General features: G+C 57.9%; 75 protein-coding genes and 1 tRNA gene (1 of these 76 running past the window's edge). 49 read left to right on the top strand and 27 right to left on the bottom strand.

Features of this window, described 5'->3' with window-relative positions:
* From thrS to ACP7E3_RS29465, 9 genes are all read left to right on the top strand, one after another.
* On the top strand, positions 1-1,545 hold the 3' portion of the coding sequence (gene thrS, locus ACP7E3_RS29505; protein WP_017847667.1) for a threonine--tRNA ligase. Its footprint begins 378 nt before the window's first position; the window shows 1,545 of its 1,923 coding nt (coding positions 379-1,923); its start codon lies off the left edge, out of view; its stop codon occupies positions 1,543-1,545.
* Positions 1,545-2,096, top strand: a complete 552-nt coding sequence (gene infC / locus ACP7E3_RS29500) for a translation initiation factor IF-3 (protein ID WP_169850653.1) — start codon at positions 1,545-1,547, stop codon at positions 2,094-2,096. Before thrS ends, infC begins: the two co-directional genes overlap by 1 nt.
* Positions 2,097-2,156: 60 nt before the next feature.
* Complete coding sequence (gene rpmI / locus ACP7E3_RS29495; protein WP_002553160.1) at positions 2,157-2,351, top strand: 50S ribosomal protein L35; 195 nt, start codon at positions 2,157-2,159, stop codon at positions 2,349-2,351.
* 30 nt (positions 2,352-2,381) lie between these two features.
* On the top strand, positions 2,382-2,738 hold the full coding sequence (rplT, locus tag ACP7E3_RS29490) for a 50S ribosomal protein L20 (protein WP_002553161.1): 357 nt from the start codon (positions 2,382-2,384) through the stop codon (positions 2,736-2,738).
* A gap of 109 nt (positions 2,739-2,847) precedes the next feature.
* A complete protein-coding gene (gene pheS / locus ACP7E3_RS29485) occupies positions 2,848-3,864 on the top strand; it encodes a phenylalanine--tRNA ligase subunit alpha (RefSeq protein WP_017847666.1) in 1,017 nt (338 codons plus the stop codon).
* Positions 3,865-3,890: 26 nt separating this feature from the next.
* The gene (gene pheT, locus ACP7E3_RS29480) at positions 3,891-6,269 is read left to right on the top strand and encodes a phenylalanine--tRNA ligase subunit beta (RefSeq protein ID WP_426125260.1); all 2,379 of its coding nucleotides are present in this window, start codon (positions 3,891-3,893) and stop codon (positions 6,267-6,269) included.
* Between the two features lie 3 nt (positions 6,270-6,272).
* On the top strand, positions 6,273-6,575 hold the full coding sequence (ihfA, locus tag ACP7E3_RS29475; protein WP_002553164.1) for an integration host factor subunit alpha: 303 nt from the start codon (positions 6,273-6,275) through the stop codon (positions 6,573-6,575).
* Positions 6,556-6,912: a MerR family transcriptional regulator gene (locus tag ACP7E3_RS29470; protein WP_003174972.1), complete on the top strand. Its 357-nt coding sequence runs from the start codon at positions 6,556-6,558 to the stop codon at positions 6,910-6,912. Before ihfA ends, ACP7E3_RS29470 begins: the two co-directional genes overlap by 20 nt.
* Before the next feature lie 90 nt (positions 6,913-7,002).
* Positions 7,003-7,079, top strand: a tRNA-Pro gene (locus tag ACP7E3_RS29465).
* An 82-nt stretch (positions 7,080-7,161) separates the two neighbouring features.
* Here the strand turns inward: ACP7E3_RS29465 and ACP7E3_RS29460 are convergent.
* The 4 genes from ACP7E3_RS29460 to ACP7E3_RS29445 are packed head-to-tail and all read right to left on the bottom strand — an operon-like array spanning position 7,162 to position 9,299.
* Positions 7,162-8,313, bottom strand: a complete 1,152-nt coding sequence (locus ACP7E3_RS29460; RefSeq protein ID WP_231590024.1) for a tyrosine-type recombinase/integrase — start codon at positions 8,311-8,313, stop codon at positions 7,162-7,164.
* Positions 8,214-8,630 carry a hypothetical protein gene (locus ACP7E3_RS29455; protein WP_426125258.1) on the bottom strand — a complete coding sequence of 139 codons (417 nt, stop codon included), beginning with the start codon at positions 8,628-8,630 and terminating at the stop codon, positions 8,214-8,216. Before ACP7E3_RS29455 ends, ACP7E3_RS29460 begins: the two co-directional genes overlap by 100 nt.
* A gap of 2 nt (positions 8,631-8,632) precedes the next feature.
* Entirely contained in the window at positions 8,633-8,851 is a 219-nt protein-coding gene (locus tag ACP7E3_RS29450) for a hypothetical protein (RefSeq protein ID WP_426125256.1), read from the bottom strand.
* Between the two features lie 46 nt (positions 8,852-8,897).
* Positions 8,898-9,299: a hypothetical protein gene (locus ACP7E3_RS29445; protein ID WP_426125254.1), complete on the bottom strand. Its 402-nt coding sequence runs from the start codon at positions 9,297-9,299 to the stop codon at positions 8,898-8,900.
* A gap of 132 nt (positions 9,300-9,431) precedes the next feature.
* On the opposite strand from ACP7E3_RS29445, the gene ACP7E3_RS29440 reads away from it, so the two are divergent.
* Positions 9,432-9,674: a hypothetical protein gene (locus ACP7E3_RS29440; RefSeq protein ID WP_426125252.1), complete on the top strand. Its 243-nt coding sequence runs from the start codon at positions 9,432-9,434 to the stop codon at positions 9,672-9,674.
* A gap of 35 nt (positions 9,675-9,709) precedes the next feature.
* Here ACP7E3_RS29440 and ACP7E3_RS29435 read toward each other — a convergent pair whose 3' ends face one another.
* From ACP7E3_RS29435 to ACP7E3_RS29335, 21 genes are all read right to left on the bottom strand, one after another.
* Entirely contained in the window at positions 9,710-10,501 is a 792-nt protein-coding gene (locus tag ACP7E3_RS29435; protein WP_426125250.1) for a DNA-methyltransferase, read from the bottom strand.
* Positions 10,502-10,550: 49 nt separating this feature from the next.
* Positions 10,551-10,973, bottom strand: coding sequence for a hypothetical protein (locus tag ACP7E3_RS29430; RefSeq protein WP_426125249.1), 423 nt, complete (start codon positions 10,971-10,973; stop codon positions 10,551-10,553).
* Between the two features lie 46 nt (positions 10,974-11,019).
* Positions 11,020-11,463 (bottom strand): hypothetical protein, encoded by a 444-nt coding sequence (locus tag ACP7E3_RS29425; protein WP_426125247.1) that lies wholly within the window; start codon positions 11,461-11,463, stop codon positions 11,020-11,022.
* Complete coding sequence (locus ACP7E3_RS29420; RefSeq protein ID WP_426125290.1) at positions 11,460-12,173, bottom strand: HNH endonuclease; 714 nt, start codon at positions 12,171-12,173, stop codon at positions 11,460-11,462. Before ACP7E3_RS29420 ends, ACP7E3_RS29425 begins: the two co-directional genes overlap by 4 nt.
* Positions 12,163-12,870, bottom strand: a complete 708-nt coding sequence (locus tag ACP7E3_RS29415; protein WP_426125245.1) for a 3'-5' exonuclease — start codon at positions 12,868-12,870, stop codon at positions 12,163-12,165. Before ACP7E3_RS29415 ends, ACP7E3_RS29420 begins: the two co-directional genes overlap by 11 nt.
* A complete protein-coding gene (locus ACP7E3_RS29410) occupies positions 12,867-13,733 on the bottom strand; it encodes an ATP-binding protein (RefSeq protein WP_426125243.1) in 867 nt (288 codons plus the stop codon). Before ACP7E3_RS29410 ends, ACP7E3_RS29415 begins: the two co-directional genes overlap by 4 nt.
* Positions 13,734-13,743: 10 nt before the next feature.
* Positions 13,744-13,884, bottom strand: a complete 141-nt coding sequence (locus ACP7E3_RS29405) for a hypothetical protein (RefSeq protein WP_426125241.1) — start codon at positions 13,882-13,884, stop codon at positions 13,744-13,746.
* A complete protein-coding gene (locus ACP7E3_RS29400) occupies positions 13,881-14,375 on the bottom strand; it encodes a hypothetical protein (RefSeq protein ID WP_426125239.1) in 495 nt (164 codons plus the stop codon). Before ACP7E3_RS29400 ends, ACP7E3_RS29405 begins: the two co-directional genes overlap by 4 nt.
* A gap of 51 nt (positions 14,376-14,426) precedes the next feature.
* Positions 14,427-14,654: a hypothetical protein gene (locus ACP7E3_RS29395; RefSeq protein ID WP_426125237.1), complete on the bottom strand. Its 228-nt coding sequence runs from the start codon at positions 14,652-14,654 to the stop codon at positions 14,427-14,429.
* Positions 14,651-14,905 carry a hypothetical protein gene (locus ACP7E3_RS29390; protein ID WP_426125235.1) on the bottom strand — a complete coding sequence of 85 codons (255 nt, stop codon included), beginning with the start codon at positions 14,903-14,905 and terminating at the stop codon, positions 14,651-14,653. The genes ACP7E3_RS29395 and ACP7E3_RS29390 overlap by 4 nt, the downstream gene beginning before the upstream one ends.
* Positions 14,906-14,923: 18 nt before the next feature.
* Entirely contained in the window at positions 14,924-15,109 is a 186-nt protein-coding gene (locus ACP7E3_RS29385) for a hypothetical protein (RefSeq protein WP_426125233.1), read from the bottom strand.
* 21 nt (positions 15,110-15,130) lie between these two features.
* Positions 15,131-15,436, bottom strand: coding sequence for a hypothetical protein (locus ACP7E3_RS29380; RefSeq protein WP_426125232.1), 306 nt, complete (start codon positions 15,434-15,436; stop codon positions 15,131-15,133).
* Positions 15,437-15,476: 40 nt separating this feature from the next.
* The gene (locus ACP7E3_RS29375) at positions 15,477-16,010 is read right to left on the bottom strand and encodes an HNH endonuclease (RefSeq protein ID WP_426125230.1); all 534 of its coding nucleotides are present in this window, start codon (positions 16,008-16,010) and stop codon (positions 15,477-15,479) included.
* A gap of 453 nt (positions 16,011-16,463) precedes the next feature.
* Complete coding sequence (locus tag ACP7E3_RS29370; RefSeq protein ID WP_426125228.1) at positions 16,464-16,688, bottom strand: hypothetical protein; 225 nt, start codon at positions 16,686-16,688, stop codon at positions 16,464-16,466.
* Positions 16,689-17,042: 354 nt separating this feature from the next.
* The gene (locus ACP7E3_RS29365) at positions 17,043-17,570 is read right to left on the bottom strand and encodes an HNH endonuclease signature motif containing protein (RefSeq protein ID WP_426125226.1); all 528 of its coding nucleotides are present in this window, start codon (positions 17,568-17,570) and stop codon (positions 17,043-17,045) included.
* Positions 17,571-17,640: 70 nt separating this feature from the next.
* Complete coding sequence (locus ACP7E3_RS29360) at positions 17,641-17,988, bottom strand: hypothetical protein (RefSeq protein ID WP_426125224.1); 348 nt, start codon at positions 17,986-17,988, stop codon at positions 17,641-17,643.
* Positions 17,989-18,410: 422 nt separating this feature from the next.
* The gene (locus ACP7E3_RS29355) at positions 18,411-18,641 is read right to left on the bottom strand and encodes a hypothetical protein (RefSeq protein WP_426125222.1); all 231 of its coding nucleotides are present in this window, start codon (positions 18,639-18,641) and stop codon (positions 18,411-18,413) included.
* Positions 18,642-19,135: 494 nt separating this feature from the next.
* Positions 19,136-19,384, bottom strand: coding sequence for a DUF1654 domain-containing protein (locus ACP7E3_RS29350; protein ID WP_060765683.1), 249 nt, complete (start codon positions 19,382-19,384; stop codon positions 19,136-19,138).
* 385 nt (positions 19,385-19,769) lie between these two features.
* Entirely contained in the window at positions 19,770-20,522 is a 753-nt protein-coding gene (locus tag ACP7E3_RS29345) for a DUF1828 domain-containing protein (protein ID WP_426125220.1), read from the bottom strand.
* Positions 20,523-21,055: 533 nt separating this feature from the next.
* Positions 21,056-21,304, bottom strand: coding sequence for a hypothetical protein (locus ACP7E3_RS29340; RefSeq protein WP_426125218.1), 249 nt, complete (start codon positions 21,302-21,304; stop codon positions 21,056-21,058).
* Positions 21,305-21,307: 3 nt separating this feature from the next.
* Positions 21,308-22,060: a LexA family transcriptional regulator gene (locus ACP7E3_RS29335; protein WP_060765667.1), complete on the bottom strand. Its 753-nt coding sequence runs from the start codon at positions 22,058-22,060 to the stop codon at positions 21,308-21,310.
* Between the two features lie 109 nt (positions 22,061-22,169).
* Here ACP7E3_RS29335 and ACP7E3_RS29330 point away from each other — a divergent pair, with 109 nt between their 5' ends.
* The 31 genes from ACP7E3_RS29330 to ACP7E3_RS29180 all read left to right on the top strand — a co-directional run bounded on the left by ACP7E3_RS29330 (position 22,170) and on the right by ACP7E3_RS29180 (position 40,364).
* The gene (locus tag ACP7E3_RS29330) at positions 22,170-22,364 is read left to right on the top strand and encodes a Cro/CI family transcriptional regulator (RefSeq protein ID WP_060765666.1); all 195 of its coding nucleotides are present in this window, start codon (positions 22,170-22,172) and stop codon (positions 22,362-22,364) included.
* 29 nt (positions 22,365-22,393) lie between these two features.
* The gene (locus ACP7E3_RS29325) at positions 22,394-22,588 is read left to right on the top strand and encodes a hypothetical protein (RefSeq protein WP_053254928.1); all 195 of its coding nucleotides are present in this window, start codon (positions 22,394-22,396) and stop codon (positions 22,586-22,588) included.
* Between the two features lie 19 nt (positions 22,589-22,607).
* Positions 22,608-22,853 carry a hypothetical protein gene (locus ACP7E3_RS29320; RefSeq protein ID WP_060765665.1) on the top strand — a complete coding sequence of 82 codons (246 nt, stop codon included), beginning with the start codon at positions 22,608-22,610 and terminating at the stop codon, positions 22,851-22,853.
* Positions 22,854-22,939: 86 nt separating this feature from the next.
* On the top strand, positions 22,940-23,806 hold the full coding sequence (locus ACP7E3_RS29315; protein WP_426125215.1) for a BRO-N domain-containing protein: 867 nt from the start codon (positions 22,940-22,942) through the stop codon (positions 23,804-23,806).
* Positions 23,806-24,726 carry a hypothetical protein gene (locus ACP7E3_RS29310; RefSeq protein WP_426125213.1) on the top strand — a complete coding sequence of 307 codons (921 nt, stop codon included), beginning with the start codon at positions 23,806-23,808 and terminating at the stop codon, positions 24,724-24,726. Before ACP7E3_RS29315 ends, ACP7E3_RS29310 begins: the two co-directional genes overlap by 1 nt.
* Positions 24,701-25,486, top strand: a complete 786-nt coding sequence (locus tag ACP7E3_RS29305) for a hypothetical protein (RefSeq protein WP_426125211.1) — start codon at positions 24,701-24,703, stop codon at positions 25,484-25,486. Before ACP7E3_RS29310 ends, ACP7E3_RS29305 begins: the two co-directional genes overlap by 26 nt.
* Entirely contained in the window at positions 25,483-25,953 is a 471-nt protein-coding gene (locus tag ACP7E3_RS29300; RefSeq protein WP_426125209.1) for a hypothetical protein, read from the top strand. The genes ACP7E3_RS29305 and ACP7E3_RS29300 overlap by 4 nt, the downstream gene beginning before the upstream one ends.
* On the top strand, positions 25,950-26,228 hold the full coding sequence (locus tag ACP7E3_RS29295; protein WP_426125208.1) for a hypothetical protein: 279 nt from the start codon (positions 25,950-25,952) through the stop codon (positions 26,226-26,228). Before ACP7E3_RS29300 ends, ACP7E3_RS29295 begins: the two co-directional genes overlap by 4 nt.
* Complete coding sequence (locus ACP7E3_RS29290; protein ID WP_426125206.1) at positions 26,219-26,815, top strand: recombination protein NinG; 597 nt, start codon at positions 26,219-26,221, stop codon at positions 26,813-26,815. Before ACP7E3_RS29295 ends, ACP7E3_RS29290 begins: the two co-directional genes overlap by 10 nt.
* On the top strand, positions 26,812-27,492 hold the full coding sequence (locus ACP7E3_RS29285) for a hypothetical protein (protein WP_426125204.1): 681 nt from the start codon (positions 26,812-26,814) through the stop codon (positions 27,490-27,492). The genes ACP7E3_RS29290 and ACP7E3_RS29285 overlap by 4 nt, the downstream gene beginning before the upstream one ends.
* A 152-nt stretch (positions 27,493-27,644) precedes the next feature.
* On the top strand, positions 27,645-27,809 hold the full coding sequence (locus ACP7E3_RS29280) for a hypothetical protein (RefSeq protein ID WP_154220638.1): 165 nt from the start codon (positions 27,645-27,647) through the stop codon (positions 27,807-27,809).
* A 255-nt stretch (positions 27,810-28,064) separates the two neighbouring features.
* Complete coding sequence (locus ACP7E3_RS29275) at positions 28,065-28,823, top strand: hypothetical protein (RefSeq protein ID WP_426125202.1); 759 nt, start codon at positions 28,065-28,067, stop codon at positions 28,821-28,823.
* A 35-nt stretch (positions 28,824-28,858) separates the two neighbouring features.
* Entirely contained in the window at positions 28,859-29,185 is a 327-nt protein-coding gene (locus ACP7E3_RS29270) for a phage holin, lambda family (RefSeq protein WP_010564181.1), read from the top strand.
* A 49-nt stretch (positions 29,186-29,234) separates the two neighbouring features.
* Entirely contained in the window at positions 29,235-29,444 is a 210-nt protein-coding gene (locus ACP7E3_RS29265) for a hypothetical protein (protein ID WP_426125200.1), read from the top strand.
* Positions 29,441-29,707: a hypothetical protein gene (locus ACP7E3_RS29260; RefSeq protein ID WP_426125198.1), complete on the top strand. Its 267-nt coding sequence runs from the start codon at positions 29,441-29,443 to the stop codon at positions 29,705-29,707. Before ACP7E3_RS29265 ends, ACP7E3_RS29260 begins: the two co-directional genes overlap by 4 nt.
* Entirely contained in the window at positions 29,704-30,138 is a 435-nt protein-coding gene (locus tag ACP7E3_RS29255; RefSeq protein ID WP_426125196.1) for a proteasome subunit beta, read from the top strand. Before ACP7E3_RS29260 ends, ACP7E3_RS29255 begins: the two co-directional genes overlap by 4 nt.
* Before the next feature lie 60 nt (positions 30,139-30,198).
* On the top strand, positions 30,199-30,756 hold the full coding sequence (locus ACP7E3_RS29250; RefSeq protein WP_426125194.1) for an HGGxSTG domain-containing protein: 558 nt from the start codon (positions 30,199-30,201) through the stop codon (positions 30,754-30,756).
* On the top strand, positions 30,743-32,041 hold the full coding sequence (locus ACP7E3_RS29245) for a terminase large subunit domain-containing protein (RefSeq protein WP_426125192.1): 1,299 nt from the start codon (positions 30,743-30,745) through the stop codon (positions 32,039-32,041). Before ACP7E3_RS29250 ends, ACP7E3_RS29245 begins: the two co-directional genes overlap by 14 nt.
* Before the next feature lie 2 nt (positions 32,042-32,043).
* Positions 32,044-33,423, top strand: coding sequence for a DUF4055 domain-containing protein (locus ACP7E3_RS29240; RefSeq protein ID WP_426125190.1), 1,380 nt, complete (start codon positions 32,044-32,046; stop codon positions 33,421-33,423).
* Entirely contained in the window at positions 33,423-34,496 is a 1,074-nt protein-coding gene (locus ACP7E3_RS29235) for a hypothetical protein (RefSeq protein ID WP_426125188.1), read from the top strand. Before ACP7E3_RS29240 ends, ACP7E3_RS29235 begins: the two co-directional genes overlap by 1 nt.
* 150 nt (positions 34,497-34,646) lie before the next feature.
* Positions 34,647-35,393, top strand: a complete 747-nt coding sequence (locus tag ACP7E3_RS29230; protein ID WP_177032926.1) for a DUF6651 domain-containing protein — start codon at positions 34,647-34,649, stop codon at positions 35,391-35,393.
* Between the two features lie 9 nt (positions 35,394-35,402).
* Complete coding sequence (locus ACP7E3_RS29225; RefSeq protein ID WP_426125186.1) at positions 35,403-36,371, top strand: major capsid protein; 969 nt, start codon at positions 35,403-35,405, stop codon at positions 36,369-36,371.
* A gap of 49 nt (positions 36,372-36,420) precedes the next feature.
* Positions 36,421-36,696 carry a hypothetical protein gene (locus ACP7E3_RS29220; RefSeq protein WP_426125184.1) on the top strand — a complete coding sequence of 92 codons (276 nt, stop codon included), beginning with the start codon at positions 36,421-36,423 and terminating at the stop codon, positions 36,694-36,696.
* Positions 36,697-36,702: 6 nt separating this feature from the next.
* Positions 36,703-37,071 carry a hypothetical protein gene (locus ACP7E3_RS29215; protein ID WP_426125182.1) on the top strand — a complete coding sequence of 123 codons (369 nt, stop codon included), beginning with the start codon at positions 36,703-36,705 and terminating at the stop codon, positions 37,069-37,071.
* 1 nt (position 37,072) lies between these two features.
* Positions 37,073-37,456, top strand: coding sequence for a hypothetical protein (locus ACP7E3_RS29210; RefSeq protein WP_426125181.1), 384 nt, complete (start codon positions 37,073-37,075; stop codon positions 37,454-37,456).
* A 2-nt stretch (positions 37,457-37,458) separates the two neighbouring features.
* Complete coding sequence (locus ACP7E3_RS29205; protein WP_426125179.1) at positions 37,459-37,902, top strand: HK97 gp10 family phage protein; 444 nt, start codon at positions 37,459-37,461, stop codon at positions 37,900-37,902.
* On the top strand, positions 37,899-38,315 hold the full coding sequence (locus ACP7E3_RS29200) for a phage tail terminator-like protein (RefSeq protein WP_426125177.1): 417 nt from the start codon (positions 37,899-37,901) through the stop codon (positions 38,313-38,315). The genes ACP7E3_RS29205 and ACP7E3_RS29200 overlap by 4 nt, the downstream gene beginning before the upstream one ends.
* 101 nt (positions 38,316-38,416) lie before the next feature.
* On the top strand, positions 38,417-38,929 hold the full coding sequence (locus tag ACP7E3_RS29195; RefSeq protein ID WP_426125175.1) for an HNH endonuclease: 513 nt from the start codon (positions 38,417-38,419) through the stop codon (positions 38,927-38,929).
* 80 nt (positions 38,930-39,009) lie between these two features.
* A complete protein-coding gene (locus ACP7E3_RS29190; protein ID WP_426125173.1) occupies positions 39,010-39,666 on the top strand; it encodes a phage tail protein in 657 nt (218 codons plus the stop codon).
* A gap of 3 nt (positions 39,667-39,669) precedes the next feature.
* Entirely contained in the window at positions 39,670-40,053 is a 384-nt protein-coding gene (locus ACP7E3_RS29185; protein WP_426125171.1) for a phage tail assembly chaperone, read from the top strand.
* 62 nt (positions 40,054-40,115) lie between these two features.
* The gene (locus ACP7E3_RS29180) at positions 40,116-40,364 is read left to right on the top strand and encodes a DUF1799 domain-containing protein (RefSeq protein WP_426125169.1); all 249 of its coding nucleotides are present in this window, start codon (positions 40,116-40,118) and stop codon (positions 40,362-40,364) included.
* A gap of 41 nt (positions 40,365-40,405) precedes the next feature.
* Here the strand turns inward: ACP7E3_RS29180 and ACP7E3_RS29175 are convergent, their stop codons facing one another.
* Positions 40,406-40,837: a helix-turn-helix transcriptional regulator gene (locus ACP7E3_RS29175; protein ID WP_426125167.1), complete on the bottom strand. Its 432-nt coding sequence runs from the start codon at positions 40,835-40,837 to the stop codon at positions 40,406-40,408.
* 129 nt (positions 40,838-40,966) lie between these two features.
* On the opposite strand from ACP7E3_RS29175, the gene ACP7E3_RS29170 reads away from it, so the two are divergent.
* The 3 genes from ACP7E3_RS29170 (at position 40,967) to ACP7E3_RS29160 (ending at position 45,639) form a co-directional block, all read left to right on the top strand.
* Positions 40,967-41,134 (top strand): Arc family DNA-binding protein, encoded by a 168-nt coding sequence (locus ACP7E3_RS29170; protein ID WP_367601116.1) that lies wholly within the window; start codon positions 40,967-40,969, stop codon positions 41,132-41,134.
* Complete coding sequence (locus ACP7E3_RS29165) at positions 41,112-42,146, top strand: BRO-N domain-containing protein (RefSeq protein WP_426125165.1); 1,035 nt, start codon at positions 41,112-41,114, stop codon at positions 42,144-42,146. The genes ACP7E3_RS29170 and ACP7E3_RS29165 overlap by 23 nt, the downstream gene beginning before the upstream one ends.
* 541 nt (positions 42,147-42,687) lie before the next feature.
* Positions 42,688-45,639, top strand: a complete 2,952-nt coding sequence (locus ACP7E3_RS29160) for a phage tail tape measure protein (RefSeq protein WP_426125164.1) — start codon at positions 42,688-42,690, stop codon at positions 45,637-45,639.
* Positions 45,640-45,659: 20 nt separating this feature from the next.
* On the opposite strand, the gene ACP7E3_RS29155 is transcribed toward ACP7E3_RS29160, so the two are convergent.
* On the bottom strand, positions 45,660-45,881 hold the full coding sequence (locus tag ACP7E3_RS29155; protein WP_426125162.1) for a hypothetical protein: 222 nt from the start codon (positions 45,879-45,881) through the stop codon (positions 45,660-45,662).
* Between the two features lie 49 nt (positions 45,882-45,930).
* Here ACP7E3_RS29155 and ACP7E3_RS29150 point away from each other — a divergent pair, with 49 nt between their 5' ends.
* The 5 genes from ACP7E3_RS29150 to ACP7E3_RS29130 form a co-directional block, all read left to right on the top strand.
* A complete protein-coding gene (locus ACP7E3_RS29150) occupies positions 45,931-46,269 on the top strand; it encodes a phage tail protein (RefSeq protein WP_426125160.1) in 339 nt (112 codons plus the stop codon).
* 10 nt (positions 46,270-46,279) lie between these two features.
* Entirely contained in the window at positions 46,280-47,029 is a 750-nt protein-coding gene (locus ACP7E3_RS29145; RefSeq protein WP_426125158.1) for a phage minor tail protein L, read from the top strand.
* Between the two features lie 3 nt (positions 47,030-47,032).
* Positions 47,033-47,788 (top strand): C40 family peptidase, encoded by a 756-nt coding sequence (locus tag ACP7E3_RS29140; protein WP_426125156.1) that lies wholly within the window; start codon positions 47,033-47,035, stop codon positions 47,786-47,788.
* Positions 47,785-48,366 carry a tail assembly protein gene (locus tag ACP7E3_RS29135; RefSeq protein WP_426125154.1) on the top strand — a complete coding sequence of 194 codons (582 nt, stop codon included), beginning with the start codon at positions 47,785-47,787 and terminating at the stop codon, positions 48,364-48,366. The genes ACP7E3_RS29140 and ACP7E3_RS29135 overlap by 4 nt, the downstream gene beginning before the upstream one ends.
* 57 nt (positions 48,367-48,423) lie before the next feature.
* A partial coding sequence (locus ACP7E3_RS29130) for a host specificity protein J (protein WP_426125152.1) occupies positions 48,424-51,002 on the top strand: 2,579 nt, incomplete at its 3' end.

The following is a 51,002-nucleotide window of genomic DNA, read 5'->3' as shown; positions in this document are numbered from 1 at the left end:
CTGATCGAAAAAGATTACGACGTGATCAAGAAAGTCACGCCGCGCGCCGAAGTGATCGACGTGTTCACTGCCCGTGGCGAAGACTACAAGCTGCGCCTGGTGGAAGACATGCCGGACGAACAGGCCATGGGCCTGTACTACCACGAAGAATACGTCGACATGTGCCGTGGCCCGCACGTGCCGAACACGCGTTTCCTCAAATCGTTCAAGTTGACCAAGCTGTCCGGCGCCTACTGGCGCGGCGACGCGAAGAACGAGCAACTGCAGCGGATCTACGGCACGGCCTGGGCTGACAAGAAGCAGCTGGCCGCCTACGTCCAGCGCATCGAAGAAGCCGAGAAACGCGACCACCGCAAGATCGGCAAGCGCCTGAACCTGTTCCACCTCCAGGAAGAAGCGCCGGGCATGGTGTTCTGGCACCCGAACGGCTGGACCCTGTATCAGGTGCTCGAGCAGTACATGCGCAAGGTTCAGCGCGAAAACGGCTACCTGGAGATCAAGACTCCTCAGGTTGTTGACCGCAGCCTGTGGGAGAAATCCGGGCACTGGGCCAACTACGCCGACAACATGTTCACTACCCAGTCGGAAAACCGCGACTACGCCATCAAGCCGATGAACTGCCCTTGCCACGTGCAGGTGTTCAACCAAGGCCTGAAGAGCTACCGCGAGTTGCCGATGCGCCTGGCCGAGTTCGGTGCCTGCCACCGTAACGAGCCGTCGGGTGCGCTGCACGGCATCATGCGCGTGCGCGGCTTCACTCAGGACGACGCCCACATCTTCTGCACCGAAGAGCAGATGCAGGCCGAATCCGCTGCGTTCATCAAGCTGACCATGGACGTTTATCGCGATTTCGGCTTTACCGAAGTCGAAATGAAGCTGTCCACTCGTCCGGAAAAACGCGTCGGTTCCGATGAATTGTGGGATCGCGCCGAAGCCGCACTGGCCGCTGCGCTAGACAGCGCGGGCCTTGCGTATGATCTGCAGCCGGGTGAGGGCGCCTTCTACGGTCCGAAAATCGAGTTTTCGCTGAAAGATTGTCTTGGTCGTGTCTGGCAATGTGGTACTTTGCAGCTCGATTTTAACCTGCCGATCCGTCTGGGAGCCGAATACGTCTCCGAAGACAACAGCCGTAAACACCCGGTTATGCTGCACCGGGCGATCCTCGGCTCGTTCGAACGGTTCGTCGGTATCCTGATCGAGCACTACGAGGGCGCATTCCCCGCGTGGTTGGCTCCGACCCAGGCAGTGATCATGAATATCACTGATAAACAGGCCGATTTTGCTGCTGAAGTTGAAAAAACTCTCAACGAAAGCGGATTTCGTGCCAAGTCCGACTTGAGAAATGAAAAGATCGGCTTTAAAATCCGCGAGCATACTTTGCTCAAGGTTCCCTATCTTTTGGTTATCGGAGATCGGGAAGTCGAGATGCAGACTGTCGCTGTGCGTACTCGTGAAGGTGCTGACCTGGGCTCGATGCCCGTCGCCCAGTTCGCTGAGTTCCTCGCGCAAGCGGTTTCCCGGCGTGGTCGCCCAGATTCGGAGTAATTATTATTAAGCGTGAAATGAGACAAGATAAACGAGCTGCACCGAAAGCCCCGATCAACGAGAATATCTCGGCACGCGAGGTTCGGTTAATTGGCGCTGACGGCGAGCAGATTGGCATCGTCTCGATTGATGAAGCGCTTCGTATCGCTGAAGAGTCCAAACTGGACCTGGTGGAAATTTCCGCCGACGCAGTCCCACCTGTTTGCCGGGTGATGGACTACGGCAAGTCGATCTTCGAAAAGAAGAAGCAGATTGCTGCGGCGAAGAAGAACCAGAAGCAGATTCAAGTAAAAGAAATCAAGTTTCGTCCAGGGACGGAGGAAGGGGATTACCAGGTAAAACTGCGCAACCTGGTACGTTTCCTGAGTGATGGGGACAGGGCCAAGGTATCCTTGCGATTCCGCGGCCGTGAGATGGCCCACCAGGAGCTGGGGATGGAACTCCTCAAGCGGGTTGAAGCTGACCTGCTCGAGTACGGTTCGGTCGAACAGCATCCTAAGATGGAAGGACGCCAACTGATCATGGTCATCGCCCCGAAAAAGAAGAAGTAATCAATAGGGCACGGCAGGCCTTCTGATTATGTTTATCAACTGAATGCGGAGTATCCGAACATGCCAAAGATGAAGACTAAAAGTGGTGCTGCTAAGCGGTTTCTGAAAACTGCTAACGGTATCAAGCACAAGCACGCTTTCAAGAGCCACATCCTGACCAAAATGTCGACCAAGCGTAAGCGTCAACTGCGCGGTAGCAGCTTGCTGCATCCGTCTGACGTGGCAAAAGTCGAGCGCATGCTGCGCCTTCGTTAATTTTTGGATCAAGAATAGAGGAAGTAACTCATGGCTCGTGTAAAGCGTGGCGTCATTGCCCGTAAACGTCACAAAAAAATTCTGAAACTTGCTAAAGGCTACTACGGCGCGCGTTCACGCGTATTCCGTGTCGCCAAGCAAGCGGTAATCAAGGCAGGCCAATACGCCTACCGTGACCGTCGTCAGAAAAAACGTCAGTTCCGCGCTCTGTGGATCGCTCGTATCAACGCTGGTGCTCGTGTTAACGGTCTGTCCTACAGCCGTTTCATCGCTGGCCTGAAAAAAGCGTCCATCGAGATCGACCGTAAGGTTCTGGCTGATCTGGCAGTGAACGAAAAAGCGGCGTTTGCTGCGATTGTCGAGAAAGCTAAAGCCACCTTGGCTTAAGTACCCCCGACAGTCACCCTGGGCTACTCCTGTGGCCCAAGGTGTTAAACGTCATAAATAGGGGAAGAGCCTTCAAGCTCTTCCCCTATTTTGTATCTGGAGTCTGTACATGGAAAACCTGGACGCGCTCGTCGCTCAAGCTCTTGAGGCTGTGCAAAGCGCTGAAGATATCAATGCCCTGGAGCAAATCCGGGTTCACTACCTTGGCAAAAAGGGTGAATTGACTCAGGTGATGAAGACCCTGGGGAATTTGCCGGCTGAAGAGCGTCCGCAAGTCGGTGCGCTGATCAACGTCGCCAAGGAGCGTGTCACAGAGGTTCTCAATGCGCGCAAGGCGTCGCTCGAGGAGGCCGAACTTTCGGCCAAGCTCGCCGCCGAGTCCATTGACGTAACCTTGCCTGGCCGTGGCCAGGCCTCGGGCGGTCTGCATCCGATCACCCGGACTCTGGAACGTATCGAGCAGTTCTTCACCCATATCGGCTACGGCATCGCCGAAGGCCCTGAGGTCGAAGACGACTATCACAACTTCGAGGCGCTCAACATCCCAGGCCATCACCCGGCCCGGTCGATGCACGACACCTTCTATTTCAACGCGAACATGTTGTTGCGCACCCATACCTCGCCGGTACAGGTCCGCACCATGGAAGCGAACAAGCCGCCGATCCGCATCGTCTGCCCAGGCCGTGTGTACCGCAGCGACTCCGATATTACCCACTCGCCGATGTTCCACCAGGTCGAAGGCCTGCTGGTCGATCGCGATATCAATTTCGCCGACCTCAAAGGCACCATCGAAGAGTTCCTGCGGGTGTTCTTCGAGAAAGAGCTGGCGGTGCGTTTCCGTCCATCGTTCTTCCCGTTCACCGAGCCTTCCGCTGAAGTCGACATGGAATGCGTGATGTGCAGCGGTAAAGGCTGCCGCGTCTGCAAGCAGACCGGCTGGCTGGAAGTGATGGGCTGCGGCATGGTTCACCCCAACGTGCTGCGCATGTCCGGGATCGACCCGGAAGAGTTCTCGGGCTTTGCCTTCGGCATGGGCGTTGAGCGTCTGGCCATGCTGCGTTACGGCGTGAACGACTTGCGTCTGTTCTTCGACAACGACTTGCGGTTCCTCGCGCAATTTCGCTAGTCGTAACGAATCTTTAGGAGAGCAGGATGAAATTCAGTGAACAATGGCTGCGTGGCTGGGTAAGCCCGCAGGTAAGCCGCGACGAGCTGGTTGCTCGTCTGTCGATGGCCGGTCTTGAGGTCGATAGCGTTACTCCGGCCGCCGGCGTATTCAGCGGTGTGGTCGTGGGTGAGGTGCTGAGCACCGAGCAGCACCCCGATGCCGACAAATTGCGTGTGTGTCAGGTCAGCAATGGCGCGCAGACGTTCCAGGTCGTGTGCGGAGCGCCTAATGTGCGCCCGGGCCTGAAGATCCCGTTCGCCATGATCGGCGCCGAACTGCCGGGCGACTTCAAGATCAAGAAAGCCAAGCTGCGTGGCGTTGAGTCCAACGGCATGCTGTGCTCCCAGGCGGAACTGCAGGTGGGCGAGGGCAATGATGGCCTGATGGAGCTGCCGGCCGACGCGCCCGTAGGCCAGGACATTCGTGTCTACCTGGAACTGGAAGACGCCAGCATCGAGGTCGACCTGACCCCGAACCGCGGCGACTGCCTGTCCCTGGCGGGTCTGGCACGTGAAGTAGGCGCGCTGTACGACGCGCCCGTCACCCGGCCGGTGGTTGCCGCAGTTGCTGCGGTGCATGATGAAGTGCGCTCGATCGAAGTACTGGCACCCAACGCGTGCCCGCGTTACCTGGGGCGTGTGATCCGCAACGTCGACCTGTCCAAACCAACGCCGCTGTGGATGGTTGAGCGCCTGCGTCGCGCTGACGTGCGCAGCATCGACGCCGCCGTCGATATCACCAACTATGTGATGATTGAACTCGGCCAGCCGTTGCACGCGTTCGATCTCGCCGAAATCAATGGCGGCATCCGTGTGCGGATGGCGGAAGAAGGCGAGAAGCTGGTTCTGCTCGACGGCCAGGAAGTCAGCCTGCGTGCCGACACCCTGGTGATCGCCGACCATTCCCGCGCCCTGGCGATTGCCGGTGTGATGGGTGGCGAACACAGCGGTGTGTCCGCAACCACGCGTGACATCTTTCTTGAGAGCGCATTCTTCGACCAGATCGCCATCGCCGGCAAGGCCCGTTCCTACGGCCTGCACACCGATGCGTCGCACCGCTACGAGCGTGGCGTGGACTGGAAACTGGCGCGTGAAGCCATGGAGCGCGCCACTGGCCTGCTGCTGGAAATCACCGGTGGCGAAGCGGGCCCGATCACTGAAACCGTCAGCGAACAATACCTGCCGTCGATTGCACCGATCACCCTGCGCGCCAAAAGCGTTGAGCAAATGCTCGGCCTGGTGATCGAGCCAGCGGAAATCGAGCGTCTGCTTTCGGCCCTCGACCTGGGCATTGCCGCCGGTGAAGCCGGACAGTGGCGCGTTGAGGTGCCAAGCCATCGCTTCGATATCAACCTCGAAGTCGACCTGATCGAAGAACTGGCCCGTCTCTACGGCTACAACCGTCTGCCGGTTCGCTACCCGCAAGCGCGCCTAGCGCCGCAACCCAAGGCCGAAGCGCGCGCGCACCTGCCTGAGCTGCGCCGTCTGCTGGTTGCCCGTGGCTATCAGGAAGCGGTGACCTACAGCTTCATCGATCCTAAGCAGTTCGAACTGTTCAACCCAGGCGTCGAGCCGCTGCTGTTGGCCAACCCGATCTCCAACGACATGGCCGCCATGCGTTCGTCGTTGTGGCCCGGCCTGGTGAAAGCACTTTCCCACAACCTGAACCGCCAGCAAGACCGCGTGCGTATGTTCGAAAGCGGCCTGCGTTTCGTCGGCCAGCTGGATGGCTTGAAGCAAGAGCCGATGCTTGCCGGTGTTGTTTGCGGTAGCCGCTTGCCGGAAGGCTGGGCCCAAGGCCGTGATGCAGTGGACTTCTTCGACGTTAAAGCGGACGTGGAAGCCGTATTGGGGTTTGCCGGAGCACTGAACGACTTCTCGTTCGTGCCAGGCAGCCACCCAGCGTTGCACCCGGGCCAGACGGCGCGCATCGAGCGCGAAGGTCGACTGGTGGGCTTCGTCGGTGCCCTTCACCCGGAACTGTCGAAAACCCTCGGTCTCGACCGTCCGGTCTTCGTTTTCGAACTGGTCCTGGCCGAAGTCGCTTTGGGCAAGATGCCGAAATTCAGCGAGCTGTCGCGCTTCCCGGAAGTGCGTCGCGACCTGGCGCTGATCGCCGATCGTGAAGTGTCCGCCACGGCCGTTCTGGATGTCATCCGTGAAAATGCAGGCGAATGGCTGACGGACCTCAGGCTATTTGACGTCTATCAGGGTAAAGGCATTGATCCGCATAGAAAAAGCCTTGCAGTTGGCTTGACCTGGCAGCATCCATCGCGCACTCTTAATGACGATGAGGTGAATACCACGACACAAAATATCCTCACCTCGCTCGAACAAAGGTTGAACGCCACGTTAAGGAAGTGACGTATGGGGGCTTTGACGAAAGCTGAGATGGCGGAACGTCTGTACGAAGAGTTGGGTCTGAACAAACGCGAGGCCAAGGAATTGGTCGAGTTGTTCTTTGAAGAAATCAGACACGCTCTGGAAGACAACGAACAGGTCAAATTGTCCGGTTTCGGCAATTTTGACCTGCGAGACAAACGCCAGCGGCCTGGCCGCAATCCAAAAACGGGAGAAGAAATCCCGATCACGGCTCGCCGTGTGGTCACCTTTCGTCCAGGGCAGAAGTTGAAGGCCCGAGTTGAGGCTTATGCTGGAACCAAGTCATAACGACGAGCTACCCGTCATCCCAGGCAAACGCTACTTCACCATCGGTGAAGTCAGCGAGCTCTGTGCGGTAAAACCGCATGTGCTGCGCTATTGGGAGCAGGAGTTTCCTCAACTCAACCCCGTCAAACGCACCGGGAACCGTCGGTATTATCAGCGCCAGGATGTGCTGATGATCCGACAGATCCGTGCATTGCTGTACGACCAGGGGTTCACCATCAGCGGCGCGCGCCAGCGCATGTCCGGTGATGAAGCCAAAGACGACACCACCCAATACAAGCAACTGATCCGCCAAATGATCTCCGAACTCGAAGATGTGCTGGTGGTTCTGAAAAAATGATTCAGGCTTTTAAAATACTTCCACATTTCAAAAGCTTGCGGTATATTCCTGATCGCTTCATTGCGAAGCGAACCCAGTAACACGCCTAGTCGGGGCGTAGCGCAGTCCGGTAGCGCACTAGCATGGGGTGCTAGGGGTCGAGTGTTCGAATCACTCCGTCCCGACCATATTTTTCAATGACTTAGCCGCTTTTTAGCGGCTTTGTTGTTTCTGCCATAGTGACTTTCCGAGTGACCCTGGCCTTTTTCTTCACGCTTCCCTCCTTTTCAGAATCGTCAGCGCTGGTGCGCGCGAGTCGGTTGCTGATACCTTGTTTGCCGCCGCAATAAGCTGATCCAGTTCCGCCGCTGAGTAGTGGCTGGTAATGCTTCCGTTCTTGTGGCCGAGCAGCGCTTTCCGATCCTCCTCCGTCACGCCAGCAGCACGCAGCCTTCTCCCAAAGGTGTGCTTCAAGTCGTGAATGCGGATTCTGGCAAAGCCGTCATGTGCCGGCCGCAAGAACTTCTCCTGCCACTTCTTCGCCGCCCGAATCCTCGCCTTCTTCCAGGCTGAGTCGTTCATGCGGTGAACCGTCGTTTCATTCCCCTCACCATCTGGCTTGCCAAACGGGAACACGTAGAGCGGATGCTTGCCGCGCTGCTTCTCGATCACTGACTTGGCAACGTCATTCATCACGACCAGGCGCTCGTCCCGGTTCTTCACGCCAGCCCTTGCGCTCCTTCCTCCAAATCCAGCCGGTATCAGGAACACACTCGTTCCCAGCTCAGGTACGGCAATCTCCCAATTCCACTGAAGTTTGCAAACCTCCTGCTCCCGGCAGCCCGTGTTGACCTTGAACATTGCCATGGTCTGAAGGTGCGCCGGAAGCTCGGCGAACAGGATCGACTGCTCTTCCCACGAAAGCGGGTAGGGCTTCCGGCTGTTCGTCTTCTCATCCAGCAGAGAAATCATCGGAACCACGTCGAGCAATGGCCGGCGCTCTTCATCTCGCCACTTTCGTGCGCAGAGGTTCAAAACCCGGATAACCCGCTGTAGCGCGATGTTCACAGTCCTGTTCGTGACCGGCTTGCCCGTCGCCGGGTTCAGCTTCGATCGCACGTATGGGGCAAGCGCGTCGTCATCAATGTGAGTCAGCGGCATGTCGCCAATGAACGGGTCGAGCTGCTCCATATAGGTCGCCGAAATATGGATGGATGCCTGATCCTTTACTTCCAGCAGGAAGCGAGTCGCCGCCTCCCGCCACGTCCTAACCCGCCGAATGCCGTACACCTTCTGCTGGCGCAACTTCTCCAGCTTGTGGATCAGGTACTGCTCTGCTTCGGTGCGGTCACAAGTGCCAGTACTCTCTTGAATTCGCTCTCCTCTGTATTTTTTGTCGATCTTCCAGATGCCGTTCGGCATTTGCTGGAGGCCGGTGATTGCTTTTTGGGCCATGGCGTTGCTCCTGTGGCCCGCGCCTGGCGCTCGCTGCGGGGCTGATTGTTGTCCTGATTGGCCGCCTTTTCAATCGACTTGCTCTCGACGTAGGCGTCCGCCCATGCGTCAAGCTCCAGCCGATCAAACCCGACCCCCTGTTTTCCTATGGGGAATTCGCGGACGTAAGGGCGCACCGTCTTGTTGAATACATCCCGGCACATGCCGAGGTACCCGTAAGCCTCGCCCGCGCGAATGAAGCGCGGGAGTATGGGCGCAGCCTGGGCCGCGCTTCTATTTGCCATACTTACCTCCCGCCCACTGTGGGGCGCGCTGTCTTGATGATGTGGATGACCAGGCCGAAGGTGATCAGCATCCAGGCGCAGGTGCCGGCGAATGCGTACAGGAGGTCAGATATCTCTCCGTCCATGACCAGTCCGGGGCCGATCCAGAAGATCCAGCAACTGGTGCCGGCCAGGTACAGCAAAGCGCCCAGCAGGATCAGGGTGAGTTTCATAGCGAACATGTGGTGTCCTTGCCGCGCTGGGCGGCAGAAGGTTGGTGAGGTGGGGTTACGCTGACCGGAGCCCGTTCTCTTTCTGGCGCTCTACGTCGATCTGCTCGTAGAGGGCATCGACTCTTTTGCTTTTCCTGTCGATGGCCTGTGAGCGTTTGATGTGGTCTGACATGGCCTTGTCGTAAGGCTCGATTTGCTTGAGAAGCCGAAATTTTTCTTCTGGGTCTTTCGAATCATTGAATCGGACCGCAAGCCGATCGCGCGCCTTGAAATCCACACCATCCAGCGCCCGGTTTTCCTTTTGCATCTCGTCGAGAACTTCGGCGGATTGCCGTTCCCAGCGCAGATATAGAACGTCGCTTCGCTTGGGGCGGAAGAAGTGCTGGTTCCTGATCCAGGCAACCAGTTCATCCTTTGTCATTTCATCGAGAACATCTTTAGTGGCCGAGCTTTTCATGCGTGCATGCCTCGCCCGCCGCTCACCGGCAGGCACATAGGGAAGTGGAGTAGTGGCCTTTTGCCTAGATGTCTGATTCGTTTAGATAGGTGTACAACAGGTATTCAATCCAATAAGTCGCCAGGAGGGCATGTGTCACATCAACTAGATATTCCGATTACTTACGCGTATCGGGGTCACACGATGTTTCTCAAGTTCGTCTGGCGGCGCCCTAACGACAAAGCACCGGTCGCTGCCAAGATCATCGAGCCGGCGCCCATTCATGGCCTGGGCGAAGTCGCTGCCGAACTGATGGGGCCTTGGCCCGACTACCCAGCCGCCATTGATGAGGCGATGGCCGCTGCTGAGCGCTGGATCGACAGCCAGCTACCCTGAGTCGGCTCACCGGCAGGCATGTAGGGGGATTGGGGTTAGGCTGTTGCGAACAGATTGATTTGCGGTACCGGTACGTCGCGCTCGGTAATTGCGTCGATGATTCGTTGATGGGCGATATCGAAGTAGCCGAGGCGGTTGCCGTCCTCGTCGAGGTCACGCTCGATGCCGATGAACTGCCTACCCAGCTTCATGCAGGCCACACCTGTGGTACCGCTGCCCATGGTGTTATCCAGCACCACCTGGCCGCGCTGCGTGTAGGTGCTGACTAGGAACGACATCCACGGCACTGGTTTCTGCGTCGGGTGAAAGCTGCCGGTCTGCTTGTCGCTGGAAAAGAACTGCACCGACCGCGGGTACCGCTCCGTCGAGTCGTATTCGGTGAGTGCTAATGCCTTGCCGTAGCACTCAGAGTTCACCGTCTTTCGCTTCGCGGTCTTGCGCTCATGCCCGGCTGACATCTGCGGGTTGTACACCGGCTGTTTGCGATAGAAGACCTGGGCGCTTTCATGTGCCCGCAGCGGCTGCTTCTTGGCGTTTAGGAAGCCGGTTGCGTTGCCTTTCTCCCAGATCCATTCGTACCTGTAGTGCTTCGGGTTGCTCGCCACCAGCATCGAGGCGAACGGCTGGGCCGCGCACAGCACGATGGCGGCCTCGGGCTTGGCAATGCGCAAGTACTCACGCCAGAGCGGCTCGAGCGGGATAATGGTGTCCCAGGCGCACTGGGTGGTGCCGTATGGCAGGTCGGCCAGCACCATGTCGACGCTGGCGTCTGGCAACTGCTTCATGACCTCCAGGCAGTCGCCGAGATAGAGCTGGTACTCGCTCATGGCCTCGGCCCCTTGTAGATGAAGACGTAGGCGAACCAGAGGGTGGCGATCATGGTGTCACCCGGTGCGCCCATTGGACGTAGGGGCCATCATCCGTGTCGAAAATCCCCATCAGGAACCACTCAGGCCCTGGCGATTCGGGATTCCAGGCGGTACAGGCGGCATCTTCATCTGGAAGGTCGTAGGTTTCGTCGCCAGAGTGCCAGCCTTTCAGCTCCAGCCCCTGTTCCTTAACCCAGGCAATGTAGGGCGTCGGGTCTTCGCCTTCGCCAAAGCTCGGGATGTTTGGGTGATACCACCAGCCATCCTTATCGCGCTGAACCTCCACGGGGCCGAAGCGATTGGGGCGGTGTATCGTGCAGGGCGTCACGTAGAGCACGTCTGAGTACTCGCCACCGCCGGAGCTGAAATCCATTTTGCAGCCGCACTTCGCAGGCGCACTGTTGATGAACGCAATCTTTTCTTCAGGCATGACTTCGTCCTTGCCGCTATAGCGGCTGACTTTGAAGGGGGAGGGGTTACAGCTGTTTTGTGTTCTGGGCGTGCGAACGTGCGGCAATCATTTCCCTTTCAGTTGCCTTGCGGCCTGACACCCACTGGCCATCGGGGTGCTTCTTGAAGGTCCAGCCGTAGTGGCTGTTCGCCCGGTCGATTATGACGGCGTACTCACCGCCAACCGTCTCGATCATGCCGTTGATGCGATCCGGCTCACCTGGCGCTGGATTGAGTGCGGCGTCGATGTGCTTCTTGAACTGGCTCCCTCCGGGTGCGTCGTTGATATCCCTCAACAACCCCTCCAGCACATCCGCCCGCTCATCCGCTGCGGTCAGGCGCTGTTGCAGGGCGTCACGCTCGGCGGTTACCCGGTCGTGATCGGCGCCGAGCACAACGTTGATTCTGCCAAGGGCCTGGCCCTCAACGAGCCCGGCATCGGTTACGTGATAGCGCTTTACGTCGCTCATACAGCCTCCCTCGTTACCAGATCATGGGCATTCACAACCGTCATGCCGGAGAACTGGGCGGCAGTCGGGAAGTCTTCAAGTTGTTCGTAAATCGGCATGCCAAGCTCGCGGGCGCGCCGGATCTCTCCAAGCGTTCCCTGGCTGCATCCCCAGCCATTGACCAGCACGACGGCGTCACATCGCTCCATCAGCGCCAGAGTGCCGTCCAGAAAGAATTGGTCCTGGTCTGGCAGGTCATCGTCGAAGTGCGCTGTATTGGTGTGCGGGCAGATTGGAAACCATCCCAGGCGGGCAGCGGCAACGGCGACTGCCCGTGCAGCGATGATGTTGTCGGCGATCTTTTCTCGACTGGCGGCCCGGTATGGACCAGCCACATACACGACGGGGATTTTGCTGCGCATGGTCACCGGGTTGCGGCCGTGGTTTCCGTGGTACTTGTGCTGCAACTCGAACGATCTACGCGCTGCTGCGGCCTCAAACAGCGAATCGAATCTTCCGAGGAAAATCTGCCTGTTGTTTTGATAGGCGTATGCCTTCCAGCTTGAACGCTCATCCCAGGAAACGCCGCGAACACCGGTCAGGTTCCCGCTATTGAGTTTTTGATTCCTGGCGTTTTCCAAGTAAGTGGCGGGCCTGAGGTTGCTCCACCGGTTGTCCGCACGATCGCCGTTTATGTGATCAACCAGGTCAGGAGGAAACTCACCGACCATAAACAGGAACGCGAGTCGATGTAGGTAGTAGGGCTTTTTGTCGATGACCACCTTCAAATAACCCTTCCGATCTTTGGTGTTCGCCGCAGTACCGGCGGCAGTCCGGCTGCGGCCAATAACCCAGGTGAACACGCCGGTGACCGGGTTGTAATGCAGCAGCTCTTTCAGCTTTTCCTGAGATATGGACATTACGAGTTCCTGCCGGGCCACGCTCGGCAGCGAGTTGATCGAGGATCTTTACCAGCAGCAGCCTGCAATTCTTCACGTCATCCAGAGCTGCGTGGGCGTTGCGGAGCAGGCCTGTCGCTTCGGCACGGTAGTGCAGGTAGATCATTGCGGACTGGGTGTGGCTGTCGGCGTCCGGCCAGAGTTTGGAACTCAGCGCCCGCGTGCAGATGCGCTTTACATCCGGCTCGCCAATGACGCGCCAGTCGTAATCCACGTTGTGACCGATCAAATACTCAACATCGATCGGCAGGTTGAAGTCGGTGTGCGGGTGAAAGCCAGCAAGCTCTTCGTCGAGGATGTGACTGGTTGCCAGAGCACTCAACTCGATTGGCTTGCCAGGCTTGTAGCGCTGGAGGAAGTCAGCTGTAACCGCGAGGCTGCTGATGCTTTCCAATTGGAGCCATGCTGCCTCGATTAGGTGTGGATCGTTGAGGCCAGTTGTTTCGCTGTCGAAGATGTATGCGGTCATGCCGATTGCCTTTGTGAGGAGAGTTCGTTTTTGCGTTTGTCTTTGGCTGACACGACCTGTTGAACCAGGTCGTCAAATCCGACGGCAATCGCCTTGGCCGCATTGAACGCGGATTGGAGGGAGGCCATGTCCTTAGCTGAAGCAATATCAGCCAAAGCATCCACCAGAAGCTCCTTGGCCCTTTCTTCTGGGTTCAGACCAGAGTTCAGCCAGGTCAGCAGGCGCACACCGGTATCTGCGCTGATCAGCTCAGGTTGGTCGAACAGCTTCGTTCGGTCCTTGCTGGCGGTGGCCGTGTGACCGTCGTGGGTTAGGTCCAGCACCACGGTGAATTCGTAGTCGGTGCCGTCGCGCTGCTCGGACTTCATGCCCAGCTTGAGGATTTTCTTACCCTCGCCCTGAACCGTCTCCGTCTTGCTGCGCATGGTGCAGATGATGTGCATTGAGCTGGTGAGGATCTTGTCCGTCAGCTTCCGGTGGCGCGGCGTGGTCTCGTTCCAGGCTGCCCAGGTGTTGCCACGGAATTTCTGGTGAGCAACGGCTTCGTTGATCTCAAGGCATCCACCGGAACCAGTCCACTCATGCGAGTAGCTGTCGATGACAAGGGTTTCGTACCCTGCCTGCTCGGCGGCGGCGATGACTTCGATATAGCGCTCTGGCGAGTACGGCGCGTGCAACTCCATCGCGTCGAAGTCGACCAGGTCAGCGTAAAGTGACGCGCTGCCGTGTTCGGTGTCTAGCACCGCGATACGCCCGCCAAGCCCCTGCGCTAGGAGAAGAGCGGAGTAGGTTTTGCCTGATCCAGACGGCCCAGCAAGTGCCAGCCGTAGCTTGGCCTGCTTGCGTTCGGCTTTCTTGAACATTTGAGTATCCTCAGCTTGGTTGGTTGTCCCACTGCCGCTGGATGCGGCGGGCGGCTTCTTCGTATTGTTTGCGCTCGTCACCGGTGAATCGCTCGGGCGAGAACGCGCCCTGAGTCATCCAGTCGAACTGGGCGGCCATTGCGGGGCTCATACAGCCCTCCGGTGACTCAATCCCATCAACTGGGCTGCCTGGGCCATGGTTTGTGGCTGGATAACGCCGAGGTTGCTGGCTACTCGCTTGAGAATCACCAAGTCATCCAGCGTCCGAGCCTTGTCGATGTGCCCGGCCAGCGTCACCAGCTTCGACTGGCTGTCCGTTAGCGCCATGCCGAGGTGCACAACGCTGAGTTGCCGCACGTCCCGACCAACCGCAGTGCTGACAGACTCGAAAACCTGCTCCAGCTTCTTTTTGGCGTAGGTCGACTCGATCTGTGCGCGCTTCTTGTCATCGACGGCAGCTGCAAGCCTGGCCTCCAGGTCCAATACCAACTCAGCCGACCCGCCAAGCCTTTCGATGCGCTCCCGTTCCGCCTGGCGGTGGGCAGCATCAAGTTCTTCGCGCTCGATCTTTGCGGTTGGCGCAGCGTGAGCGATGGTCCGCAGATCGGCAGCCGAGAGAGGTGATTTACTTTCTTGAGACATAGAGCCTCCATCACGGCAACAGAAGGCGCCGCGCTTGGTATTCGGAAGGTTTTAGGCGGCAGTAGCGTGAGAGGGCTTGTAGTCGGCGTAGATCTCGTCGATACGAGCCTGAAACTCTCGCTGCTCGGTATCACTGATAGCCCGCAGAAGGAAGGCCAGGGTAATCGCCGAGCGCGCTGCGGAGCTGGCGTTGGGTTTCCCTACATTTCTGCGAAGCTCAGCAAGTTCTGCATTGATCCACCCTACGGCTGTGTCGTGGTCACGCTGCTGTAGGCTCACCGGGAGCGCTCCGACTCCAGGCGCCGAGCGAGCGCACAGGCTTCGTTGTGGTTGCGGCGGAAGCCCATCACCTTGTCGGTCCGGGTATCCACCACATGGAAGAAGTCGCGGCCCGCAGGCTTGACCACCATTCGGAAGGCGACCACTGGCTCAGGCCGGCCGATCAACCGGTACAGTTCAATGGTGGCGAGACGGGAACGCTGATGCAGGCCGTCGACGATGTCGCGGCGCGATTGAATGTCAGGGTGCATGGTCGCCTCCAGGTGGCGTTATCGGTGGGTCCTATTGATTTCGGAAGCGCGCTGGCTGTCGCTCAACTGCTCCCAGCGGTCATGCTGGAAATTGTGATCGTCCAGCGACGCCTGATTACTGGTGCAACATGCCTCGCAGTAACCTTCGTGCAGCGTGTCTGTATGGTCGCCACACAGCGGGCAGTCGAACTGTTCATCGCTCATGGCGACCTCCAGTGTTTGGGGTTAGGCGGAACGGGCGGCTAGCATTGCGTCGGCGACCGTATATGCATCTCGGGCCAACATTTTTTCGTCGCTGGCAGGGTGATAGGGAGCCGCACACATCCCTTGCATCACCTTGGCTGCAAAGTAGTCGCGCAGGCTCATTCCAGACAGTTGCCGTTTTGCCTCGTCAACAGTTGCCGGGTTAAATATCTGATGGTCGTAATCCGCTACCGGGAATGCTGGCTGCCGACCGTCTTCCATTGCTGCTGCATATGCCATTTGCGAACCTTCAATCTGCCGGTCCATTTGACTTGCCATATAGTCCATGACTCTCTCCATTCGTTGGTTCACCCGGTTAGGCGATGGCTCAACGTCCGTGATTTGGGTGGAACCCATGGCGAAGCTCTGCCGATTTCCTTGCAGCCGCTGCGTCAATTAGGGTTTTGTGATAGCCGAGGTAGATGTGCTTCCTATCAACGACTATGTGGGCTTGGAATCTTTGGTCGCAGTGAACGAAAAATACCCCGAGAATCCCGCTGGTGTTGCGGTGCGAAAGCCTCATGTTCTTGTTGTTTTCGGCCGCTGTTACAGCGCGAAGGTTGGCGGCACGATTGTCCCGTCGATCGCCATTTATGTGGTCTATCTGCAAGCCATCCGGGATAGGCCCGTGATGCAACTCCCAAACGAGTCGGTTGGTGCGGAACTGATCGCCGCCCACCCGTATCACTTCGTAGCCGTCTCTGTTCGACGTGCCCGCCCGTTTTCCAGCGTACTTTCTGTTCCAGAGATCAAGCAGTTCGGGGTGGTTGACTTGATGTGCCTGCCTGAGCCTCCAGTACATAGCGCCGTCGGCAGGATCGTAACGGAGCAAAGAAACAACGTCGGTGCTGATTGTTTTCATCTGCGACTCCGATCTGGTAAGTCGGCGCGTAAAAAAGCCCAGTCGAAACCGGGCTTTTTGTTGCGTCACATAGACCTCCCTACGTCACGCTGGGGTGGCGGTCGAGCGCCTGGGTGTGAGTTCACATGGCGGCATCCTCCAGTTGGTCGTACAGGGGAAGTACGCCGTCCAATCAGGCGTGTGCAGCTGTACCTGCATTGGTAGTGTGATCTTGTGGTCAACCGTCAACTCGGGGTAATCCAAGGCTCATTCCACGAGATCCTTGGCGGGTGGAGTCAGCTACCACCCCGCTCGTTTGCGTTTTAGCTGATGAGCAGCGCTACCTGCTCTTGCCGCCATTAAGGCCGCGCCCACTGGGTTGAAGATCACACTCCGATGCAGCCTCTCCCTATACGAGTCTCCCCAAGGAAAGGATCGGGCCAATTTTCGTCTGGCTGACGTGCAAGGAGAGGGCTATACAAAGGTGTAAACTGAATTCAGGGTTTCAACGAAACCTTCTTTGATGCTGCCGGCAACAATCAAAGACGTGCGGCCTTCATTTCCGCGCTCGCCGTCTTCGAAAACAAAGACGCCACGTGCGACGAACTTGCCTTTGCATTGATCGCTATCGGGCCACAGGGCCTCTGCTGAAACAATTTCAGCGTCAGCCATTTTGTACTGAGGTTTTTTCTTGTCCATCGCTGCCGCTCCAATTGGTAAGGCTTCCAAATACCTCCAGGGGGTCTAGAGGCATTTGTGAAACCAGATGGCTACCTGAATCAGCAGGGAGCCATCTGCGCACGATCCAGCTACTGGCTACGGATCGTGGTAGGTCGTCATAGGTGATTGATGCAGGGGGCGGCGTTGCGCCGTGTGAACTCATCCGCATCGGATATAGCTCGAATCCCTCCGAGTGTTGCCCGTCTACGCCGCGGCAAAATCCGCTCAGGCTCGGGACAAGGTGGCCACCCTGCTATCACGCAGAAGGCCGAGCTATATCCGATGCGCTCTCATAGAAAGGATCGGGTAGTTAACGACAGGCTGTCGTGTTTGCTACAGGTGCCGGTATTGAGCCGATGTTCTTCCGTGGTTTTCGTGAAAACCGTGCTCTACCTCTGCGGCCTTTCGTGCTGCCGCTGCGGCTTCAATACTGCTGAACATGCCGAGGTAGATGTATTTGCCATCTACTCGGATCTGAGCGAGCCATTTCGAGTAGCGCTTATGCCAGCAAACGCCGGTGACGCCGCTCTTGTTGCCGCTTTGTTTGCGCTGGTTTCTGCCATTCTGTTTGTTTGAAACCATCCGCAGATTGCAGAACCGGTCATCCGACCTGATGCCGTTTATGTGATCGATCTGTCCTTCCGGCTGTTTGCCGGTCATATACAGCCAAGCCAGTCGATTTGCGCGGTGCTTGATAGCGTCGATACGAACCACCAGATAACCCTCAGCATCAAGGGCCCCAGCAGATGATCCATCACGCACGCCCTGGCGGCCTTTGTGTCGCATAGACCCTGTTTCCGAGTCGTAGACAATTGCCTGCTTAAGCCGCTCCAGCGTAAGGAGCGAAGTCATTGAGGTCATAAGTAGCCTCCGGTTGTTTTCCCGATGCCCACCGCTCTGGATGGGCATCAGTGAAAAGGTCCGCACGCAATCAAAGATCCTTTGGCTCAAGCGCGTATTTGATCTGCAGGTTCTGCTCTGGCGAGTAGATCGGGTTGCAGGTGCTGCAATGTCCAGCCACCGCGATCTCAATCTTGAACTGCGCTCGCTCAGCAGGTCTCAGGCAGCTCGGGCAATACTCACTGTCAGCGCCCTCCAGATCGGCATGACCGAGAATGCATCTCTCGGCGCCTTTCATTTGGTCGTGCTCTGAATCACAGATCGGACAGAAGTAGATCGTGCTCACTTCTGGCTGGCAGCACTCGTGGGCGCCGTCTTCACAGTCGTGACGCTCGTAGCACTGCCCGCATTCATACTTGATCGCCACTTCTTTGCTCATAGCCTATTCCTCGGTTGTCATCCCAAGCAGCCCTCGCAAGAAGGCTGCTCAGTGATGCTTTCCGCCGTGACCCGCTACTGGCGTCGGTCACCGGCTTGAATCAATGTGGTCGCCTGTTTTTACAGGGGCAGGCTCCCTGTTTCCTCGCTTTCCACAGTCGAGGGAAATCCATATGCTTCGACTTCCACAGTCGAAACAAGGAATGTAGTAATGGCGAATTACATGGTGCGGGTTGAGATTTTCAAGGCTGACAGCGAGGAATACGCAGACCTACATAAGGCGCTGGAAGCGCTTGGCCTCAAGAGGACGGTTCAAGGGGATAATGGGGTTCTCAGGATGCCGCCTGGCACCTACTACGGAGCAAGCTCGCTGGGAACCTATGAGCTGAGGGAGAAAGTTAAGACTATTGCCGCCCCCTTCTCCTACCCGGCCGATCCTTCAGTGTTTGTCTCTGAGTCAAGCGACTGGTCTGGCTGGCTGAAGCCTGCTTGATGTGAGCCACCACCAGCGAACGCTCTGCCTTTAGGCATCTCGCTTACCCAGTAGGCCAGGTAGTTTGAAGCGATGGAGAAAGCCTCACCAAAAGTGACGCTTTCATCCGTCGCTATCTCCTGAACGATCTGGCGAAACCGTTCGATCTGTTCTTCGTTCATCTCGCTCTCCTGCTTTCCGCGTGGTCCTGAGTAGGGCCACCTGGAGAGCATCCGGGCTGCAATATGCGGCCCGGCATCTCTGTTTCTTCTCGCTACGCATATCTGGATCATTCGCCAGTTCGGTATCCCTCGATCCGCCGCAGGTTCTCCCTGCGTTTCCTTCCAGCACCCAAGTCACTCCCCAGGCGGTAGGTCAGATCAGATCGCCGGTCCCCAGTAGAGGCGTAGCGGCTTAATAGTTAGTTTTTGACAGAGCCTTTGCATCGGCCCTCCCTGTCCTTGCCGGACAGGCGGCCCCGCTGTTATTTCCGCAGCGGGATCGTCTTCTGAATTTTTAAAGAGCGGGTCAGGCCGTGAGGCCCTGGCGAGTCCCTGTTGGGTGACTCGATGGGGTGAACAATACCGCCGGTATTGTGTATTGGTCAATACCTCCGGTCATATATTTTTCGACTGGCGTAAAAAAGCCCGCAGCAGAGGCGGGCTCAGGCGGGCGGTCAGTCTTCTTTCGGCACGGTCCAGAATAGCTGTATCAGGCCGTCATCGCGGTGAGCGATGGTGACGTTCTCGTTTTCGGCTATCTCATCCAGGATGCGGTCCCAGTCGGCGGCAGCATCATCTTCTGAACGCTCCAGCAGCACCGACTTCGAGAGCTGGGCCTTGGGCGTATTGATCGCCCTCTGGATTCGCATACCCAGCAGCTCGTAAGAGGAGGGTGGTTTCGGTGCTGCCTTTGCTTTTGCCATGATTTATCTCTGATTTACTGTATGAATAAACAGTATTTTATCCATGGGTAAAAGGCAAGATGGCGAGAGTACTTTTGTACTCCTGTGGGATGCAGGCGATAAAAAGCCCGCTCAATGGCGGGCTCAGTTCGCGACCCGGTCAGGTGCAGGCCGACCACAAATCAGCAGGTCGTACCGTTCGGTGCAGGCGGTGCAGGCGGTGCAGGTCGATGCCTGCGAGGGGTAGGGGGTAATGCAGGAAGGGCAGATACAAAAAAGCCCGCATGTGCGGGCAAAGTCGAGCCAGTTGGGGGACCAGTAGCTCGACTATGTAATCGTAGACCAATTTAGGAGGCGATCAAGGAAGGCCAGAAACAAGAAGCCCGGCGCTGGGCCGGGCTGATACTCAGTGGATCGAGGATCCATAGTGCTGCTGGAAGTCGCTAAACAACGTGGTGGCAGCAAGCCCTCCGAGAACGGAAACTTCGTCCTCGGCTTTTTTTCTTTTGCTGCCTCGATCATCCACGATGAAAAGTACATCCGCTGGATCATCGACCTTACTAATAAGTACAGCCTTCCTGAGTTTTGGGTTGACCGACTGAGGAATAGGGGCAACGGCGTCGATGTAAGTACTGCCCCACAGGAAATCGAATGACATTTCAACCTTGCCTACATGCAAAACAGCGTTCCTTGTCAGCGCGCGACCTGGCTCCTTTGCCCTCAAGAGCAGTTCTATTTCATCGGTCAGAGAGAAATCATTATCGCCCTCTGCGGATCGCTCCTCTTCCCATGTCGCGACGGCAGCCATCAATCGAATAATATTCGAGCCCCATAGATCCATATCTGCTAGCGGGAAAATAGCCTCGAATGCGCCGGAGTCAGACAGCTGAAAGCCGAATTTTGCCCCGAGATTATCTAGCCCTCTCCAATTTCTCTTGTCAGAAAGGGCGTACCCAATAGATTTCAACGCGAATAGCGTGACGCCATCATCGGTGAATTCTACGAGATCGCCACGCTGGACCAGGTAAAAATCAAGAGGTTTCCCGCCCGGTAGCGTGATTGGGCTGCTTATGTAAGTAGCTGGCCCACTGCCAGCGTTTATTGTCTGGCAATGCCACCCGGCCTTGGTAAAGAAGTTCCCACACCCGAGAGCGCACATGGCTATTGTCCAAAAAGATCGAGACCGAACGGCGGCTCTATAGAGCCTCGCCCGCTCTTGATTCTAGCGTGACGTACAAAGCGGTCAACCCAGCCCCGCTCAGCGGCACCAGTGATAGATGATCTAACGTGCCGAGTAATTTCTTCCAGTCGATAGTCGCCTAGATGTATGTGGGGGCCGAAAAGCGGGGTGCCATCTTTAAACCTATGAGAGCGCTGGTGCTCGGGCCATATTTCTAGCATGAACACCCGACGCCTTTCCTTGCCGTCCTTGTGCATCAGCCCGTAGGTCACTCGATCTCCCATCCGGCCGGCCTGAAACTCGCCCTTGAAGTAGAGGTGAGGGATAGTGACCCTGCGATCATCGAGTAGGAGGCTCGTAGCCTCTTTCCAGCCGCTATGAGATGGTTTTTCTGACCATTCGATTTCTTCAGCTAGATACTTTATCTGTCGGCACCATGTGCGGCAGTCCTCTAGCCATGTTTCCTTGCTCATTCATTGACATCCATGCTCGGTTGATAGGCTTCCGCGTTTCTATTTGCTCGGCTTCGACAGATCTCTTACCACTAGACCCGCCTTCACCTCATCCGCATAACCCACCAGCTTGTCCTCAGCGTCCGGAAACCCTGAGAGGATCGTGAGTATCTCTCTGGAATAGCTCTCAAAGCCCTCTTCAGAAAGACGAACGGCCATCCTCATCAGATCGACGCCTGACCACTTGAGAATTGCAGCAGCCTCTTTCAGATCGAGGTGGAGTTGCTGGCTGGGCTTGGTGAGGGGCATGACTTACAAATCCCCGCCGCGCCAGACCACCTTGCCGATGATGCGGTGTTCGTTCACTTCGCTGCGCGCCAGCATCACATCCGCATAGTCGTCGCAGTCGTCGTTGTCACTCCGAATGATCCAGCCGCCCATGGCGGTCTTGATCAGCCGCTTTACAATTGTTCCTTTGTCCGAACTAGTGAGCACGAAGATCTGGCGGTCGGCCGGTTCAGTCTTGGACGTATCCAGCAGCAGTACGTCATGGTCATTGATCGTTGGCCACATGCTGTCGCCGTCGGCAGAGATAGCTATCAAGTGCTTTGAGTTGAGCCCCTTAGCGCGCAGCCATTCCCGCTTGAATGCGAGAGTGTTCACTGACTCCACATGAGGGTTCTCATGTCCGAGGCCTGCCGCTGCCTTCGCGGTGTACTGCGGAATGAAGGCGAAATTGTCGTCATTCTCGCTGCCCGACTCATCCTCGGCGGTGGCGGGTGTATCAGTGAGGTTTTTCAGCTCGCTAGCCAGTCGAGGGCTGAACTCCTCAACCGGAACCTTTAAGTGTTTGGCGAAAACTGAAGCTGCCTTGATGTTGAGCGCCGTCCGGCGATTCATGAAATGGCTGACCGCACCTTGCGAAACACCTTCACCCAAATCTGCTGCGATTTTGTCTTGAGTGAAACCAAGCTCTGGCTTCTTGCGCGTGTAGATAGCCTTCAGAAGATCGCTTTCACGAATCTGCTCATCTGTGAGGGGTAGTTTTCGGCTGTCTTTTTTCATGCTGCGATCTTATTACCTACGGTATTCGCATAACCAATATCGCCGGTATTGACTATCAACAATACCGGCGGTCATACTTGGATAGAGTTTCTACATTGAGGACGCCGCAATGCGCCGTATCCCGCTTACCGAATTTGCCAAAGAGCATGGCCACACAAAGGCCGCGCAGATGCTCGGCTGCACACAAGGAGCCTTGAGCAAGGCGATTCGTGTAGGTCGAGACGTGTTCGTGATCCTTGAAGAGGACGGCAGCCTTTCTGCTCAAGAGCAGCGTCCGTTCCCGTCCCAAAAATCCGCCGCTTAACCCTTTCGAACAACCAAGGAGCCTCACCAATGGCATATCACGATACGCGCCACCTGAAAGACCGGGAGATCAAGTCCCGCTATGACGACGAAACCTACGAGGCGCTGAAGGCTGTCGCGCGCCTGCACAAGCTCCAGCTCGCGGTTTTCGTTCGCATGTGCGTCGAGGAAAAGCTGGAAAGCATCGTTGAGCTGGATGTTAACGGGAAACACATGCAGGCCTGAAGGCCCTTAAGGAGGCCGTGTGCCTGAAACCACGATCTGCCACGGGATCGATGGGCGCCTCTACGAAAAGCTTGAACGGTTGGCAGCAGCGGCAGGGATGACCCCTGACGAGTACGCCGCAAAGCTTGGAGCGGAACGCTTTTTCGAGAAGACCAGGCCAAGAGGGGCCGGAAAGATCCGGCATCTACCAACAACAAGGCGTGACCCGCCGAAGGCCGTATTAGGGCCTGAAAAAGGAGGGACTGATGAAGACCTCAACCCATAAACCCAAATCGCAGGCACAAAAAAGCCGGGGCGCAATCCCGGCTCTTTCACAGCGCTTGCAAAAATCGTTTCAATCTGGAGCCGATTATGCACACCTCTAATCTCGATGTACAGGCCCTGAATAATCCAGCGCCACGTTTTTCGCAATCTGAAAACGTGGCGCGGATTAAGCCAGTGACTCCTTTCGACTTCCACGGTTTCCCTGTCCGCGTAATTGACGACGGTCACGGGGAGCCCTGGTTCATCGCCAAGGACATCGCCGAAGCCCTCGGCTACTCCAACACGTCGAAGGCGATCAATGTCCACTGCAAAGCGGTCAGTACCTGCCATACCGAAATGGGAGGTCAGGTTCGCGCAGTGCAAATCATCCCTGAGCGCGATCTCTACCGTCTGGTGATGAAGTCCAAGCTTCCGGCTGCTGAGCAGTTCGAAGAATGGGTGGTGGGCCAGGTGCTGCCGACTATTCGAAAGACTGGTTCTTACACTGCCCAGGACACGAACAACTCCAAGGTCATTGGCGAACTCGCCATTCTGGAATGCTTCGATCGTCTACTGAAGCCGGCACCCTCCAGCAAAATGATGATGCTTGCGCAGATCGCCGCCAATAACGGACTGGATGCGAAATTCCTCCCTGGCTATGCCATCGACGCCGCTCCAGACGCTACTGGCGGATCTTCGATGGAAACCAAGCCCATCACCGACCTCATCAAAGAAAACGGGATAGCCAGCACGGCCACGGCCTTCAACCGCTTGTTGGCTGCCAACGGCTTTATCAAGAAGTGCCAGCGCAACAGCACCAAGCGCGGCGTCGTCGACTTCTGGTCGGTGACTGATAAGGGCCTTCGTTATGGCAAGAACCTGACCAGTCCCAACAACCCCCGCGAGACCGCCCCGCACTGGTACGTGGATCGCTTCCTTGAATTGGCCGGCCTTGTCGGCAAAGGAGCCAAGTAATGGCCCGCGCGCGCAACATAAAACCCGCGCTGTTCACCAATGAGATACTCGGCGTTGGACACCCCTTATGCACCCTTCTGTTCCAGGGTCTATGGCTGCTGGCTGATAAAGAGGGCCGTCTTGAGGATCGCCCTCTGCGCATCAAGGCCGAAATCTTCCCTTACCGCGAAGCCGACGTTGACGCGATGTTGCACTGGTTGGCGCACAAAGGCTTCATCGTTCGGTACACGGCGAGCGGGAAGGCCTACATCGAGGTCGTGAACTTCACCAAGCACCAGAATCCGCACAAGAACGAGAAGGACTCAGAAATTCCTTCTATTTCAGAAGGTTGTATCACTTCCGATATTCTCGGTACTCGTTCCGAAATTATCGGTACGACTCGGGCTGATTCCCTCTCTTCTGATTCTGATCTTCTGATTCCTGATTCACTGATTCCTGATGTCCTGAACCCGGATTCAAAAACCTTGCCGGTCGCCAAGGCTCCGGCGCCGACGAACATCAAGGTTCTGAAGCCGAAGCAAAAGCAAAAGACCGACGCGCAGATTGCCAACACCAACACCTGGGACGCCTACACCATCGCTTACCTTGAGCGCTATGGCGTGGAGCCGGTGCGCAACGCCAAGGTCAATGGGCAGGTTGCCCAACTTGTTCAGCGTCTCGGGACTGAAGAGGCTCCGGGTGTCGCCGCGTTCTACGTGACGATCAACGACTCGTTCTTCATTCGCGCATCGCACGAGTTCGGATTGCTGGTCTCGCGTGCCGAGGGCATCCGAACCCAGTGGCTCACAGGGCGCCAGGTCAACGCCGTGACCGCCCGCCAGATGGAGAACACCCAGGCCAACATCAGCGCCGCCCAGGAAGCCAGTCGCAGCATTCTCGAAGGAGGTGCGCCCAATGCTTTCCTACGCCGAAACCGCTGAACTGAGCATGGCCATCTGCGCCACTGCTGAAACCCTTGGGCAAACCCTGAGCGCTCCAGCCGCCAAGCTGATGGCTGAAGACCTGGCAGAACATCCAATGGACGTGATCGCCAACGCCCTTTGGGCCTGCCGCCGCGAGCTGACCGGAAAGCTGACCCTGGCCTCAATCCTTCAGCGCGTCCAGGCCGCCGACGGTCGCCCAGGCAAGGACGAAGCGTGGGCTATCGCCATGACCACCAACGACGAATACGAAACCGTTGTCCTGACCGACGAAATCCAGTTGGCCCTGGCCGCCGCAAAGCCTGTGCTCGATGCCGGGGACAAGATTGGCGCCAGGATGGCCTTCATCAGCGCGTATGAGCGGTTTGTCGGCCAATCCCGAGAGGATGCCAAGCCTGTCAACTGGCACGTCTCTGTGGGCTTTGACGCCAACCGCAGAATCCAGGCGGTAACCAAGGCAATGGAGCTGAAGCGCATCCCCCGCGAGCACGCCCAGAAGTACCTCGCCGACCTGAGCGTTGAGCCGATCACCGAAGACGGTCGCGCCATTGCTGGCTTGCTGACTGGCAACGTCACTCAGCCAGCGCCTGTGCTGCGCAAGAAGCTGGAACTGGTCAAGAACTCAATGATGGAAATGCGAATGGCCAGCGCCGAACGAAAAACCGAAATGCGGATTGCAGCGGCCAACGAATTGGCAGATCGCCGGGCACTGCTCATCAAGCAGGCGCAGGAGTTGGAATCGAAGAGGGTGGCGCAATGAACGACAAGATCAGCGTCAACTGTCAGGCCAAGCTCACCGAGGCCATCACATGCTTGACCGCCATGTACCGGGACAAGAAGTTTGTGGTGGTCTCCCTACGCCCGGGCAAGGACCGCACCCTCGACCAGAACCGGCTGTGGTTCGGGATGTACAAGCGAATCGCCGAAATGACCCAGATCGGCGATGCGGCGGACGCTCGACGCTACTGCAAGCTGCACTTTGGCGTGCAGATCTTGTTGAACGAGGACGCAGGGTTCCAGGCCGAGTGGTACCGGGTCATGCGCCATCTTCCCTACGAAACGAAGCTGACCATGATGGGGGAATGCCACCTGTTCGGGCCGGACGGCTTCCCGGTGACCAGCCTGTTCAATCGCGCCCAGGGCGTCCAGTACACCGATCGCATGGCCAATTACTTCACCGGCCAGGGCGTTGTCTTTGCCGATCTGCTGAGCAAGGAGGCCGCATGAACCACAACTTCAAGCCTGGCGACCTGGCGCTGGTGATATCTGGTGGCTACATGGGCCAGACGGCGGAACTCATGCACTTCGTCATGCCGAACGAGGTGGTGGTTTCACCAGTGTCGGGGAAGAAATATCAGTTCAGACCTTCGGCGGGAATTGGTGGCTGGATGTGCCGATTCCGCGATGAGTGGGCAATCAAGCACGAAAAGAACCTGATACCCCTGCGCGGTGACTTCACTCATGAGCAGCAAAAAGCCAAGGAGGCCGAGCCATGCGCGTAGCCATCGAGAAGAAGGCGCCCAAGCCCAAGACCTGCAAGAACCCAGCATGCAGGGCCTCATTCGTCCCTCAGCGCCTCGGGCAGGCGGTGTGCAGTCCGAAGTGCGGCCTGGCCATCAAGGACGTGAACGCCAACAAAGCCCGCAAGGCCCTCGCTGATGTAGGCCGCAAGGAGCTGAGAGCGGCCAAGGAGCGCGTTAAGCCTAAGGGGCAGTACATGCGTGAGGCTCAAGCCGCTTTTAACGCCTGGGTACGCCTGCGTGACGCCGCACTTGGCTGTGTGAGCTGCAACAAGCCCGCGACCTGGGACGGTCAATGGCACGCATCTCACTTCCGCAGCGTTGGATCGTCGCCAGAACACAGGTTTAACCCGCTCAACGTGCACCGCGCCTGTTCAGTCTGCAACAACCACCTGAGCGGAAACATCCTTGGCTATCAGCCTGAGCTGATCCGCCGCATCGGCGCCGAGGCCGTAGAGGCCCTATTAGGGCCCAGCGAGCCAAAGCGCTACACCATCGACGACCTGAAGGCGATCACCGCCGAGTACCGGGCAAAGACCAGAGAGCTGAAAAAGGGGCAGGTAGCATGATCTATCGAGACGTTATTTCCGCAGTGATCCGTGCCTTGGCGTCCGAGACGATCAACAGCGCCGGCGGCTGCGACTTTGAGCCAAAGGTGCAGTGCGCCAAGCAGAAGGGGGAGATCGTCGGCAAGGAGGCGGCCCTACTTGCTGACTGCATCGTGCACAAGCTTCTGCATGCCCAGCTCAGCCCGCGCCACTGGAATGCATTGGTGGCGAAGTACAGCACCCACCGCGGTCGCAAGATCGATTCCATCGGGCGGCTTGTCGCGGTTGTGCCTTCGCCGGCTCCACTGCGCTTCACTCAGCAGGCGGTACTGGTGTGGGCTGTGCCGCAGCAGTCGAAAGGCATCAAGCGCGCCGTGATCGAGGTCAAAGCTCCAAAGCATCGGGAAAACAAGGATGAGGGACAGTGGGACTGGCGCAACAAGGCAGCGGACGCAGATGTTGCGCGAGCCAACAAGCAAGCCAGGTCGGTTGCTGAGTCGAAGCCGGGCGAGATGATCGTCCTTGCAGAGTCGAACTACGACATGACGAACTGGGATACCCAAGGGCTTACAGAGCGCACTTACCAGCGATGGAATAAGGCCATCAAGGACGGGCTGGAGTCGCTTGTGAACGAGGCTCTGGTCGAGGCGCAACACATGCTTGAAGCAGTCGGAGTGCTGGAAGGTGAGGCGGCGTGAAATAGTCCCTTAAAAGGGCTTGCAATGTCATGTCGCCATGTCGCATTATTCACCCATCCTGTCATTCCTGCGTGTGTAGGAGTGACGAACGAAACCCGGCCACCGTGCCGGGTTTTTTATTGCCTCGAATTAAGCCTGCTGGAGGGGTTCGCGTGAAGCTGAAAGCCAAAAGCAATCTGCTGGAGCGCGCCAGAACGGCATGGGAGGCGGTCGCACGCCAAGTTGGCGAGACCGACTTCTCGCGCCATCCACGCACCGGCGAGTATTTGCATCCCGGTGTCGCCATGGGTTGGCGGATCCACAAAAAGAATCTGTAGTTTCACCTGTAACCAGGGCAGCCTCACGGAAGGCCTGGACGCTGATAAGCCGGTAGTGCAGCGCTACGGAAAAACACCGGCAGCCCGCGCGCTCTGTTCACATCTGACTTCCAGAGTGGTGCGAGACCAGTTCAGCGAGATCGATGCACTTGGGTGTCGACGCTGGGAAGGTCTTTGGCTGACTGATGGAAAGACATCGCACCTATTCAGGGCCTCAGCATTCGCTGGGGCTTTTCTCGTTGTGAGGCTCAGAAAATGTCCGGCACTATCCAATCCAGCAACTACGTGCCGGGCGTTTCCGGCTGGAAGTTCGGCCACGTCAGCGGCGACTTCGAAATCAACAGCGCCCAGATCCAAGTCGGCACCCTGCCAAGCGATCCTCAGTTGATCACCGTCACGGCGGGCTCTTGGTCGGAATACGATCTTCCAGCCAACGCGCTGGAGCGCCTGGCGTTTATCGGGGCTGAGCTGGAGAATATCCCAGCAGAGTGCCGAGCAAGCGCTGAGTTCACGACCGAGGACATCTCATTTGATCGTGATGGCTCGGATGTGCGGACATCGCTGACCTACGAGCGCCACGAAACTGCCGAAGAGGTAGCTGCGCGGCAGGCGAGGGCGAAAGTCGCTGGAACACGCATCACGCAAAAGGGCGGGTTGACGACCATCTCTATCGATGGCGTCACTCGCTTTCGCTATGGCGACCTCACGAAGACCGAACAACCGCCGCCATTCGTAGTAGCTGATGACCAGGTGTTTATAGATAGGGCCTTCATCGTCGCCGGGATTGGCCCGGGCCTGCCTTCGCAGTTCTTGGTTTCGGCTGATCGCTTCGCCATCAATGACCGAAGCGCCTCGGACATTCTCCGGGACATCGCCGGCATGATCGGCGAGACCAAGCTTGGCCAGGATCTGAAAGAGCAGATTGACCTGATGGGCTCAAATCTCGCTGACCAGGTAAAGGCTGTGATCCGCAAGGAGCTCATGCCTGGCGGTCTGCTGCACCGTTCACGCTAATCAACCCCCTAACTCCCTGAAGGGGAGGAACTGAGATGGCCCCCATGCCCGAAAAAGACCCTAACTTGTGGGCCGCTGCATTTGCCTGGCTTGCAGCTCACCAGCCGCAACTCTATGCCTCTGGCTTATCGGTGCTCATTGCCATCCTGCGGGTTGTGTATGGCGGCGGCACTCGTCGCCAGATGATCCTTGAGGGCGCCCTGTGCGGGCTGATTACCCTGGCTCTGGTGCCGCTACTGGAGTGGATGGGACTACCTCAGGGCATGGCTACCTTCGCCGGTGGTGCGGTTGGGTTCGTAGGTGTTGAGAAGCTGCGCGACTACTCAGACAGGTTTATTGGTCGCAAGGCTGACTCGCTGTAATCCGCGCCACGTTTTCGAATGCGCCAAATCGTGGCGCGAGACAGGTCACATGAAAGTAATCGTCACCAAGCTACTGGGGTCGGCTGAAGTCGAGTTCCTGCGTAAGGGTGTGGTCGTTCATCGTGAGCGGTTCACCGGCAAGGTCACCTCCGAGTGCCGGCGCACCATTGCGTTCAATGAATCGTTCGACGACCACCGCTGCCGGTTTGTGACGGCCGTACCTGCTGATCAGGCGTTCCAGTATGAGGTGGCGCCATGAGCGACCAATCAGGCGAACACGTCCACTACTGGGATGATGGCCGGGGCCGACGGGAAGTGATCATCGACGGGCAGCGCGTTGACCGCGTGACCTACTGCGACACCAAGGCAGGTATCGCCGTTGTCCTGGATGCTCCGCTCAAGTCCACGGATGGTGAGCATGTCGACTTCCACCCAGTGTGGGGTGAGATCAGGGTCATCTATTGTGGCGGCTACACCGGCGCCAACAAGGTATTCCGCATGGGAGAGGGGCTGATTCAATGACGACCATTGTCTACAGGGATGGCGTTATCGCCTATGACTCCCAGGTAACCCGTGGCGATGTCATTACCGATGACGCCTACGAGAAGTGCATCGAACTGAAGGGCATCAAGTTCTTCTGTTCTGGTGCGGTATCGGATCACCAGAGACTGATTGATGTGTACTTCGGCTCCAAGGCAGAGGGCAGTATCGATGCATCCGCCCTTGTGGTTGATGGCGAAAGCCTGATGCATGTCGCGGTGGATGACGACACAGGCCTATGGAAGACGCCAATCCGTCTGGATCGTGTGTATGCAATCGGCAGCGGTACGCCGTATGCCTTCGCCGCGATGGATATGGGGGCGAGTGCGCGCAAGGCCGTCGAGATGGCTGCGAAGCGCGATACCAATACGGGCGGCACGATCCGCACTGTGAACATAAAGCCAGTCGAATGACCATTGAACGACGTTGAATGACCATTCATTCGCGAAACACCCCATGAATGAGGCTTAGCCATGGCCCTATGCGGCGCAAAGAAGCGCAGCAACGGGGAACCATGCAAGCGACATGCTGTTCCGGGTTCCTCTCGCTGCAAGCTACACGGCGGGGCGGCTGCCAAGGCCAACAAGGGCAACCAGCACGCTCGCAAACACGGAATCTACTCCGACACGCTGACTGCTGATGAGCATGGCCTGTGGGATGACATCGGCATCGGCACGTTGGATGACGACATCAAGATTGCCAAGCTCCAGTTGCGCCGCGCACTGATGGCTCAGGCCAAAGCTGAGGCTGGTGACGGGCTTGTTCTGGATATGGAGAGCATCCACACCCAGGCGACAGATCCTGTTGAAGAGGGTGAGCCTGCGCAAGATCCAGGCCGCCCATCAATGACAACCCAGCGTCGACGCCAGGGCTACGAAGACATCATCAATCGTCTGCTCGGCCGCATTGGCGACCTTGAGTCGAAGCGCGCCGACATTATCAAGAAGCTCGACCCTGAAGACGACGGGCCATTGCCTCAGCGCATCGAAGTGGTGGTGACTGACGCGAGACGCCCGAATGCCGAGCCTTAACGTACCTCAAGCCCAATTCCTAGCGCTTCCTCACAAGTTCCGCGCCTTCGTGGCTGGGTTCGGCTCAGGCAAGACCTGGGTGGGCTGCTCGGCGCTTGGAAAGCACTTCTGGGAGTGGCCGCGCATCAATGCCGGATATTTCGCGCCTACCTATGCCCAGATCCGCGACATTTTCTATCCGACCATGGAAGAGGTGGCGCAAGACTGGGGGCTTCGCACTGAAATCAATCAGTCGAATCATGAGGTCCATGTTTACAGTGGCCGGCAATATCGCGGCACTGTGATCTGTCGCTCCATGGAAAAGCCGCAGACAATCGTTGGTTTCAAGATCGGGCACGCACTGGTCGACGAACTCGACGTGATGAGCTCGGTGAAGGCCCAGCAAGCCTGGCGCAAGATCATTGCCAGGATGCGCTACAAGGCCGACGGGCTTCGCAACGGAGTGGATGTAACGACGACTCCTGAGGGCTTCAAGTTCGTTTACCAGCAGTTCGTCAAGCAGATCCGCGACAAGCCTTCCATGGCTTCGCTGTACGGCCTGGTGCAGGCCAGCACTTTCGACAACGAGTTGAACCTGCCGGACGACTACATCGAATCGCTGATGGAGTCGTATCCGCCTCAGTTGATCCTGGCGTACCTCAAAGGCCAGTTCGTCAACCTGACCTCCGGCACGATCTACACGGCCTACGACCGCAAGCTCAACGGGTGCTTCGACACAGTGCAGCCAGGTGAGCCGCTGTTCATCGGGATGGACTTCAACGTCGGCAAGATGGCGGCAATCACCCACGTAAAGCGCGATCAGGGCTTGCCCAGGGCAGTAGATGAGCTAGTGGATGGCTACGACACGCCCGACATGATCCGTAGAATCAAAGAGCGGTATTGGCGCCACAACGGCAATACGTTCGAGAAGACCTGCGAAATTCGGATATATCCGGATGCCTCCGGTGGATCGAGGAAATCAGTCAATGCGAGCGAGACCGACATTGCGATCTTGAGTCAGGCCGGGTTCTCGGTGATTGCGCCTGACGCAAACCCTCCCGTGAAGGACCGTATCAACGCCATGAACGCCATGTTCTGTAACGCGCAGGGCGAGCGGCGCTACCTGGTGAACCCGTTCGCCTGCCCAACCTATGCCGATGGCCTGGAGCAGCAGGTGTGGTCACCCAACGGGGAGCCGGACAAGAAGTCAGGAAACGACCATGCGAACGACGCCGGCGGCTACTTCATCCACTACGACTACCCGATCATCAGACCATTCACGATGACCCAGCCTTTGAGAATGTAACCATGAGCAATAATCCAAGTAGCAAGCTGCCGGCCGTTGACGCCATGCGCAAGTACTGGGACGTGATTACTCCACTCATGGGTGGGACGATGGCGATACGCGCTGCAGGCAAGAGCCTTCTGCCCCAGTATCCAGCCGAGGCTGAAGACTCGTACAGGGAGCGCCTGCGTCTCTCCACGCTGTTGCCTGCTTACTCGGAGACGGTCATGAACATGACTTCCCGGGTGTTCGCTGAGCCCTTGCAGGTCGGCGACGATGTGCCTGAGCAGCTCAAGGAAATGACCAGGGACATCGACCATGCTGGGAATGACCTGAATTCGTGGGCCGTTGAGTTCTTTCGCGAAGGCCTGAGTCACGGTCTTTGCCATGCATTCGTGGATCATCCGGCTTCTGATGGCGTCCGCACGCAGGCTGATGAGATTGCCGCAGGTGTTCGTCCGTATGCAGTTTTGGTAAAGCCTGAGCAGGTTCTGGGGTGGCGCTCTAAGGGCGGACAACTCACTATGATCCGCTACAGGGAGATCATCGAAGAACCTGACGGGGAATTTGGATCGAAGTTCGTCGAGCAGATTCGTGTATTGGAGCCTGGCGTATGGCGAATCTATCGAGCAGCGGTCAAGGGTGGAGATCCAGTTCCTTATGATGAAGGCACAAACAGCCTTCCATACATCCCGTGGGTGACCTTCTACACTGGCCGCACAGGCTTCATGACGGCAAAGCCGCCACTCCTGGAACTGGCCCACCTCAACGTCAAGCACTGGCAGAGCCAGAGCGACCAGGACAACATCCTTCATGTTATCCGCGTGCCAATCCTGGTCCGTATCGGCGTGCAGGCTACGTTCGACAACCAGGGCAAGCCAGTTCCGCCTGAATTCAAGGTGGGCACGGGTTCGCTGACTGATCTTCCACCTAACGGCGACCTCAAGTACGTCGAGCACACCGGGGCGGCGGTAAAAGCTGGACGGGAAGCCCTGCAAGACCTCATCGATGAGATGCGGATGGCGGGTGCCAAGCTACTCACGCCTGAGAAGAGCGCCACCAAGACCGCCACGCAGGCAGATGAAGAGGCAGCGCAGGAGCTTTCCCCGCTGGCCCGCATGGCAAGCCACTTCGCTGACTGCCTGGCTCAACTGCTCCAGTTCATGGCCGATTACCGCGGCCTGGGCGACGGCGGCACGATCGAGATGCGCGGCAACTTCGATGTGGACTACATGCCTGAAGTGTCTCTTCCGACGCTGGTGTCCATGGCTAATGCCGGGATGCTGTCCAAGGAAACGCTGTTCGCCGAGATGCAGCGCCGCGGCGTGATCAGTGACGAATACGAATGGGCCAAGGAGCTGGCGAAGATTGAAGGCCAAGGCCCTGCACTCGGTAACCTGTGATGAAGACTGCCAACGAGAAGCTGCTCGACAAGCTGATCGGGCACGAGGTCGACCTGCAACACCTGAGCAATGCCCAGGTCGTGGCGATCATCAAGATCCTCAACAGCAAGGATGCCGAGCTGCGTGCTGCGCTGATTGCGGCGATCGACAATCTCGGTCCTAATCTGTCGGCAGCCTCAGTGGATGCGGCTCTATCCACGGTCCTGCGCCTGAATCAGTCAACCTTCGCGGATATCCGCCAGGCACTGGACCAGGCAAACGACGGCTTGATCAGCTATGAGATCGCCTTCCAGCAAGGCGCGCTCCAGGCTGTGATCCCCGCGGCGGTGCAGGAGTCATTCCCGATTGCTGCGGCGAAGTTCAGTCAGGTCAAGGCGATTGCCCAGGCCAGGCCGTTTCAGGGGCGATTGCTCAGGGAGTGGATGAACGGCATCGAAGCGTCTCGCGCTGCGTCAGTTCGCGATGCCGTCCGTGCCGGCGTGGTCGAGGGTAGAACGACTGCCGATATCGTCCGAAACATAATGGGCACTCGGGCAGAGAACTACGCCGACGGCATCCTTCAGAAGTCGCGCAGGGAGATAGAGGCCGTTGTCCGGTCTGCCGTTTCCAGCACCGCCGAGGCCGCCAGCGACAAGGCCTACGAGGCGAACAGCGACATTATCAGCCACGTCGAGTGGATCAGTACCCTCGATACGCGAACCTCGACCACCTGCCGCATCAGGGACCGCCTGCCGTACACCTTGGGCACCTACTTGCCGATCGGGCACAAGATCCCATGGCTGGCCGGTCCTGGGCGAATCCACTGGTGCTGTCGCTCGACCAAGCTTCCGATCCTGAAGAGCGCATCGAAGCTCGGCTTCAACGATGGCGCCACGCGGGCCTCAATGGACGGCCAGGTGCCGCAATCAACGAACTATGCCGAATGGCTGGGCCGGCAGCCAGCATCACGTCAGGACGAGATTCTTGGGCCTGAACGAGGAAAGCTGCTGCGACAGGAAAAGCTCAAGCTGGACGACTTCTACAACGACAAGGGCGTGTTTTTGACCCTTGAGCAGTTGCGGGAGCGCCTGTAACTCCCTGCGACACGAAATGCCGACATTCGATTTTGTGTCGCAACCAAAGCCTCGCTATGTGCGGGGCTTTTTTCTGCCTGCGGTTCGGATGGACGGGGCGACAAAGAGCCGGATGGCTCATCAACTGGCCGGATGGCCCAGAGAGACGAGATGAAACTCAAGACTGTTGAAGTGGATGGCAAGCAATACGCTGAGATCCAGGATGGCAAGCCCGTATATGTCGAAGACGACGGAAAAGAAGTCGCCTTTGATGCGGTGGGCACTCGCAGCACCATCACCCGCCTGAATGCAGAAGCCAAAGACCACCGTGTACGCGCCGAATCCGCCGAGAAGATCGTTAAGACCTTCGAAGGCATCGACGACCCCGCGGCGGCCAAAAAAGCTCTGGGTATCGTTGCAAATCTCGACGCTAAGACCCTGGTGGATGCCGGTGAGATCGAGAAGGTGAAGGGCGAGATCAGCAAGGCTTACCAAACCCAGCTGGATGAGGCCAACGGAAAAGCGCAGACCTTCGAGCAGCAGTTGTATGCCGAAAAGATCGGTGGCAGCTTCGCGCGCTCTCAGTTCATCGCCGAGAAGATGGCTGTCCCTGCGGACATGGTCCAGGCCACGTTTGGCGGCAACTTCAAGATTGAGGAAGGCAAGGTAATCGCCTATGACACCCAGGGCCAGAAGATCTTCAGTCGTGCTCGCCCAGGCGAACTGGCTGACTTCAATGAAGCGCTTGAAACCCTCGTCTCACAGTACCCCCATCGCGATCACATCCTGAAGGGCTCCGGCGCCAATGGCGGCGGCGCACCAAATGGCGGTAATCCGAACCAAAAAACCAAGGGTGACTTTGGTGGCAGCAAGGAAGATCGAGTCGCCGCTATCAAAGGCCTGACCGCTACCGAATAAGGAGGCCCAATGGCCCTTTCGAACATGAAGGTATTCAACGAATACCTCAAACGCGTCACCATCGAGACCCTGGCGCAAGACGTTGAGAAATTCAACGCTGCTTCGGCAGGTTCCATCCGCCTGACCACTCAGGGCATTGACGGCGACTTCCTTCAAGAGTCGTTCTGGGCCGGCCTGCATGGCGCACAGCGTCGTGTTGATCGTTACGCTGCAAACGGCGCCCAGGCTGCAACGCCTCTGGCGCAGAAGCAGTACGACTCCGTGAAGATCGCGGGCGGCTTCGGTCCTATCCTGTGGGAGCCGGCGCAGTTGTCGTGGGTGCAGAAGAACCCGGAAGAGGCGCTGGAAGTAATCAGCCGCAACCTGTCCGAAGCCATCATGTCGGACCAGCTGAACACTGCGATTGCCGCCCTGGTGGCTGCGATTGGTAACCAGCCGTCCGCCACCAACGATGTTTCGGCCACTGCCGGCGTGAGCTACATCGCCATCAACAATGCCCACGCGTTGTTCGGTGATGCCTCTCAGCGCCTGGTTGCCCAAGTCATGACCGGTGCCATGTACCACAAGCTCCTGGGTCAGAACCTGGCGAACGCCGAGCGACTGTTCCAGTTCAGCGGCGTGCAGGTGGTCGACATCCTCGGCAAGGCCGTAATCATCACTGATGCCGCGGCCCTGTACGAAGCCGGCACGCCGAACAAGCAGAAGGTGCTGAGCCTGGCCGACGGTGCGGCGGTGGTGATGGACGGTTCCGACCTGATTACCAACATCCAGACCTCCAACGGCAAGGAGCGCATCGAAACCACCATGCAAGCCGACTACACCTTCGGCCTGGGCATGAAGGGCTACACCTGGGACACCGCCAACGGCGGCAAGTCGCCAACCAGCGCCGAGCTGGCCACCGGTTCGAATTGGGATCTCGTGGCAAACAGCATCAAGGCTTCGGCCGGCGTTCTCACCATCGGCGATGCCGCCCAGTAATCGAGAAGGCGGCCTTCGGGTCGCCTAATCCACCTTCCAGGAGTCCACCATGGACGAGAAAATCGTTTACGAGAAACACCCGGTCACTGCTGAGCGCAAAGCCGAACTGCGCCAGAAGGGCTACAAGATCATCGACGCCAAGTTTGCGCCGGATGACTACAAGCACCCCGAGCCGATGAAAAAAGGGTCTTCGGGTGGCGACAAGCCGTCCAAGGGTCTGAAGGTCGACGAGATCAAGGCGAAGCTGACCGAGAAAGGCATCACGTTCGATGAAAACGCCGAGCGCCCAGACCTGGCCGAGCTGCTCGATAAGCCGCAGGAGTAAAGCCCCGTGACGACCTACGTCAGTGTTGCGCAGGTGGATGCCCTGCTTGGGCCGACATGGACCGCCGAAGAAAAGAAGCCGCGCGCGGTGCTGATGGCGAACACCTGGCTTACCAATCTCGGTCTGCCAGCGTTCGACCCGATCCCGGATGATGTGATCCAGGCCGGCGCCGAGGTTGCCGCGGAGGCAGCCGCCGGCAGGATCTACGGCTCGAAGGAAACCGGCGTAACGGCGAAGTCAGTGACCGCCGACGGCGTGTCGAGCAGCAAGTCGTTCTCCGAATCGTCCCGTACCGTCAGTGCTGGTGAATCTTTCGCCTTGGCGCTGCTTTCCCACTATCTCGGCTCAGGCCAGGTCAAAGTCGTGAGGTGCTGACATGGGGCTGCGAGACGACCTACAGAGGGATCTGGCTGAAGCCTTCGACACTGACCTGGCCGATGCTGTGAATCCTGTTGTTGGCGTGCGCAAGGTTCAGGGTGAGTACGACCCGGACTCAGGCTCAACGTCCGAGACCATCACGAATTACGCCGGCCGGGGAGTGTTTGGAAAATACCTAGCCAAAGAGATCGACGGCTCGCTGATCCAGACTACTGACGAAAAGCTCACCATCCTGCAGAACGAGCTTTTCATCACGCTTGCGGGCGAGCTAACCGAAAACCCGGCCATTCCGGTGATCGGCGACGTGATTGGCGGTAAGCGCGCAATGAATGTCAGTCAAGACCCAGCCAAAGCCACTTGGACCGTTCAACTGAGGAAATAGCCATGGCGCGCGGATCGCACATGACGGAGCGTTACGGCGGCTTGAGTGGAAGTTTCGAGCTGCAACTGGCCGAGTTCGCGGCGCAGGCAAAAGACGCTATCGACGCGAGTCTGCGGGAAATCATCATCGAGCTTGGCGGGTCGCTGATCCGCATGTCTCCGGTTGATACCGGGCGATTTCGTGGAAATTGGCAGTTCAGCATCGCGGCGCCCGCCGGCGGAACGCTGGACACCGTTGACCCGACCGGGGCAGAAGCCACGGCGCGCATTGTGGGTGATTCGATTGAGTTCCGCGCCGGAATCACGGCCTTCATCGTGAACAATCTGCCCTATGCCATCGCTCTCGAATACGGACATTCCGACCAAGCGCCGGGCGGCATGGTGCGCATTACCCAGGCCCGCTTCCAGCAGATCGTCGAAGAAGCCATCAGGAATAATCAGGTATGAGCCATAACATCATCGCTGCGGCTTTTGAGTCGCGCCTGCTGGCCTGGGCCAAGGCTCGAACAAAGCCGCTGAAAGTGGTGGTGGAGAACGAGACCTACACACCAGCGTCCAGCGAGACGTACCTGCGGGCCTTCACGCTACCGGCGGCGACTGCCAGTAACACGCTGGGCGGTGATCACCACCTTTACGTCGGCGTGTTCCAGGTCAACATCGTGGCCCCGTCAGGGAAGTATCGGACCGAGGCCTGCGGCATCGTCGACGAACTGGCCACACTGTTCCCGGTAAACCTGCGCATCCCGCGCGCCGGCCTGGTAGCCATCGTGCTGGCTCCGGTCGGCCCGGGCCCAGGCATTCCTGACGGAACCACCTACACCGTGCCGGCCTCGTTCCAGTATCGAGCAGACACGCCGTGATAGCTGTGTTTGCATACAGTGGAAGTGGTAAAATGATCGGGCCTGGAGCTGCCAACAAAGCAGTCCGTACCCAACCACGCCAGACTTAAAGGAGTGCTGGAATGGATCAAAATACCCTAACTGCTGACCGGGTACGCGAGCTGCTCAGCTACTGCCCTGAGACTGGTATATTTACCCGAAAGATCAGGACTGCCCAGCGCCATAAAGCTGGCAGCCGCGCCGACTTCCTCGTTACCTCTGGCTCATCTCCCGGATACCACCGGGTATCGGTTGACTCCAAACGATATCAAGCTCACCGAGTTGCGTGGCTGTACGTGCACGGCGTCTGGCCCGCCGAGCAAATTGACCACATCAACGGGGTAAGGTCCGATAACCGGATTGCGAACCTGCGGGTGGCCGATTACACACTGAACATGGAAAACCAGCGGTCAGCCTACCGGAACAACCGAAGCGGATTGCTTGGCGCCATATGGGATCAGCAGTCCTCGAAATGGCGCGGACAGATCGTAGTAGAGAAAAAGAAAATTCATCTAGGGTCGTTTAGTACGGCCCAAGACGCTCACGCGGCCTACCTGGAAGCGAAAAGAACCCTGCATAAGGGATGCACGATTTAACGAACAACCCGCCATTGAGCGGGTTTTTTTATGCCCGAAGAATCTATATGCGCCGCCAAGAAGCGGCATAGGAGTTGAAATTGTCTTTCAGATTACCCAACGGCGCGACCCTGCAAATCGCTGCAACCTATGGCACTGCGATTCCAGTGACCGCGCTGAGCAACGCCAATCCGGCTGTAGCGACCGCCGCGGCCCACGGTCTGAGCGATGGCGACATCATCGCCGTGACCTCCGGCTGGACTCGCCTTAATGACCGCGCCGCACGCGTAGCGGACAGCCTGACCGGCACCTTCGCCCTGGAAAACGTCAACACCACCAACCTTCAACCATACCCGGCCGGCTCTGGCGTTGGATCGGTGCGCGAAGTAACCGGTTTCGTTGAGATTTCGCAGATCACCGACGTGGCAACCAGCGGCGGCGACCAGCAGTTCCTCACCTTCGGCTTCCTGGCTGACGATGACGACCGCCAGATCCCGACCACCAAGAACCCGATCAGCATGACCTTCACCGTGGCTGACGATCCTGATTTGCCCTACGTGCCAGTGGTAGAAGGCGCTGATGAGGACAAGCAGACCCGAGTGCTTCGCCTGAACTTGCCTGGCGGCAGCAGTATTCTCTACAACGCCTATGTATCCATCACTTCGGCGCCTACCTTGGGCCGCAACAGCCTGATGTCGCGCGTCATCACTATCTCCCTCGCCGGCCGCCCAACCCGTTACTCGGCCGTGGTGGTGTAACCCATGGCCAAGATCAAGATCGCGCCAAACCCAACGTTCAAGGCCAAAGTGCAGATCCCCCGTGTGGGCGGTGAAGCAGTGGCCGTGGACTTCGAGTTCAAGTACCTGGACCGCATTGCGCTGTCGTCGCTGTTCGACCGCTGGAACGCCGCCCGCGACGCGCACGCCACCAAGGTGCAAGACGAGGGCATGTCCTGGCAGGACGCCACGGTCTCTGAAATCGCGCTGCAGGTCGAGCAGCTCAAGGACATCGTCAGCGGCTGGGGCTTCGATGAGAAGCTGTCCGACGAGGCCATGACTGCGCTGGTCACCACCTGCGTGGGTGCGCCTCAGGCAGTTCTCGCGGCCTACCAGTCCGCCTACCAGCCGGCCCGCCTGGGAAACTGACCGGCGTCGCCCGCATCCTTTACGAGCAAGGGCCGTCAGAGGCTGACCTGGCGGCCTTCGGCATGACCAAGGCCGACATCCCCGACGAAGAGTACGAGGTCTGGCCAGACAACTGGTCGGCCTTCCTGCTGTTCGAGGCGATGTCTACGCAGTGGCGTGTGGGTATGGGCGGCGCCGTGGGCCTGGATTACAGCGCAATCAAGCCGGTAGCCAGCATGATCGGCCTCAAGCGTGCCGAGCTGTCACAGGCTTTCCCTGACCTTCGGATGATGGAGGCCGAAGCACTGCTGGTGATGAGCGAGAGCAAGTAGAGGGTGTGAATCGGATGCACGCCCTTCATTGGATAAGGGTTTCAGTCGTCATCGCCAGAAAGCGCATCGATTCGCTCAAGCATGCCGGGAAATTCTTCCTCAAGCATTTTCCTCGTGGCCGGGTCTTTGGCTTTCATCCTGAGCCCGATCATTGTCAGCTTTCGCATCAGCTCTTCGGTGGTGATTCCAAGCTTGGCGGCTTCAGCATCGAATTGCTCGGCCTCTTCGGCGCTGAGCTGGACCTCAATTTCCTTTGTGGTTTTTCGAAGCTCAGGCATCAAATCGTAAGCGTCCATACCAAGTACGCGGGCCAGCTTAAGAGCTGCGCCCAGTCTTGGGGTGGAGCGGCCTGTTTCGTACCTGGCGACCTGAACGAGGCTTACACCTGCAGCTTCAGCCAGCTCTTTCTGCGTTAGGCCCAGCTCAGCGCGCGCCCAAGCAAGGCGCTCTGGGAATTCTCTTGTGTCGGTCATGGGGTGCCTCTTAACTCGGTTTAATATCACTATACCAGAGAAGAAAAGATTTCAAACGACATCGCTTGACACTCAAAGTTAAGTGACATTAAATGACATCTACCGACACGCAAGGACTAGGAGAAAACAGTGAAAAAGAAGGAAACGAAGGTCCCGACAATCCTCAGGCTTCCAGAGCAGATGCGCGAATGGCTGTGTGGTGAGGCGGATGGCAATGGAAGAACGATCAACGGAGAGGTGATCTTCCGGCTCAAGAAAATGATGGAGAGGGAAAATGCGGAAAAACAGCAGGCATGAAAAAGCCCCAAGCGCGCCAACGCTTGAGGCCAATGAAGCAGAACGTCAATCTATCAGGAAAAACGTCATGTCGAATAATAGCACAGCGGTATCCAATGTCATCCCGTTTGACTTCCGGGGTGACAGCATTCGTGCAGTATCCATTAGTGGTGTGCCTTGGTTCGTGGCATCAGACGTATGCCGTGTTCTTGACGTGACAAATACTACTCAGGCTGTGCAATCGCTGGACGACGACGAACGGTCTATGTTCAACATAGGTCGACAGGGGCAAGCCAACGTCGTAAACGAGTCAGGCCTTTACACTCTGATTCTGCGTAGTCGAGATGCCGTTAAGAAAGGCAGCAAGCCCCATGCATTTCGGAAATGGGTCACAGCTGAGGTTTTGCCATCGATTCGCGAGCAAGGCCACTACATTGACCAGCATGCGGTAATGGGGGACTTGGTCGGCGCAGTCATTGGCACAAGTGGCGAGCATGTCCTGGATCGTGTCATTGACCAGAAGGCCTCGCCGGTCCCTCATTCACTCCAGCGCAGCTTCAAGCACACGATGAAGAGCCGCCTTCGCTCGCGATTCAATGTGCAGCGAACTGCTCTCATTCCGGCTGAGAATTTGTCGGATGCGTGTAATTTTGTGGTGGCTTATGCGCTTGAAGGTGAATGGATTGGAAGAGAAATCTCGCCATCCGACAAGGTGAATTGGTCCGCACAGCGCTGGCTTCAAGAGTCTCCCGCATATGTCCAGCGGACAATGACCGAGATGCAGGGCCGGGGCAACATGATGCTCACACCGCACATGCTGTTCGGCGGTGATAGTATTTCTCCTACCCTCAAGGCTATTTCCGAGCTTGAGAAGCAGGGTCACGACTTGGAGGCGTGCAGTTTTGAGGTGCAAGCACTCAAGCATCACCTCGAAGGCGCTCACTACACCATTCAATCGTTGCAGATGCTGATCGAGCGTAGCGATGGGAAGGGCGTTCGATTTCCCATGGCTCAGCCTGGGCACGCAGCTTAAATTAGACCTGCTGTAGGTCGGCCCCGCACATGCGGGGCTTTGGCGCTTCCTGCGGATGGTGGTAGATTGCCGCTATCTACAGGGAGGCAAGAGAATGCTCATATTGGCTTGGCTTGTTATGGCCATACTTACCGCAATAGCTGCAAACGCGAAGAATAGATCGGCTATAACTGGTTTTCTGGTGGGCGCATGCTTTCCACTCGCCGGCCTTATCGGCTTCTTGATTGTCAAACCACTACCACAACGAGCGGGTTCTATTCGGAAGGGGCTGCTTGTTACGAGCGCGGGTGAGCGCGAGTGCCCTCACTGTGCCGAACTGATCAAGATGCAGGCCAGCAAGTGCAAGCATTGCTCAGCAGATGTCACTCCTATCACCGAGGAGCAGGCTAGAGCCGCAAGCGCCGAGCTGTATGACCCAATGAGAAGGAGTCGGACATTAATCGTTTGCGCCGTCGGGGTAGTGATAGTCACGGCGTCCTATTTATACCAATCATAATTACGAAACCCGCTACGGCGGGTTTTTTTACGCCCGGAGAAAAGTATGCCGTCGATTGCTGAGCTTGGTATCAAGGTCGATTCGACCGATGCGGCGCAGGCAAGCACTGACCTCGAAAAGCTTGTGGCTGCTGGTGGTCGAGCAGAAAAAGCAGCCGAAGGTGTATCGAAGGGTGCAGACAAAGCCTCCGCGTCTTTGAAAAAACAGAAAGACGAACTGGCCGAACTGCTTGGAGAAATTAACCCGACAGTAAAGGCCCTTGGCAGACTTGATGAGCTGGAGGCGAAGCTCGCACGGCACAAAGGCGTCGGCCTGGACGCTGCTACTTTCAGCGAATACCAAGGAAAGATTCAGCAGTCCAGAGAAGCTCTCGGCCGGTTTGATGACTCAATAAATCGTACTGGCAATACTGCAAAACAAAATGCCGCAGCTCTCAGGATGCTGCCTGCCCAGTTTTCGGACATTTTCGTTTCGCTGCAGGGTGGTCAAGCGCCGCTGACTGTTTTTCTCCAGCAAGGCTCGCAAATCAAAGATTCATTTGGCGGGATTGGAGCAGCAACCAAGGCCCTTGGTGGATACATCGGCGGACTCATAAGCCCGGTCACTATAGCTGGCGCCGCTCTTGCTGGGCTGGGCCTGGCCTTCTACAGCGCTCAGAAAGAGGCCTCCGATTTCAATAAAGCGCTTTTCTCTGGAGCGGCGAGCACAGGCTTCACATCAGATGGACTCTCGTCCATCGCTACCGCTGCATCTGTACTGACAGGAAGCTTTTCGCAAGCAAAAGAAGCGGTAATGGCTCTCGCGGGCAGCGGACGGCTAAGCGAGAAGCAGTTTGTGAGCCTCGCAAATGCCGCTGCAGCAATAGGTGAGGTTACCGGCAAGAGCGCTGGCGAGGTGGCAGCGTCTCTTGGGGGCATGGGCGATGACGCAACGAAAGCTGCGCAGAAAATCAGCTCTCAATACGGCCTTCTAACTGCCGCACAATACGAAGCTATCGCAGCACTCGACGAGCAGGGCAAGAAGCAAGAAGCGCTCGACTTGCTAGGAGAAACACTTAACACAAATGCCCAGAAGCGATTGGAGCGTTACAAGCAGTCGCTATCTGGCGTAGAGGCCGGATGGGATGCGATCGGCAGCGCAATCAGCAGGGCGTATCGGAATGTCCGGTCCGAGCTGTTCCCGGACGCCAAAAAAGAAATAGAGATCCTTGAGCGGATCATTAAGACCCGCGAAGACGGAGGCATTGCAGGCGCTATCTCCTCCGGCTTGAGCAAGCTGAACTCTGGCCTCGGGCTGGCAGACGGAGAGAATGACGACTCCACGGCGGCGCTTCAAAAGCGTCTTGCGGGCCTGAAAGCTATCGCAGCGGCGAGCGAGAAAGCAGCGAAGGAGCAGGGAGATGCTGATAGGGCGGAGCAAGCAAGGATTGACGCGATCGGCAAGTGGGATGCTCGCCAAAAGAGCAACTTAACCGGCCGGGCGAAGCTTGAAAGCGATATCAAGGATGCCAGACAGCTCGGGGTGGAGGCAGGTCGCTCTGAGGTCGAGATCGAAAAAGAGATTGCAGGGATTCGGGAGAAATTCAATAAAAGTCAGCCAAAAAATGGCGTCGACCTGACCTCCTTCAGCAGTGCAAAAAACAATCTGTCTGACATCGTCAACGATTACCGAAACGCTCAGAAGGAATTGGATGCGGAGCAGAAGCGCGGCGCTGTATCGCTATCTGACTATTCCAAGCAGCGGTCAGCGCTGATCAAGCAGGAAAAGGACGATGTAACTGCTGCTTACCAGGCCGAGATTGACGCTTTGGAGGCGGCCAAGTCCAAAAAGGGAACAACCGCTGCGCAGAGTATCCAGATCGACCAGAAGATCGCCGATGCACGGCAGGGGATGGTCAAGGCGCAAAAGGATGCGGACAGCCAGCTCAAGGTGCTCTCTTCAAACGAAGAGGGTCGCCTGAGGCAGCTGACTGTGGCCTCGGAGGCTTATGTAGAGCAGCTGGAGCGTCAGCGCAGAGCGTTGTCACTAACGGGCGACCGAAACGCTGCGGCAGTCGGCATGGGTGACCGTGAATCGGGATTGCAGCGCGACCTTGATGCATCGCGTGACAAGTTCAATGACGAGCGCGCCAAGCTGCTGGATCGCCGCAAGACCGCTCCGGACAAGTACAGCAAGGAGGACTACGAGAGTGACTTGGCCAGCCTTCAGGATGCCGAGGTCAAGTACCGAGACACGGTAGTCGAAAACTACGGAAAGATGTCAGAAGCTCAGGGTGATTGGAGGAAGGGGGCGACCTCGGCTTATCACAACTACCTTGAATCCGCTCGGGATGTGGCTGGGCAGACGCGCAGCCTGTTCACCAATGCTTTTTCCAGCATGGAGGATGCGGTCGCTAACTTTGCTGTCACCGGCAAGCTTTCGTTTTCCGATTTCACCAAGTCAATCATTGCCGATATGGCGCGGATCGCTACTAGGCAAGCGGCATCAGGATTGCTTTCGAGCATCGCCGGCACTGCTCTTGGCGCATGGCTTGGTGGGGGCGGAGGTGGCAGCACTACCAGCTTCGGCTCTGACATTGGTGGCGCTATCACCGCCAACGCCAAGGGCGGCGTGTACGACTCGCCAAGCCTGTCGAGTTTCAGCAACCAGGTACACGACAAGCCGCAGATGTTCGCCTTCGCCAAGGGTGCGGGTATCTTCGCCGAGGCCGGGCCGGAGGCAATCATGCCGCTGACCAGGACGGCTGGCGGCGAGCTTGGAGTTCGCGCGCTGAGCGGCGGTGGTGCAGGGGGAGGCGGCGGAAGCACCGAGTCGAAGACGGAGATCACCATCAACATCAATCGTAATGGTGAAGCTGATGCGACCGCAGATACTGCAATGGGTCAAAAGCTGGCGCCGCAGTTCCTCACCTTGGTCCGGGCTGAGATCGCAGCAAATGAACGCAGAACGTTGAGCCCCAGCGGGGGCGCAACGTGGCGCGTGATCAACGGAAGATAAGCAGCGGAAATGATTAGCCGTTAAATTTCGGTCAGGGATGACCGGACCTTATCAAGGACGAGTTGCTCAAGCTGGCGATAGGTCAGATCTTTCGCGCCCTCATGCTCGAAAGTTACCCCGAAAGTGCCACCTGCCTGCCCATCTGCCATCTTCAGCGAGATTTTTACGCTCCCTCCGATGGTGGTTTTTCCAGTGTCCGGAGAGTCTTCGTAAACGCTTACTTCTGCCAGTTTCATTTTCATGTAATTACCCATTTCCTTGGTCAAAAAAATCATTCTACCCGGAGCGATCATGGCGATCGAGACATTCACCTGGGCCACCCAGCACGGGGAGGCACCCGATATCAAGTATCGGGTGCGTACCTCGCAATTCGGGGATGGCTACAAGCAGGAGGTCGGGGACGGTATCAACAACAAGGTCGATGCCTACCCGATCACCCATACCGGCAACACATCGGCGGCGGCGGCCATTATGGCGTTCTTCGACCGCCACCAGGGCGCCAAGGCGTTCCTGTGGACAACCCCGATGGGACAGCTTGGCCTGTTCACCTGCAAGAACCCAACCCCTATGCCCATGGGCGGGGGCGTATTCAAAGTGACAGCGACGTTCGAGCGCGCTTTCCACCCGTAAAGGTCAATCCATGTCGCTGATCAATGCTATCCAGACTCTTGAGCCTGGCAATGAAGTCATGCTGTTTGAGCTGGACGGCAGCGACTACGGCGCCGATGTGCTGCGCTTCCATGGCCATGCGATCCCGCACACGCCTGCCGAGCTGATCGCCGCCGGCGTCGACGCCGACCAGCTTCCGGCCAAATCGATCTGGTGGAAGGGCGAGGAGTACGGCGCCTGGCCCATGCAGTACGAGGGCAGTGAGGCGAATGGCGACGGCACGGCAGTACGGCCGAAGCTATCGGTCGGCAACGTCAACGGGCGCATCACCGCGCTTTGCCTGGCGTTCGAGGATCTGCTTGAGTTCAAGCTGACCATCCATAACACGCTGGCCGAGTTTCTGGACGCGGTGAACTTCGAGGGCGGCAACCCAGCGGCCGACCCCACCCAGGAATCGATCGAGGTCTGGTATGTCGACCAGAAGACCAACGAGGACGGCGAGACAGTCAGCTGGGACTTGGCCAGCCCTGGCGATGTCGGCGGCGAGACGATCGGCCGGCAGATGACCACTCTGTGCCACTGGTGCCTAACCGGTGGATACCGGGGCCCGAACTGCGGCTATACCGGCCCCTACGTCACGAAGGACGGTGTGGTTACCGATGATCCTGAATTGGACGTGTGTGACGCCACCTTGGGCAAGGGATGCATTCCGCGTTTTGGCGAGGGTAACCCCTACCCATTTGGGGGTTTTCCCGCTGTGTCACTCATTACCCGGAGCTGAAGAATGCGCAAACACATCATTGCGGCCATCCAGGCGCATGCGGCGTCCGAGTACCCGAAAGAGTGCTGCGGCCTGTTACTGGCCGTGGGCCGCGCGCAGAAGTATTTCCCATGCCGGAACATCGCCACCGAGCCAAACGAAGAGTTCCGGCTTGAGCCAGAGGACTATGCCGCGGCGGAAGACCATGGTCAGGTGATCGGTATCGTTCACTCGCACCCGGACGCCACCAGCCGCCCATCATCGCGCGACCTGGCCATGTGTGAGGCCACGGCCTTGCCATGGCACATTTTGTCCTGGCCAGAGGGCGACCTGCGCACGATCACGCCAACGGGCAGCACGCCACTACTCAAGCGACCATTCGTCCACGGCGCCTGGGACTGCTGGCAGGTCTGCGCAGATTGGTACAAGCGCGAATGGGGTCTGGAATTCGAAACCTTCCAGCGCACCGAAGGCTGGTGGGAGAGTGCAGACAGCGCCAGCCTGTACGAGGCGAACTATGCCGCCGCCGGCTTCGAGCAAGTCGACAGCCCGCGGCGCGGCGACATGATCGTGATGGAGGTGGGCCGCACAGCTCACCCGAACCACGCTGGGATTTACCTGGGGGGTGACCCAGCGCTGCCTGGAGAGGACTCAGGGGTATTCGGTCCTGGTCCATTCGTGCTGCATCACCTGTATGGCCGCCCGTCGGAGGTGATCGTCTACGGCGGCCCATGGCTTCAGCGCACCCGTTTAATTCTTCGACACAAGGAGGCCCGATGAGCGCCATCGTCTACTCACCGATGACCACTATCAAGCTGTCCGGCTCGCTGGCTCAGAAGTTCGGCCGGCTGCACCGGCGCCAGGTTAGCTCGGGCGATACCTGGGAGGTATTCAGGGCGTTGAAGGCTACCATTGACGGATTCGAGGCTGAAATCCGGCGCCTTGACCGACTTGGCCTTCGTTTCGCTATCTTCCGCAACAGGAAGAACGCCGGGCAGGATCAGTTCGGCATGGGCGGCACCAAAGAAATTCGGATTGTTCCGGTGGTCGAGGGTGCAAAGCGCGCAGGACTGTTGCAGACAGTTCTCGGCGTAATCCTGATTGCCATGAGCACTATAACCAACGGCGCAACCCTGGCGCCGGGTATCGCCCTCACTGCAGGCGGCGTCATCCAGATGCTCAGCCCTCAGGCCGCAGGCCTCAAGCAGAGCGCATCACCGGAAAACATGCCCAGCTACGCGTTCGGCAGCGCGAAGAACACCACAGCAAGCGGCAATCCCGTCCCGATCTGCATCGGCGAGCGCCGGTGGGGCGGGGCAATCATCTCGGCATCGATCTACGCCGAGGACAAGACATAGACGCAACGCAGCGAACAGGCCGCCCAAGAGGCGGTTTTTTATTGCCTGGAGGAAAGCATGGGCGCAGCACAGAAGCTGGATATTCACGGTGCCAAAGGTGGCGAGAGCAAGCCAAAGTCGCCAGTAGAGGCGCCCGACAGCCTGCGCTCCACCAACGTGGCCAAGATCCTGATCGCCGTGGGCGAGGGTGAATTCGACGGCACTCCAACCGCGCGCGATATCTTCCTCGATAACACCCCGATCCAAGATTCCAGCGGTAATTTCAACTTCACCAACGTCAAATGGGACTGGCGGCCGGGATCTGTCGAGCAGGCCTACATCCCTGGTATCCCATCGGTCGACAACGAGACCTCGCTGAATATCGAACTGCGCAGCGGGACGCCGTGGGTTCAGTCGCTGACCAACCTGCAACTGTCGGCGGCACGCATCCGGCTGGCTACTCCGCGGCTTGCTAGCCAGGATAGCGAAGGCAACATCAACGGCTACACCATCCAGTACGCGGTGGACGTGGCAACCGACGGGGGCGCCTATCAGGAAGTGCTGACTGGCGCGATGTCAGGAAAGACCACCACCCGTTATGAGCGATCCCTGCGTATTGATCTGCCACCGGCAACCAGCGGCTGGCTGATTCGAGTTCGCCGGATCACCCCAAACCAAAATACTGACAAGATTGCTGACAGCCTGTTCATTGCCGGCTACACCCAGGTGATCGACGCGAAGTTGCGCTATCCAAACACTGCGCTGTTGTTCATCGAGTTCGACGCAGAGCAGTTCACCAACATTCCCGCCGTCACCGTGAAGTGCAAAGCCCGCCGCTGGCAGGTGCCGAGCAACTACGACCCTGTGGCCAGGACTTACTCCGGCGCCTGGGACGGCACCATGAAAGAGGCCTGGACCAACAACCCGGCGTGGGTCACCTACGGTATCTGCACCCAGGACCGTTTCGGCCTGGGCCGCCGCATCAAGCCATGGATGGTGGACAAGTGGGAGCTGTACCGCATTGCGCAGTACTGCGACCAATTGGTGCCGAACGGCGCTGATGGCGTTGAGCCTCGCTTCCTTTGCGACATGAACCTGCAAGGTAAGGCTGACGCCTGGTCACTGCTGCGCGATATCGCCGGCATTTACCGCGGCATGACATATTGGGCGCAGGGTCAGCTGGTTATGCAGGCTGATATGCCTCGGGCGCAGGACATGGACTACGTCTTCACCCGCTCCAATGTCATCGACGGAAAAATCTCATATGTCAGCGCCTCGGCGAAGACCCGCTTCACGCGCTGCCTAGTCAGCTATGACAACCCACTGAACAACTACGACACCGATGTCACCGTCTATGCCGACCTGCCGCTCCAGCGCCGCCTGGGCGACAAGCCGACTGAAATAAGTGCCATTGGTTGTACTCGGGCATCCGAGGCCCAGCGTCGGGCCAAATGGCTGGTGCTGAGCAACAACCAGGACCGCACCATCAGCTTCAGGACCGGCATGGAAGGTCGTATTCCGCTGCCAGGCTTCATTATCCCCGTGGCAGACTCGATACTGGCGGGCCGTGAAATCGGCGGGCGCATTGCAGCGGCGGCGGGCAAGGTCATCACCCTGGACCGCGATACCCTGGTTAAGGCCGGCGACCGGCTGGTGATCAACCTGCCCGGTGGGCGCGCAGAAGGGCGCACCGTGGAAAGCGTGAGCGGTCGCGACGTAACCGTCACCATTGCCTACAGCGAAGCGCCTGCTGAACAGCTTCAGTGGGCTATCGACGCTGACGACCTGGCAATCCCTCTGTATAGGGTGATGAGGACTGCGCGGACGCAAGAAGGCGATTATGACATCAGCGCGCTGCAGTACGAGCCGAGCAAGTTCGACAGCATCGATACCGGCGCGAGGCTTGAGGAGCGCCCGATCAGCGTTATACCGATCACGGTGGTTCCCCCGCCGGATAGCGTAACCGTCACGTCGAACGTGTCGATCGACCAGGGCCTGGCTATCAGCACCATGAACATCTCGTGGCCTGCCGTGACTGGTGCCGTCGCGTATGACGTGGAGTGGCGCAAGGACAGCGGCAACTGGATCAAGGTGCAGCGTACCGGTTCGACCAGTGTCGACGTCACTGGCATTTACTCGGGTGCCTACGTGGCCCGGGTTCGGTCAGTGAGCGCCTTCGAGATTTCCTCGATCTGGAAGAGCTCCAACCTGACCAACCTGGAAGGGAAGGTTGGCCTGCCGCCGGCGGTGGCGTTCCTGACCACCACCAGCGAGTTGTTCGGCATCGGCATCAACTGGGGCTTCCCGGCCGGCGCCGAAGACACCCAGCGCACCGAGCTATGGTACGGCCCGGCCAATGACTTGTCGGTGGCCACCAAGCTGGCCGACCTGGCGTACCCACAGGCCGATTACCGCATGCAGTCGCTGCTGGCCGGTGCTACGTTGTTCTTCTGGGCGCGCCTGGTGGACCGTACTGGCAACGTCGGGCCGTTCTATCCGGTGGTGAATGGGGTGATGGGCCAGGCTAGCTCTGATGCTGGGCCTTTGCTCGAAATTCTTACCGGAAAGGTCACCAAGACGCAGCTTGGCCAGGACCTGATCAGCGAACTGGACGGACTTCAGGACCAGATCGATAGCCTGGACGGCCTTGGTGGATA

It is taken from the genome of Pseudomonas sp. PSPC2-3 (genome assembly GCF_049898265.1).
Lineage (GTDB): Bacteria > Pseudomonadota > Gammaproteobacteria > Pseudomonadales > Pseudomonadaceae > Aquipseudomonas > Aquipseudomonas veronii.
This window is presented reverse-complemented; position numbering and strand designations above follow the sequence as displayed.

What these genes read in the sequence shown, in the direction of transcription:
- ACP7E3_RS29375 (WP_426125230.1), bottom strand. Translation starts at nt 16,010, where the DNA reads ATGAAAACAATCAGCACCGACGTTGTTTCTTTGCTCCGTTACGATCCT.
- ACP7E3_RS29435 (WP_426125250.1), bottom strand. Translation starts at nt 10,501, where the DNA reads ATGAGCGAGTACCAGCTCTATCTCGGCGACTGCCTGGAGGTCATGAAG.
- ACP7E3_RS29430 (WP_426125249.1), bottom strand. Translation starts at nt 10,973, where the DNA reads ATGCCTGAAGAAAAGATTGCGTTCATCAACAGTGCGCCTGCGAAGTGC.
- ACP7E3_RS29265 (WP_426125200.1), top strand. Translation starts at nt 29,235, where the DNA reads ATGAAAGTAATCGTCACCAAGCTACTGGGGTCGGCTGAAGTCGAGTTC.
- ACP7E3_RS29230 (WP_177032926.1), top strand. Translation starts at nt 34,647, where the DNA reads ATGAAACTCAAGACTGTTGAAGTGGATGGCAAGCAATACGCTGAGATC.
- ACP7E3_RS29145 (WP_426125158.1), top strand. Translation starts at nt 46,280, where the DNA reads ATGTCGCTGATCAATGCTATCCAGACTCTTGAGCCTGGCAATGAAGTC.
- ACP7E3_RS29355 (WP_426125222.1), bottom strand. Translation starts at nt 18,641, where the DNA reads ATGAACGAAGAACAGATCGAACGGTTTCGCCAGATCGTTCAGGAGATA.
- ACP7E3_RS29390 (WP_426125235.1), bottom strand. Translation starts at nt 14,905, where the DNA reads ATGCACCCTGACATTCAATCGCGCCGCGACATCGTCGACGGCCTGCAT.
- rplT (WP_002553161.1), top strand. Translation starts at nt 2,382, where the DNA reads ATGGCTCGTGTAAAGCGTGGCGTCATTGCCCGTAAACGTCACAAAAAA.
- ACP7E3_RS29205 (WP_426125179.1), top strand. Translation starts at nt 37,459, where the DNA reads ATGGCGCGCGGATCGCACATGACGGAGCGTTACGGCGGCTTGAGTGGA.
- ACP7E3_RS29345 (WP_426125220.1), bottom strand. Translation starts at nt 20,522, where the DNA reads ATGTGCGCTCTCGGGTGTGGGAACTTCTTTACCAAGGCCGGGTGGCAT.
- ACP7E3_RS29310 (WP_426125213.1), top strand. Translation starts at nt 23,806, where the DNA reads ATGGCCCGCGCGCGCAACATAAAACCCGCGCTGTTCACCAATGAGATA.
- pheT (WP_426125260.1), top strand. Translation starts at nt 3,891, where the DNA reads ATGAAATTCAGTGAACAATGGCTGCGTGGCTGGGTAAGCCCGCAGGTA.
- ACP7E3_RS29455 (WP_426125258.1), bottom strand. Translation starts at nt 8,630, where the DNA reads ATGGCAAATAGAAGCGCGGCCCAGGCTGCGCCCATACTCCCGCGCTTC.
- ACP7E3_RS29365 (WP_426125226.1), bottom strand. Translation starts at nt 17,570, where the DNA reads ATGACCTCAATGACTTCGCTCCTTACGCTGGAGCGGCTTAAGCAGGCA.
- ACP7E3_RS29180 (WP_426125169.1), top strand. Translation starts at nt 40,116, where the DNA reads ATGACCAAGGCCGACATCCCCGACGAAGAGTACGAGGTCTGGCCAGAC.
- ACP7E3_RS29420 (WP_426125290.1), bottom strand. Translation starts at nt 12,173, where the DNA reads ATGGTCGGTGAGTTTCCTCCTGACCTGGTTGATCACATAAACGGCGAT.
- ACP7E3_RS29195 (WP_426125175.1), top strand. Translation starts at nt 38,417, where the DNA reads ATGGATCAAAATACCCTAACTGCTGACCGGGTACGCGAGCTGCTCAGC.
- ACP7E3_RS29255 (WP_426125196.1), top strand. Translation starts at nt 29,704, where the DNA reads ATGACGACCATTGTCTACAGGGATGGCGTTATCGCCTATGACTCCCAG.
- ACP7E3_RS29260 (WP_426125198.1), top strand. Translation starts at nt 29,441, where the DNA reads ATGAGCGACCAATCAGGCGAACACGTCCACTACTGGGATGATGGCCGG.
- ACP7E3_RS29285 (WP_426125204.1), top strand. Translation starts at nt 26,812, where the DNA reads ATGATCTATCGAGACGTTATTTCCGCAGTGATCCGTGCCTTGGCGTCC.
- ACP7E3_RS29470 (WP_003174972.1), top strand. Translation starts at nt 6,556, where the DNA reads ATGCTGGAACCAAGTCATAACGACGAGCTACCCGTCATCCCAGGCAAA.
- ACP7E3_RS29155 (WP_426125162.1), bottom strand. Translation starts at nt 45,881, where the DNA reads ATGAAAATGAAACTGGCAGAAGTAAGCGTTTACGAAGACTCTCCGGAC.
- ACP7E3_RS29250 (WP_426125194.1), top strand. Translation starts at nt 30,199, where the DNA reads ATGGCCCTATGCGGCGCAAAGAAGCGCAGCAACGGGGAACCATGCAAG.
- ACP7E3_RS29295 (WP_426125208.1), top strand. Translation starts at nt 25,950, where the DNA reads ATGAACCACAACTTCAAGCCTGGCGACCTGGCGCTGGTGATATCTGGT.
- ACP7E3_RS29305 (WP_426125211.1), top strand. Translation starts at nt 24,701, where the DNA reads ATGCTTTCCTACGCCGAAACCGCTGAACTGAGCATGGCCATCTGCGCC.
- ihfA (WP_002553164.1), top strand. Translation starts at nt 6,273, where the DNA reads ATGGGGGCTTTGACGAAAGCTGAGATGGCGGAACGTCTGTACGAAGAG.
- ACP7E3_RS29300 (WP_426125209.1), top strand. Translation starts at nt 25,483, where the DNA reads ATGAACGACAAGATCAGCGTCAACTGTCAGGCCAAGCTCACCGAGGCC.
- ACP7E3_RS29415 (WP_426125245.1), bottom strand. Translation starts at nt 12,870, where the DNA reads ATGACCGCATACATCTTCGACAGCGAAACAACTGGCCTCAACGATCCA.
- ACP7E3_RS29400 (WP_426125239.1), bottom strand. Translation starts at nt 14,375, where the DNA reads ATGTCTCAAGAAAGTAAATCACCTCTCTCGGCTGCCGATCTGCGGACC.
- ACP7E3_RS29405 (WP_426125241.1), bottom strand. Translation starts at nt 13,884, where the DNA reads ATGAGCCCCGCAATGGCCGCCCAGTTCGACTGGATGACTCAGGGCGCG.
- ACP7E3_RS29450 (WP_426125256.1), bottom strand. Translation starts at nt 8,851, where the DNA reads ATGTTCGCTATGAAACTCACCCTGATCCTGCTGGGCGCTTTGCTGTAC.
- ACP7E3_RS29165 (WP_426125165.1), top strand. Translation starts at nt 41,112, where the DNA reads ATGCGGAAAAACAGCAGGCATGAAAAAGCCCCAAGCGCGCCAACGCTT.
- ACP7E3_RS29270 (WP_010564181.1), top strand. Translation starts at nt 28,859, where the DNA reads ATGGCCCCCATGCCCGAAAAAGACCCTAACTTGTGGGCCGCTGCATTT.
- ACP7E3_RS29360 (WP_426125224.1), bottom strand. Translation starts at nt 17,988, where the DNA reads ATGAGCAAAGAAGTGGCGATCAAGTATGAATGCGGGCAGTGCTACGAG.
- ACP7E3_RS29160 (WP_426125164.1), top strand. Translation starts at nt 42,688, where the DNA reads ATGCCGTCGATTGCTGAGCTTGGTATCAAGGTCGATTCGACCGATGCG.
- ACP7E3_RS29315 (WP_426125215.1), top strand. Translation starts at nt 22,940, where the DNA reads ATGCACACCTCTAATCTCGATGTACAGGCCCTGAATAATCCAGCGCCA.
- ACP7E3_RS29410 (WP_426125243.1), bottom strand. Translation starts at nt 13,733, where the DNA reads ATGTTCAAGAAAGCCGAACGCAAGCAGGCCAAGCTACGGCTGGCACTT.
- ACP7E3_RS29425 (WP_426125247.1), bottom strand. Translation starts at nt 11,463, where the DNA reads ATGAGCGACGTAAAGCGCTATCACGTAACCGATGCCGGGCTCGTTGAG.
- ACP7E3_RS29200 (WP_426125177.1), top strand. Translation starts at nt 37,899, where the DNA reads ATGAGCCATAACATCATCGCTGCGGCTTTTGAGTCGCGCCTGCTGGCC.
- ACP7E3_RS29185 (WP_426125171.1), top strand. Translation starts at nt 39,670, where the DNA reads ATGGCCAAGATCAAGATCGCGCCAAACCCAACGTTCAAGGCCAAAGTG.
- ACP7E3_RS29150 (WP_426125160.1), top strand. Translation starts at nt 45,931, where the DNA reads ATGGCGATCGAGACATTCACCTGGGCCACCCAGCACGGGGAGGCACCC.
- ACP7E3_RS29135 (WP_426125154.1), top strand. Translation starts at nt 47,785, where the DNA reads ATGAGCGCCATCGTCTACTCACCGATGACCACTATCAAGCTGTCCGGC.
- ACP7E3_RS29140 (WP_426125156.1), top strand. Translation starts at nt 47,033, where the DNA reads ATGCGCAAACACATCATTGCGGCCATCCAGGCGCATGCGGCGTCCGAG.
- ACP7E3_RS29245 (WP_426125192.1), top strand. Translation starts at nt 30,743, where the DNA reads ATGCCGAGCCTTAACGTACCTCAAGCCCAATTCCTAGCGCTTCCTCAC.
- ACP7E3_RS29380 (WP_426125232.1), bottom strand. Translation starts at nt 15,436, where the DNA reads ATGGACTATATGGCAAGTCAAATGGACCGGCAGATTGAAGGTTCGCAA.
- ACP7E3_RS29225 (WP_426125186.1), top strand. Translation starts at nt 35,403, where the DNA reads ATGGCCCTTTCGAACATGAAGGTATTCAACGAATACCTCAAACGCGTC.
- ACP7E3_RS29240 (WP_426125190.1), top strand. Translation starts at nt 32,044, where the DNA reads ATGAGCAATAATCCAAGTAGCAAGCTGCCGGCCGTTGACGCCATGCGC.
- ACP7E3_RS29350 (WP_060765683.1), bottom strand. Translation starts at nt 19,384, where the DNA reads ATGGCAAAAGCAAAGGCAGCACCGAAACCACCCTCCTCTTACGAGCTG.
- ACP7E3_RS29210 (WP_426125181.1), top strand. Translation starts at nt 37,073, where the DNA reads ATGGGGCTGCGAGACGACCTACAGAGGGATCTGGCTGAAGCCTTCGAC.
- ACP7E3_RS29340 (WP_426125218.1), bottom strand. Translation starts at nt 21,304, where the DNA reads ATGCCCCTCACCAAGCCCAGCCAGCAACTCCACCTCGATCTGAAAGAG.
- ACP7E3_RS29460 (WP_231590024.1), bottom strand. Translation starts at nt 8,313, where the DNA reads ATGCCGAACGGCATCTGGAAGATCGACAAAAAATACAGAGGAGAGCGA.
- rpmI (WP_002553160.1), top strand. Translation starts at nt 2,157, where the DNA reads ATGCCAAAGATGAAGACTAAAAGTGGTGCTGCTAAGCGGTTTCTGAAA.
- ACP7E3_RS29325 (WP_053254928.1), top strand. Translation starts at nt 22,394, where the DNA reads ATGGCATATCACGATACGCGCCACCTGAAAGACCGGGAGATCAAGTCC.
- ACP7E3_RS29370 (WP_426125228.1), bottom strand. Translation starts at nt 16,688, where the DNA reads ATGGACAAGAAAAAACCTCAGTACAAAATGGCTGACGCTGAAATTGTT.
- ACP7E3_RS29220 (WP_426125184.1), top strand. Translation starts at nt 36,421, where the DNA reads ATGGACGAGAAAATCGTTTACGAGAAACACCCGGTCACTGCTGAGCGC.
- ACP7E3_RS29290 (WP_426125206.1), top strand. Translation starts at nt 26,219, where the DNA reads ATGCGCGTAGCCATCGAGAAGAAGGCGCCCAAGCCCAAGACCTGCAAG.
- ACP7E3_RS29175 (WP_426125167.1), bottom strand. Translation starts at nt 40,837, where the DNA reads ATGACCGACACAAGAGAATTCCCAGAGCGCCTTGCTTGGGCGCGCGCT.
- ACP7E3_RS29385 (WP_426125233.1), bottom strand. Translation starts at nt 15,109, where the DNA reads ATGAGCGATGAACAGTTCGACTGCCCGCTGTGTGGCGACCATACAGAC.
- pheS (WP_017847666.1), top strand. Translation starts at nt 2,848, where the DNA reads ATGGAAAACCTGGACGCGCTCGTCGCTCAAGCTCTTGAGGCTGTGCAA.
- ACP7E3_RS29275 (WP_426125202.1), top strand. Translation starts at nt 28,065, where the DNA reads ATGTCCGGCACTATCCAATCCAGCAACTACGTGCCGGGCGTTTCCGGC.
- ACP7E3_RS29235 (WP_426125188.1), top strand. Translation starts at nt 33,423, where the DNA reads ATGAAGACTGCCAACGAGAAGCTGCTCGACAAGCTGATCGGGCACGAG.
- ACP7E3_RS29335 (WP_060765667.1), bottom strand. Translation starts at nt 22,060, where the DNA reads ATGAAAAAAGACAGCCGAAAACTACCCCTCACAGATGAGCAGATTCGT.
- ACP7E3_RS29445 (WP_426125254.1), bottom strand. Translation starts at nt 9,299, where the DNA reads ATGAAAAGCTCGGCCACTAAAGATGTTCTCGATGAAATGACAAAGGAT.
- ACP7E3_RS29330 (WP_060765666.1), top strand. Translation starts at nt 22,170, where the DNA reads ATGCGCCGTATCCCGCTTACCGAATTTGCCAAAGAGCATGGCCACACA.